This is a genomic window from Saccharibacillus sp. O23, assembly GCF_002205895.1.
Classification (GTDB): domain Bacteria; phylum Bacillota; class Bacilli; order Paenibacillales; family Paenibacillaceae; genus Saccharibacillus.
In genome coordinates this window covers 57672-112346 of sequence record NZ_NJDE01000009.1, presented here as the reverse complement: position 1 = coordinate 112346, position 54675 = coordinate 57672, and the positions used below count along the sequence as shown (strand labels likewise).

At 54.4% G+C, this 54675-nt stretch carries 65 protein-coding genes and 1 pseudogene (2 of these 66 running past the window's edge); 19 read left to right on the top strand and 47 right to left on the bottom strand.

All coding sequences use genetic code 11. From position 1 onward, the window contains the following. Nucleotides 1-211: the 3' end of a GbsR/MarR family transcriptional regulator gene (locus CDO73_RS12520; RefSeq protein ID WP_088488860.1), read on the top strand. The gene continues 386 nt to the left of window position 1, outside the view; the window shows 211 of its 597 coding nt (coding positions 387-597); its start codon lies beyond the left edge, outside the window; it ends in the stop codon at nucleotides 209-211. A 130-nt stretch (nucleotides 212-341) separates the two neighbouring features. Here CDO73_RS12520 and CDO73_RS12515 read toward each other — a convergent pair whose 3' ends face one another. From CDO73_RS12515 to CDO73_RS12495, 5 genes are all read right to left on the bottom strand, one after another. Beyond that, nucleotides 342-1046 (bottom strand): Type 1 glutamine amidotransferase-like domain-containing protein, encoded by a 705-nt coding sequence (locus CDO73_RS12515; protein ID WP_088488859.1) that lies wholly within the window; start codon nucleotides 1044-1046, stop codon nucleotides 342-344. Between the two features lie 17 nt (nucleotides 1047-1063). Beyond that, nucleotides 1064-1387, bottom strand: a complete 324-nt coding sequence (locus CDO73_RS12510; protein ID WP_256972678.1) for a DUF3024 domain-containing protein — start codon at nucleotides 1385-1387, stop codon at nucleotides 1064-1066. An 85-nt stretch (nucleotides 1388-1472) separates the two neighbouring features. Then, nucleotides 1473-1907, bottom strand: coding sequence for a hypothetical protein (locus CDO73_RS12505; RefSeq protein ID WP_088488858.1), 435 nt, complete (start codon nucleotides 1905-1907; stop codon nucleotides 1473-1475). After that, a complete protein-coding gene (locus tag CDO73_RS26760) occupies nucleotides 1904-2218 on the bottom strand; it encodes a hypothetical protein (RefSeq protein WP_088488857.1) in 315 nt (104 codons plus the stop codon). Before CDO73_RS26760 ends, CDO73_RS12505 begins: the two co-directional genes overlap by 4 nt. Before the next feature lie 123 nt (nucleotides 2219-2341). Then, nucleotides 2342-2878, bottom strand: a complete 537-nt coding sequence (locus CDO73_RS12495) for a GNAT family N-acetyltransferase (RefSeq protein ID WP_088488856.1) — start codon at nucleotides 2876-2878, stop codon at nucleotides 2342-2344. Nucleotides 2879-3136: 258 nt separating this feature from the next. Here CDO73_RS12495 and CDO73_RS12490 point away from each other — a divergent pair, with 258 nt between their 5' ends. The 7 genes from CDO73_RS12490 (at nucleotide 3137) to CDO73_RS26755 (ending at nucleotide 12130) form a co-directional block, all read left to right on the top strand. After that, a complete protein-coding gene (locus tag CDO73_RS12490; RefSeq protein ID WP_088488855.1) occupies nucleotides 3137-5347 on the top strand; it encodes a bifunctional alpha,alpha-trehalose-phosphate synthase (UDP-forming)/trehalose-phosphatase in 2211 nt (736 codons plus the stop codon). Between the two features lie 891 nt (nucleotides 5348-6238). Continuing rightward, nucleotides 6239-6499: a hypothetical protein gene (locus CDO73_RS26485; protein ID WP_143536128.1), complete on the top strand. Its 261-nt coding sequence runs from the start codon at nucleotides 6239-6241 to the stop codon at nucleotides 6497-6499. A 71-nt stretch (nucleotides 6500-6570) separates the two neighbouring features. Further along, the gene (locus tag CDO73_RS12485; protein WP_088488854.1) at nucleotides 6571-7962 is read left to right on the top strand and encodes a radical SAM protein; all 1392 of its coding nucleotides are present in this window, start codon (nucleotides 6571-6573) and stop codon (nucleotides 7960-7962) included. Then, nucleotides 7959-9059: a radical SAM/SPASM domain-containing protein gene (locus CDO73_RS12480; protein ID WP_179218684.1), complete on the top strand. Its 1101-nt coding sequence runs from the start codon at nucleotides 7959-7961 to the stop codon at nucleotides 9057-9059. The genes CDO73_RS12485 and CDO73_RS12480 overlap by 4 nt, the downstream gene beginning before the upstream one ends. After that, nucleotides 9035-9805 (top strand): ABC transporter ATP-binding protein, encoded by a 771-nt coding sequence (locus CDO73_RS12475; RefSeq protein ID WP_088488852.1) that lies wholly within the window; start codon nucleotides 9035-9037, stop codon nucleotides 9803-9805. The genes CDO73_RS12480 and CDO73_RS12475 overlap by 25 nt, the downstream gene beginning before the upstream one ends. A gap of 1316 nt (nucleotides 9806-11121) precedes the next feature. Further along, nucleotides 11122-11940: a S41 family peptidase gene (locus CDO73_RS12460; protein WP_088488849.1), complete on the top strand. Its 819-nt coding sequence runs from the start codon at nucleotides 11122-11124 to the stop codon at nucleotides 11938-11940. Between the two features lie 13 nt (nucleotides 11941-11953). Then, the gene (locus tag CDO73_RS26755) at nucleotides 11954-12130 is read left to right on the top strand and encodes a hypothetical protein (protein ID WP_179218683.1); all 177 of its coding nucleotides are present in this window, start codon (nucleotides 11954-11956) and stop codon (nucleotides 12128-12130) included. A gap of 36 nt (nucleotides 12131-12166) precedes the next feature. On the opposite strand, the gene CDO73_RS12455 is transcribed toward CDO73_RS26755, so the two are convergent. From CDO73_RS12455 to CDO73_RS12440, 4 genes are read right to left on the bottom strand one after another with little or no spacing between them, the layout of a single operon-like run. Further along, nucleotides 12167-12604: a RidA family protein gene (locus tag CDO73_RS12455; protein WP_088488848.1), complete on the bottom strand. Its 438-nt coding sequence runs from the start codon at nucleotides 12602-12604 to the stop codon at nucleotides 12167-12169. Nucleotides 12605-12648: 44 nt separating this feature from the next. Continuing rightward, complete coding sequence (locus CDO73_RS12450) at nucleotides 12649-13110, bottom strand: hypothetical protein (protein ID WP_088488847.1); 462 nt, start codon at nucleotides 13108-13110, stop codon at nucleotides 12649-12651. A 21-nt stretch (nucleotides 13111-13131) separates the two neighbouring features. Beyond that, complete coding sequence (locus CDO73_RS12445) at nucleotides 13132-13710, bottom strand: histidine phosphatase family protein (protein ID WP_088488846.1); 579 nt, start codon at nucleotides 13708-13710, stop codon at nucleotides 13132-13134. Next, nucleotides 13701-14594, bottom strand: coding sequence for a tetratricopeptide repeat protein (locus CDO73_RS12440; RefSeq protein ID WP_088488845.1), 894 nt, complete (start codon nucleotides 14592-14594; stop codon nucleotides 13701-13703). The genes CDO73_RS12445 and CDO73_RS12440 overlap by 10 nt, the downstream gene beginning before the upstream one ends. Nucleotides 14595-14697: 103 nt before the next feature. Between CDO73_RS12440 and CDO73_RS12435 the strand changes: the two genes are divergently transcribed. Further along, nucleotides 14698-15252, top strand: coding sequence for a shikimate kinase (locus CDO73_RS12435; protein WP_088488844.1), 555 nt, complete (start codon nucleotides 14698-14700; stop codon nucleotides 15250-15252). A gap of 92 nt (nucleotides 15253-15344) precedes the next feature. Here CDO73_RS12435 and CDO73_RS12430 read toward each other — a convergent pair whose 3' ends face one another. The 10 genes from CDO73_RS12430 to CDO73_RS12385 form a co-directional block, all read right to left on the bottom strand. Continuing rightward, the gene (locus CDO73_RS12430; RefSeq protein WP_088488843.1) at nucleotides 15345-15899 is read right to left on the bottom strand and encodes a GNAT family N-acetyltransferase; all 555 of its coding nucleotides are present in this window, start codon (nucleotides 15897-15899) and stop codon (nucleotides 15345-15347) included. 71 nt (nucleotides 15900-15970) lie between these two features. Further along, a complete protein-coding gene (locus CDO73_RS12425; protein ID WP_088488842.1) occupies nucleotides 15971-16285 on the bottom strand; it encodes a hypothetical protein in 315 nt (104 codons plus the stop codon). A 19-nt stretch (nucleotides 16286-16304) separates the two neighbouring features. After that, nucleotides 16305-17096, bottom strand: a complete 792-nt coding sequence (locus tag CDO73_RS12420; protein ID WP_088488841.1) for a lipid II flippase family protein — start codon at nucleotides 17094-17096, stop codon at nucleotides 16305-16307. Continuing rightward, entirely contained in the window at nucleotides 17090-17548 is a 459-nt protein-coding gene (locus CDO73_RS12415) for a hypothetical protein (protein ID WP_088488840.1), read from the bottom strand. The genes CDO73_RS12420 and CDO73_RS12415 overlap by 7 nt, the downstream gene beginning before the upstream one ends. A 381-nt stretch (nucleotides 17549-17929) precedes the next feature. Further along, nucleotides 17930-18643 (bottom strand): hypothetical protein, encoded by a 714-nt coding sequence (locus CDO73_RS12410; protein WP_088488839.1) that lies wholly within the window; start codon nucleotides 18641-18643, stop codon nucleotides 17930-17932. 84 nt (nucleotides 18644-18727) lie between these two features. After that, nucleotides 18728-19177, bottom strand: coding sequence for a hypothetical protein (locus tag CDO73_RS12405; RefSeq protein WP_088488838.1), 450 nt, complete (start codon nucleotides 19175-19177; stop codon nucleotides 18728-18730). A gap of 22 nt (nucleotides 19178-19199) precedes the next feature. Further along, complete coding sequence (locus tag CDO73_RS12400; RefSeq protein ID WP_088488837.1) at nucleotides 19200-19514, bottom strand: hypothetical protein; 315 nt, start codon at nucleotides 19512-19514, stop codon at nucleotides 19200-19202. Nucleotides 19515-19590: 76 nt separating this feature from the next. Continuing rightward, nucleotides 19591-20070, bottom strand: a complete 480-nt coding sequence (locus CDO73_RS12395; RefSeq protein ID WP_088488836.1) for a HEAT repeat domain-containing protein — start codon at nucleotides 20068-20070, stop codon at nucleotides 19591-19593. Between the two features lie 27 nt (nucleotides 20071-20097). Next, nucleotides 20098-20538 carry a VOC family protein gene (locus CDO73_RS12390; RefSeq protein WP_088488835.1) on the bottom strand — a complete coding sequence of 147 codons (441 nt, stop codon included), beginning with the start codon at nucleotides 20536-20538 and terminating at the stop codon, nucleotides 20098-20100. 259 nt (nucleotides 20539-20797) lie between these two features. Then, a complete protein-coding gene (locus CDO73_RS12385; protein WP_088488834.1) occupies nucleotides 20798-23563 on the bottom strand; it encodes an alpha-L-rhamnosidase in 2766 nt (921 codons plus the stop codon). A 207-nt stretch (nucleotides 23564-23770) separates the two neighbouring features. Between CDO73_RS12385 and CDO73_RS12380 the strand changes: the two genes are divergently transcribed. Beyond that, a complete protein-coding gene (locus CDO73_RS12380; RefSeq protein WP_088488833.1) occupies nucleotides 23771-24745 on the top strand; it encodes an AraC family transcriptional regulator in 975 nt (324 codons plus the stop codon). 49 nt (nucleotides 24746-24794) lie between these two features. Here the strand turns inward: CDO73_RS12380 and CDO73_RS12375 are convergent, their stop codons facing one another. From CDO73_RS12375 to CDO73_RS12335, 9 genes are all read right to left on the bottom strand, one after another. Continuing rightward, nucleotides 24795-25283 (bottom strand): cysteine hydrolase family protein, encoded by a 489-nt coding sequence (locus CDO73_RS12375; RefSeq protein WP_088488832.1) that lies wholly within the window; start codon nucleotides 25281-25283, stop codon nucleotides 24795-24797. A 35-nt stretch (nucleotides 25284-25318) separates the two neighbouring features. Next, the gene (locus CDO73_RS12370; RefSeq protein ID WP_088488831.1) at nucleotides 25319-25975 is read right to left on the bottom strand and encodes a hypothetical protein; all 657 of its coding nucleotides are present in this window, start codon (nucleotides 25973-25975) and stop codon (nucleotides 25319-25321) included. Between the two features lie 26 nt (nucleotides 25976-26001). Continuing rightward, nucleotides 26002-26373 (bottom strand): glyoxalase superfamily protein, encoded by a 372-nt coding sequence (locus CDO73_RS12365; protein ID WP_088488830.1) that lies wholly within the window; start codon nucleotides 26371-26373, stop codon nucleotides 26002-26004. A 34-nt stretch (nucleotides 26374-26407) separates the two neighbouring features. Next, on the bottom strand, nucleotides 26408-27166 hold the full coding sequence (locus CDO73_RS12360; protein ID WP_088488829.1) for a hypothetical protein: 759 nt from the start codon (nucleotides 27164-27166) through the stop codon (nucleotides 26408-26410). A 1-nt stretch (nucleotide 27167) separates the two neighbouring features. Continuing rightward, nucleotides 27168-27443 (bottom strand): hypothetical protein, encoded by a 276-nt coding sequence (locus tag CDO73_RS12355; RefSeq protein WP_088488828.1) that lies wholly within the window; start codon nucleotides 27441-27443, stop codon nucleotides 27168-27170. Nucleotides 27444-27510: 67 nt separating this feature from the next. Further along, on the bottom strand, nucleotides 27511-28059 hold the full coding sequence (locus CDO73_RS12350) for a GrpB family protein (RefSeq protein WP_088488827.1): 549 nt from the start codon (nucleotides 28057-28059) through the stop codon (nucleotides 27511-27513). 47 nt (nucleotides 28060-28106) lie between these two features. Then, a complete protein-coding gene (locus CDO73_RS12345) occupies nucleotides 28107-28574 on the bottom strand; it encodes a hypothetical protein (protein ID WP_088488826.1) in 468 nt (155 codons plus the stop codon). A gap of 59 nt (nucleotides 28575-28633) precedes the next feature. After that, nucleotides 28634-29029, bottom strand: a complete 396-nt coding sequence (locus CDO73_RS12340; RefSeq protein WP_088488825.1) for a hypothetical protein — start codon at nucleotides 29027-29029, stop codon at nucleotides 28634-28636. A gap of 19 nt (nucleotides 29030-29048) precedes the next feature. After that, on the bottom strand, nucleotides 29049-29663 hold the full coding sequence (locus CDO73_RS12335; RefSeq protein WP_088488824.1) for a histidine phosphatase family protein: 615 nt from the start codon (nucleotides 29661-29663) through the stop codon (nucleotides 29049-29051). A gap of 157 nt (nucleotides 29664-29820) precedes the next feature. Here CDO73_RS12335 and CDO73_RS12330 point away from each other — a divergent pair, with 157 nt between their 5' ends. Continuing rightward, entirely contained in the window at nucleotides 29821-31866 is a 2046-nt protein-coding gene (locus CDO73_RS12330; RefSeq protein WP_088489126.1) for a Na+/H+ antiporter, read from the top strand. Nucleotides 31867-32220: 354 nt separating this feature from the next. On the opposite strand, the gene CDO73_RS12325 is transcribed toward CDO73_RS12330, so the two are convergent. Together CDO73_RS12325 and CDO73_RS12320 are read right to left on the bottom strand one after the other, a co-directional pair. After that, nucleotides 32221-34428 carry an alpha-galactosidase gene (locus CDO73_RS12325; protein ID WP_088488823.1) on the bottom strand — a complete coding sequence of 736 codons (2208 nt, stop codon included), beginning with the start codon at nucleotides 34426-34428 and terminating at the stop codon, nucleotides 32221-32223. Nucleotides 34429-34730: 302 nt separating this feature from the next. Then, nucleotides 34731-36071, bottom strand: a complete 1341-nt coding sequence (locus CDO73_RS12320) for a glycoside hydrolase family 30 protein (protein ID WP_088488822.1) — start codon at nucleotides 36069-36071, stop codon at nucleotides 34731-34733. A gap of 136 nt (nucleotides 36072-36207) precedes the next feature. On the opposite strand from CDO73_RS12320, the gene CDO73_RS12315 reads away from it, so the two are divergent. Then, the gene (locus CDO73_RS12315) at nucleotides 36208-37125 is read left to right on the top strand and encodes an AraC family transcriptional regulator (RefSeq protein ID WP_088488821.1); all 918 of its coding nucleotides are present in this window, start codon (nucleotides 36208-36210) and stop codon (nucleotides 37123-37125) included. Here CDO73_RS12315 and CDO73_RS27210 read toward each other — a convergent pair. The 5 genes from CDO73_RS27210 to CDO73_RS12290 all read right to left on the bottom strand — a co-directional run bounded on the left by CDO73_RS27210 (nucleotide 37122) and on the right by CDO73_RS12290 (nucleotide 40235). Further along, complete coding sequence (locus CDO73_RS27210) at nucleotides 37122-37946, bottom strand: SRPBCC family protein (protein ID WP_256972675.1); 825 nt, start codon at nucleotides 37944-37946, stop codon at nucleotides 37122-37124. The two genes, CDO73_RS12315 and CDO73_RS27210, sit on opposite strands and share 4 nt — an antisense overlap. A 131-nt stretch (nucleotides 37947-38077) precedes the next feature. Then, nucleotides 38078-38737 carry a cysteine peptidase family C39 domain-containing protein gene (locus tag CDO73_RS12305; protein ID WP_256972674.1) on the bottom strand — a complete coding sequence of 220 codons (660 nt, stop codon included), beginning with the start codon at nucleotides 38735-38737 and terminating at the stop codon, nucleotides 38078-38080. A gap of 74 nt (nucleotides 38738-38811) precedes the next feature. Further along, nucleotides 38812-39219, bottom strand: coding sequence for a hypothetical protein (locus tag CDO73_RS12300; protein WP_088488820.1), 408 nt, complete (start codon nucleotides 39217-39219; stop codon nucleotides 38812-38814). Nucleotides 39220-39238: 19 nt separating this feature from the next. Next, nucleotides 39239-39604, bottom strand: coding sequence for a DUF4180 domain-containing protein (locus tag CDO73_RS12295; protein WP_088488819.1), 366 nt, complete (start codon nucleotides 39602-39604; stop codon nucleotides 39239-39241). A 4-nt stretch (nucleotides 39605-39608) separates the two neighbouring features. Next, nucleotides 39609-40235, bottom strand: coding sequence for a TetR/AcrR family transcriptional regulator (locus CDO73_RS12290; RefSeq protein WP_088488818.1), 627 nt, complete (start codon nucleotides 40233-40235; stop codon nucleotides 39609-39611). Nucleotides 40236-40381: 146 nt separating this feature from the next. Here CDO73_RS12290 and CDO73_RS12285 point away from each other — a divergent pair. The 3 genes and pseudogenes from CDO73_RS12285 to CDO73_RS12275 all read left to right on the top strand — a co-directional run. Then, nucleotides 40382-40702, top strand: a pseudogene (locus tag CDO73_RS12285) (ATP-binding cassette domain-containing protein); the annotation flags it as partial. Nucleotides 40703-40835: 133 nt separating this feature from the next. Beyond that, nucleotides 40836-41324, top strand: a complete 489-nt coding sequence (locus tag CDO73_RS12280) for a hypothetical protein (RefSeq protein ID WP_088488816.1) — start codon at nucleotides 40836-40838, stop codon at nucleotides 41322-41324. Between the two features lie 96 nt (nucleotides 41325-41420). After that, nucleotides 41421-42470, top strand: a complete 1050-nt coding sequence (locus CDO73_RS12275; protein ID WP_088488815.1) for a YheC/YheD family protein — start codon at nucleotides 41421-41423, stop codon at nucleotides 42468-42470. 104 nt (nucleotides 42471-42574) lie between these two features. Here CDO73_RS12275 and CDO73_RS12270 read toward each other — a convergent pair whose 3' ends face one another. Both CDO73_RS12270 and CDO73_RS12265 read right to left on the bottom strand, forming a co-directional pair. Further along, nucleotides 42575-43213, bottom strand: a complete 639-nt coding sequence (locus CDO73_RS12270) for a FusB/FusC family EF-G-binding protein (RefSeq protein ID WP_088488814.1) — start codon at nucleotides 43211-43213, stop codon at nucleotides 42575-42577. A gap of 288 nt (nucleotides 43214-43501) precedes the next feature. Next, complete coding sequence (locus CDO73_RS12265) at nucleotides 43502-43948, bottom strand: DinB family protein (protein ID WP_088488813.1); 447 nt, start codon at nucleotides 43946-43948, stop codon at nucleotides 43502-43504. A gap of 163 nt (nucleotides 43949-44111) precedes the next feature. On the opposite strand from CDO73_RS12265, the gene CDO73_RS12260 reads away from it, so the two are divergent. Next, nucleotides 44112-44564, top strand: coding sequence for a MerR family transcriptional regulator (locus CDO73_RS12260; protein WP_088488812.1), 453 nt, complete (start codon nucleotides 44112-44114; stop codon nucleotides 44562-44564). Beyond that, nucleotides 44561-45322 carry an SDR family oxidoreductase gene (locus tag CDO73_RS12255; RefSeq protein WP_088488811.1) on the top strand — a complete coding sequence of 254 codons (762 nt, stop codon included), beginning with the start codon at nucleotides 44561-44563 and terminating at the stop codon, nucleotides 45320-45322. The genes CDO73_RS12260 and CDO73_RS12255 overlap by 4 nt, the downstream gene beginning before the upstream one ends. A gap of 100 nt (nucleotides 45323-45422) precedes the next feature. Here the strand turns inward: CDO73_RS12255 and CDO73_RS12250 are convergent, their stop codons facing one another. From CDO73_RS12250 to CDO73_RS12220, 7 genes are all read right to left on the bottom strand, one after another. After that, on the bottom strand, nucleotides 45423-45914 hold the full coding sequence (locus CDO73_RS12250) for a hypothetical protein (protein WP_088488810.1): 492 nt from the start codon (nucleotides 45912-45914) through the stop codon (nucleotides 45423-45425). Between the two features lie 20 nt (nucleotides 45915-45934). Then, nucleotides 45935-47197, bottom strand: a complete 1263-nt coding sequence (locus CDO73_RS12245; protein ID WP_179218682.1) for an SMI1/KNR4 family protein — start codon at nucleotides 47195-47197, stop codon at nucleotides 45935-45937. 151 nt (nucleotides 47198-47348) lie between these two features. Next, a complete protein-coding gene (locus CDO73_RS12240; protein WP_088489123.1) occupies nucleotides 47349-48329 on the bottom strand; it encodes an NAD(P)H-quinone oxidoreductase in 981 nt (326 codons plus the stop codon). A gap of 75 nt (nucleotides 48330-48404) precedes the next feature. Next, a complete protein-coding gene (locus tag CDO73_RS12235) occupies nucleotides 48405-49667 on the bottom strand; it encodes an FAD-binding protein (protein WP_088488808.1) in 1263 nt (420 codons plus the stop codon). A 23-nt stretch (nucleotides 49668-49690) separates the two neighbouring features. Beyond that, nucleotides 49691-50032 carry a sugar phosphate isomerase/epimerase family protein gene (locus tag CDO73_RS12230; RefSeq protein ID WP_088488807.1) on the bottom strand — a complete coding sequence of 114 codons (342 nt, stop codon included), beginning with the start codon at nucleotides 50030-50032 and terminating at the stop codon, nucleotides 49691-49693. Beyond that, complete coding sequence (locus tag CDO73_RS12225; RefSeq protein WP_088488806.1) at nucleotides 50029-50343, bottom strand: GRAM domain-containing protein; 315 nt, start codon at nucleotides 50341-50343, stop codon at nucleotides 50029-50031. The genes CDO73_RS12230 and CDO73_RS12225 overlap by 4 nt, the downstream gene beginning before the upstream one ends. A gap of 152 nt (nucleotides 50344-50495) precedes the next feature. Then, entirely contained in the window at nucleotides 50496-50849 is a 354-nt protein-coding gene (locus CDO73_RS12220) for a DUF3817 domain-containing protein (protein ID WP_088488805.1), read from the bottom strand. A gap of 205 nt (nucleotides 50850-51054) precedes the next feature. Between CDO73_RS12220 and CDO73_RS12215 the strand changes: the two genes are divergently transcribed. Then, on the top strand, nucleotides 51055-51804 hold the full coding sequence (locus CDO73_RS12215; protein ID WP_088488804.1) for an alpha/beta hydrolase: 750 nt from the start codon (nucleotides 51055-51057) through the stop codon (nucleotides 51802-51804). 10 nt (nucleotides 51805-51814) lie between these two features. On the opposite strand, the gene CDO73_RS12210 is transcribed toward CDO73_RS12215, so the two are convergent. The 3 genes from CDO73_RS12210 to CDO73_RS12200 are packed head-to-tail and all read right to left on the bottom strand — an operon-like array spanning nucleotide 51815 to nucleotide 53958. Then, on the bottom strand, nucleotides 51815-52417 hold the full coding sequence (locus CDO73_RS12210) for a transglutaminase-like domain-containing protein (protein WP_088488803.1): 603 nt from the start codon (nucleotides 52415-52417) through the stop codon (nucleotides 51815-51817). 15 nt (nucleotides 52418-52432) lie between these two features. After that, a complete protein-coding gene (locus CDO73_RS12205; RefSeq protein ID WP_088488802.1) occupies nucleotides 52433-53266 on the bottom strand; it encodes an alpha/beta fold hydrolase in 834 nt (277 codons plus the stop codon). 17 nt (nucleotides 53267-53283) lie between these two features. Continuing rightward, complete coding sequence (locus tag CDO73_RS12200) at nucleotides 53284-53958, bottom strand: HAD family hydrolase (RefSeq protein WP_088488801.1); 675 nt, start codon at nucleotides 53956-53958, stop codon at nucleotides 53284-53286. Between the two features lie 200 nt (nucleotides 53959-54158). Here CDO73_RS12200 and CDO73_RS12195 point away from each other — a divergent pair, with 200 nt between their 5' ends. Next, nucleotides 54159-54675, top strand: partial view of an NAD-dependent epimerase/dehydratase family protein gene (locus tag CDO73_RS12195; RefSeq protein ID WP_088488800.1) — the 5' portion only. The gene runs 344 nt beyond the window's last position; 517 of the gene's 861 nt are visible here — the first part of the coding sequence; its start codon is at nucleotides 54159-54161; its stop codon lies beyond the right edge, outside the window.

Below are 54675 nucleotides of genomic sequence, written 5' to 3'. Positions count from 1 at the left end.
GGTGCCGGATCTGTCGGAGATCGTGCTGGCGCAGGAGACGGAACCGGAAGAACGCGAGCAGGCGCTGCGCGATCTGCACAAGCTTCGGCATGCGGAGCAGTATTATGTCTGGCTGCAAGGGTTCGTGGACCGGCTGGAAGGCGGGGAGATTTTCGGAGCGGAGCCGAGCGGCGAAGATCTCTCAGGCAGCGCCGGAAGCGCGACGGACTGAACGCCTCGCCCGACAACGTACATAAAAGAATCGAACAGTCGGCACGGCAAAAAGGCGAAGCCCGTTTTTGAACGGTTCTTCGCTTTTTTGCTGCTTATTTCATATTTAAAAGCACGAGCGGCTTGCTTCACTAATCGACCGCGCCCAGAAACTCGGTATCCAGCACGGTTTCCTGTACGGTTCCGTCCTTCAGCTCAACCCGATACGCTTGCGCGGCCGGTCTGGAAGACACGATCCGATGCAGCTTCCCGTCCCGATAATGCAGCGCGACGCCGTCGTCCGCCGCGATGCCGTCTCCGATCTCGCCGGATTGCAGCAGTCCGCGATAGCCGGGACGACGTTCCGCTTCGCCGTCGTAATGCGGACAATGGCTGCCCGGCAGCAGACCCAGCGCCCGGATCGCGCCGAGCTGTCCCGTGACCGAATCGGTCACGCCTTCTTCGAACCAGCAGATCGCCCCGGCGCTGAGTCCGGCCAGCACGACGCCTCGTTCGTAAGCTTCGCGCAGCATCTCGTCCATTCCCCATTCCCGCCAGAGCGCCAGCATGCTGCGGGTATTGCCGCCGCCCACATAGATCACGTCCTGCTCCAGCATATAGGCTTTCAAGTCGCCTTCCGGCAGCTTGAACAGCGACAGATGCGAAGGCTCGCACGGGAGCGTGCGAAACGCTTCGTAGAACCGCTCGATATATCCCGGCGCGTCGCCGCTTGCCGTTCCCAAGAAACAAACTTTCGGGCGTTCTGCCGAAGACTGCTCCAAAATGTACCGATCCAGCAGCAGGTTCTCCGGTTCCATCGAGAATCCTCCGCCGCCCATCGCGATGATCTGCTTCATGCTCTTGTCCTCCCCGTTCAGAAAATGCCCAATTCGTTCCGCGTCACATGGCCCAGTTGAGCTTCGAAATCGTCGCTGGCCGGGATCTCCGGCACCAGATGCCAGCGGCCTCCGCTGTCCAACCCGTATACGCGCCAGCCTCCGGCATCGAGCTTGAACTGCGCCACCGGAAGTTCGATCCAGCGCGAACCGTCTTTGGACGGACGCTGCTCGACCAGAATGACGTCGTCTCCGTCCATCGCGTAGCCGATCCCGCGCTGATTCTTCAACTGTTCCTGCACGGTACTCTCCATATAATGGCGCATGATCTTCTCGATGCGCCTTCTCGTAAAATCGTCCATTTCAGCAGGCCTCTCTTTTCTCCGTGTTTGTTTCTTTTTATTTGTATTTTCTTGAAGCGGCGCTGCGGGCCGTCCGGCGGATCGCTTAGCTTTCCACCGCTTCCAGCCGCGCCGCCAGTTCGCGCGCCAATTCCGAATCGGCCGCCTGCCGCCGGTAAGAACGCGGCGGCGTATACGCGAACCGCTCCTGCAGCTCCGCGAGCGGCAGCGGTTCGATCGGCGTTAAGGCCGACAGCGGCAGCGCGAAGCCGCGCTCCAGGCCGTCGAAGTACCGGAGCGTGTCCGCGTACGCTCCGGGCTCGTCCGCCTCGGCCAAGGCGGCCAATTCCTCCGGCGTGCCGGTCAGCGGCCGGCCGAATTCGGCGTACGCGACGATCGCGGAGACCGGCGCGGCCAGATACAGGAACGCGCCGGGCAGTTCGCCCGATAATCGGCGGCGGAACTCGTGGCGCTTCGCGCCTTCCTGCATCCGCGCGTAAGGCCCCGGCCGCAGGCTCATAACGATCGGCCCCTCGATCATCGGAACGCTCCTTGCGGCAGCAGCGCATGCACGCCTTTGACGCCGTTGACGATCTGCGTGATCCGCAGATCGACGACCGCGCTGCCGAGGGCGATCGCTTCGACCCGGCTCGGCCCGTGCCCGCCGTCGTAAACCGTTTCTCTCGCGACCGGCTTGACTCGCGTCGCCCAACTCTCGCCGACGCCCCAGCCCGCGTCCGGCGTATTGAAACGCAGCGTATCCCCGGACTTCATCCGCAGCAGCGGCGGCACCTCCGCGGTCAGCGATCCGATCAACGATTGCCGGTTGAATTCCATCCGATGCAAGCTCATTCGACGCCTCCTCCGATTCGTTAAGTATCATGCTTCAGAATACCACTTCGTTTCCTTCGAGGTTTCGTCGTTCACTAATTTGTGACAATGGAATTACCGTACTTCGACGAGACGCGGCCAACTTTACGCATCCGTTTCCGAAGGATTTTGCAGCGAAGCGACCATCGTGATCGAAGTTCCTTCCCGGCCGACCTCCTCGAAGCCGAAGCGCCAGTAGAGTTTCATCGCGGGTTCGTTGCGCGGGTCGACGCTGAGCGATACCCGTTCCGCTCCGCGATCGCGCAGGCCTTCCAGCAGCGCGGCGAGCAACGTTTTCCCGATCCCTCGGCCTCGGCTGTCCGGCAGCAGCGCCATGCCGAGTTCCGGCACGTCTTCCGCCACGAATCCGTATCCTCGCGTATCCGCCGTAAAATACCGGGCCGTGGCCGAACCGAGCGGCGTTCCGTCTTCTTTTTCCGCGATCACGCCGAAGTCTCCCGCTCTGCCCCAACCGTCCGCGTATTTGCCGATCGCCGGATCGTCTAGAATCTCGCGTCCGAACGGCTCTTCGCCCTCGCCGACGTATAAGGATTCGTATAACATCTCGCGCACAAAAGGAAAGTCCTGCCGCCGGGCCGGACGAATCCTATAGGTCGCTTCATTTTTTTTCGTTTCGCTCATTGTGTGCCCCCTTGTTTGTTTTTCCGTTCTTTCTTATCTTTAATAACGCGTTCTGCGAGCCAATCGTTTCGACAGGGGCTTTTTCCGATTCCGGATCTTGACGTGCCTCGCGCCTTTGAGTCTGAACGCGAGCTTTCGGGTAATGAGGAAAAGAATTGTTGCGGATTTGCGCTTTTTTCATGCATTTTCAGCGCAGTATCCTCGTTTACCGGGTGATTCCGGTCGTACACCATTCAAGAAGGAGAGCTGGTCCAACCTATGAGCAAAACAATATTCGTATCCAACCGTCTTCCCGTTACCGTGAGCAAAAGCGACTCCGGCCTGGACTACAAAGAAAGCATAGGCGGTCTGGCTACCGGACTCAAAAGTTACCACGAGCAGGGAGACACGATCTGGGCCGGCTGGCCGGGCGTCGCGCAGGATCAACTGAGCGAAGAAGAATTGTCTTCCGTTGCCGATACATTAAAAAAAGATTATAAATGCCTCGCCGTTCCGCTCACCGAAGAAGATATCGAGATGTATTACCACGGTTTCTGCAACGAAACGATCTGGCCGCTGTTCCACTACTTCACGAGCGCCGTCGAATACCGTTCGAAGACTTGGGAAGCTTATCAGCGCGTGAACCGCAAATTCTTCGACGCGGTCGCTCCGCTCATCGAGGACGGCGATACGATCTGGATCCACGACTATCAACTGATGCTGCTTCCGCAGATGATTCGTGAAAAATATAACGACGTGAAGATCGGCTTTTTCCTGCATATTCCGTTCCCGTCGTTCGAGATCTACCGTCTGCTGATCTGGCGCAAAGAACTGCTGCAAGGCCTGCTCGGCGCCAACCTGATCGGCTTCCATACCTACGATTACGTGCGCCACTTCCTCAGCAGCGTGCGTCGTCTGCTCGGCCACGAACATAATCTGTACAAGATCCAATTCGAGACGCATATCGCTCAGGTCGACGCGTTCCCGATGGGGATCGATTACGATTATTTCGCCAAAACGCCGACCGGCGAAAAAGCGTCGCAGGAATCGATGGATTTCATCGAGAGCACGAAGAACCTGCGCAACATCATTTCCGTCGACCGGCTCGATTATACCAAAGGCATTCCGGACCGGATCAAAGCGTTCAAGCATTTTCTCGCCAAATATCCGGAATATCATGAGAAAGTCCGTCTCAACCTGATCATCGCGCCTTCGCGGGTAGGCATCGAGAAATACGACAATCTCAAACGCGAGATCGAAGAATTGGTCAGCGAAGTGAACGGCGAATACGGTACGTTCAGTTGGATGCCGGTCTGGTTCTTCTTCCGCACGGTATCGCAGGACGACCTGATTGCCTTCTACCGCAACAGCGACGTCCTGCTCGTGACGCCTCTGCGAGACGGCATGAACCTCGTCGCCAAAGAATATATCGCGTCCCGCACCGATCTCAAAGGCATGATCGTCATGAGCGAAACGGCCGGCGCGGCCAGCGAACTCGGCGAAGCCGTCATCGTCAATCCGAACGATCACGAAGCGATCGCGTCGGGCATCAAGATGGCGCTGGAGATGCCGGAAGACGACAAAATGGACCGCAACCGCAATATGCACCGCCGTTTGTCGCGCTACAACGTCAAGTTCTGGGCCGAAGAGTTTTTGAATACGCTATGGGCCGCGCCGCAGGAACGTATCCATACCGAGCCGCTGAACAAGCTCACTTCCGGTTCTTCCGAATTGGAACAGGCTTACCGCAGCGCGTCGAACCGGGTGTTGTTCCTCGACTACGACGGTACGCTCGTCGGTTTCAAACCGACGCCGGATCAGGCACGTCCCGATAAAGAGCTGAAGCTCCTGCTCGCTAATCTGACGGCCGATCCGAAGAATACGGTCGTGATCATCACCGGCCGCGACCGCTTCACGGCGGAGAAATGGCTCGGCGATCTGGACGTGACGATCGTCGCCGCGCACGGCCTCTGGCTGAGAAAACCGGGCAGCGAATGGGTGATGACGCTCAACATGGACAACGAATGGAAAGAAACCATCCGTCCGATCATGGAGACGTACACCGACCGTACGCCGGGGTCGTTGATCGAAGAGAAAGATTATTCGATCGCTTGGCATTACCGCCAATCCGAACCGGAGATCGCTGGCTTGAAACGTAACGAACTCAAAGAAGCGCTCATGTCCGTGACGCAGTCGATGACGGTCGGCGTACTGGACGGCAACAAAGTGATCGAGGTCAAAGACTCCCGCGTTAACAAAGGCCACGGCGCGCATCTGGTGCTGAACCAAGGTGAGCACGACTTTGTTTTCGCCGCCGGAGACGACCGGACCGACGAAGACATGTTCGCGGCGCTGCCGGAAGGCTCGTATTCCGTAAAGATCGGCAAAGAAGTAACCGCCGCCAAATACCGGCTGAAATCTTCGAACGATATCCGCGCTCTGCTGGGCCGGTTCACGGAAGTATCCGGCGAGGTTACAACTAATCAATGACATGACCTCTTAAAACTAAAAAGTTTAATCCAAAAACTAATAGGATTATTTTATAAATTAATAATTAAATAGTATACAAAACACATGACGGACGTGGTCACTATGAATGACTACGTCCGTCATATTTTTTTCAAGATGTCCGCCCATTTCGTTATTAAACAGATCCTTTACTACTAAGAGATTGATCCAACATTTTCCAAAGCGTTACTGGATAATGCACTTAACTCATTGCTCATTCTTTTTTCCAGCCTTGAATTTCTGCTTTAATGACGTTTTCAAACACGAGCACAACCACATTTACCATATACATTTAACGGAGCTTTTGATGAGAACTTGTGATTGGCTACCAAACATTTTCCTGCAATGGAGACAGCTGCAAACGCCATAGTATTTGTTATAAACCTTTCTTCATCAACGGTTTGTCTGTCGCCGCGTCTCTGCCGATTCAACCACGTGTAATAACCTCTTTTAGAGATGCAAAACAGTTCACAAAGCCACCTGTTCTGTCCAGTTTCGTGTTATCTACAAAATGGCAGCTTAACGTGCTTTCATTCCTCCTCCCTCCATATCGTCAAGCCCTTTTTTTAAAATTCGTCTCACGTTTTAAAACTTTAACTACTTTTCCCGCGATATGTACCCGAATCGCTTCTTTCTTGAATTTCAACAGATATGTTTTGAACTTCTGTCCTTTTATTCTATGAAAAACCTACTCTAAATGCTCATTATTTTACCTAAGGCTTTTCTAATGTCCATTTTAAGGGGTTCACTCTATGGGAAAGAGAGGTTTTCTTTTGTGATATAAATCAATGATGTCAGGGAGTAAAAGGAATATGTTTTCAAATAACAGCCAAGAAAAGCAGATTTATTCCAAAAAAATTGGAGGTTGAGACAGTGAATCCTGAAGAATTTTATATCTCGTCGGAAATGGGAGAAGAAATAACCATTGGTCAAAAAGAAGAAATGGCGGCTTGTGCTCTTTGTTTAGGTTGTGCGGCATGCGCGGCATGCTTGGGTTGTGCGACTTGTTTAGCCTGCTTGATTCTCGGACCAGCTACAGCAATAGTGACTATTGCGGCGGCAGGGGAAGTAGCTACCGTTGCGACTGGAGCGAGTGCTGCAGCGGCAGTCGCTATCGGAGTAAATTCAAGATAATCTTCTATCTGTCATCAATTACCTAAAGGGGAGGGCTTTCCTCCCCTAATCGAATGAGAGGTGCGTGAATTATGAGAGGTGTTAAATTCATTAGCAAACAAAATCAGGAATATTTTTTTGATAATGATACTGGACAAATTCTTTTTGGAGAACGAAATGAAGGCTTAGAAAACTTAAAAGAAAAATTCAATCTAAGTAAAAAAAATAATATTCGCTTTTTAGAAGAGTCTGATTTACGAGATTATCTCTATAAAGATGGAAATGGATTCAAACAACTAATTTTAGAAATATCATCAGCATGTAATTTACGCTGTACCTATTGCATTTATTCAGAGCATTATCCATTCACTCGAAACCATGGAACAGGAAAAATGCCTTGGAAAATCGCTAAAAGAACTATTGATTATTATTTTGAAAACTTCGAGATAATGTATCATCGCAATCCGATCCGAAAAGCTGTAATCAGTTATTATGGCGGGGAACCTCTTACTAATTTTAAAATTTTAAAACAAACTGTCGAATACATCGAGCAGCAATATTCTCAATACGAGGTACTTTTTAATATTACAACAAACGGGCTTTTATTAACTCCTTCAATTCAAAAGTTTTTATATGAGCATCATTTTTCGGTTCTTGTAAGTTTAGATGGATATGAAGAAAATCATGACCGTAACCGTTTAGATATCCATGGAAAACCAACTTTTCATAAGGTGTTCGCACATATTCAAGAATTTAGAGCCAACTTTCCAAAAGCAAGCGTCTCTATCGCTATGTGCTTTGACTATAAAACAGACTTTCGAACTCTAGCAAAATTTGTTGACGAAAATCAGTTGTCAGTCATCCACACCGGACAAGTTCAAGCACAAAACAGTACTTACTATTCTGCTTTTACTCCTGAGGAAACAGCACATTTTTTTGATAATTACCAAATTATGAAGGAAGAATTTTTGGCAAGTGCTGCAACAGGAACAATAGAGCGTAGTCAATTCTTATACCGATTTTTTGGAAGTATTTATGCTAGCTTGGCTTTTCACCCCATGATTCGCGAGAACTCTCATTTTATTCGCCCTTATACCGGCACGTGTGTACCAGGTGAAAAGTTATATGTCACGATTGATGGTAATTTTAAAATATGCGAAAAAATAAACAGCTCTTTCAATATCGGAAATGTGGAAAAGGGGCTGGATTTAAAAGCCTCCACAAAAATATTGAATGACTACAATCAAAGCATTTGCACCAAATGTCAAGAATGTTCGATATCAAAACTGTGCACACTCTGCTTCAAAAACTTCGAATCTGAAAATGGATTTGAATGGAATCAACAAGTGTGTACTAATCAACAAAATAGTATTCAGGCGCTTTTAAGCGAATTTGTAAGCATGTTAGAAGAAAACCCAAAACTATTTGATGAGGTTACTATGGATTACTTCGAACTTTTAAATGAATCAGGAGAATGCTTATGACCTATTTCAAACTTAACCCTGGAGTTTTTTTGATAGTAGGAAAACAAAAATCGCTTATTCAAGATGTAGTTGAAGAAAAAATTTTTTGGATTGAAAACAATTTTGCTGAAATGATTAAGCGCGGAGAAAATGGTAGCTTCTTTAAGAACGAAGAACTCCATTTATTAAAATCCTTTTTCTCAAAATATTCATCACTTGGAACCTTCTCTGACAAACCTATTTTTATAGATAAATTTAGACCCATTAACATCTATAACGAAAAAAAGCTTCATAAGAATACGCCTTTTTTACGTACCGCAACTCTCCAAATTTCTAATGAATGTAATTTGAGCTGCAATTTTTGTTCTACTTCTTTTTGTCCGAGTTGTAAAATCATCAAAGAAGATCCTGAGGCATTAAGTTTCGAGGAATGGCTCACTGTCGTAGATCAACTGGCAAGTTACGGAGTAAGCACAATATTGCTAACTGGAGGTGAGGCTGCTATATCTCCTTTTTTCAAAGACTTAGTACGGTATATTTTAAACAAAGGAATTTCTCTTTCGGTTCATACTAATGGATTCTTAAAATCACAACAAATACCGCAAGAAGTACACTTGATTGTCTCATTATTTGAGTCAGATTCTTTAAATGCAATTGTTAGAAAATATAGAAACCATCATCTCACTACTGCTATTCTTTATTCTTGCAACAATAAAGTACGCCCCTCTATAATACCAGCTTCATGGCAAGTTAAATTCTCGAGAACTTCACCACTGCCTATCACAAAACAAAGCATGGTTAATACGGACTTTGACTCTTTCTTTTCTCGGAAAATGACAGATAATTGCTTGGATGAAAAACTTCTAATATCCTATAATGGAAATGTTTATCCTTGTATGGGCTTTAAACAAAAAGTAGGGACTGTTTACGGAAATCAGCTGCATCTGGCCATCCGAACTTTGTTGACAAACTACTGGAAAAAAAACTCAGACCACCGTTCTGGAAAATGCCAACAGTGCGAGTTTCGCTACGCATGCAATGCCTGTTCATTTTTTGATTTAGAATTTTGCCAATACAATGTGGAGGAAGGCCAATGGATATCGTCATTGAACGAGTAAGTAAAACTTTCGAGAAAAAAGTTATCTTGAATAACATCAACATTCGTATACAGAGCGGACAAATCTATGGACTTATCGGGCCTAATGGTGCGGGGAAAACGACGCTTACTCGTACGATCTTGGACATATATCGCCCTACTTCAGGTGCGATATATGTCGATGCAGTTCGAACTTCTGAACCTGAGTTTGGTGAGGTAAGGAAAAAAATAGGTTGTTTAATGGATCAACTCGGTTTGTATAAAAACCTAACCGCTTGGGATAACCTAGAATTTTTTCACCGCATCCATTTTCCAAAGGCGTCAAGAAAAGTCCGTTCAGCTGATATTGAACAGTGCCTTGAACGAGTAGGGCTTTCTGAAAATAAAAATCAAAAAATCAATTTTTTCTCTCGGGGAATGCGACAAAGATTAGCCTTAGCTCGTGCATTTATAAACAAGCCAAGTTTATTGATTCTTGATGAACCCAATCGTGGACTTGATGTTGAAGGCAGCTATATGCTCAGAAAATATATACAAAGACTCAAGCAAGAAGGATTAACTGTGTTTATCAACTCTCATCAATTAGAAGAGATGAAAAAGGTGTGTGATATTTATGGATTTCTCGATAAAGGTACTTTAGTAGAGGAAGGAACATTCGAAGAATTAAAAAATAAATACAAATCAAAACTGGGGGATAACTTAACATTAGAAAGCATTTATAAAGAGGTTTTTAAATTCGAAGCGGAACAAGACTTGAGAATTATATGAGGCTTTATTATTCTTTTTTTTGGTTAGGATATAAAATGCTTCTTCGACGTTTCGTTTTCTTGATCGCTCTTTTGTGTTTACTTTCTACTCCTGATCTTAGCTCAGGCCTTTCTTTTCCTTTGGAGCTACGACTATATATTTGTTTTTTTTCTATTCTTCATCTATATCACTCTGAATATGTTGAGTCGCATAAAGAACTTCTTTACACGTTAGCGTTCGATTTTCGAAAGCTTATTTTTAACATTAATGCAGCTATACTACAGTTAGCAATTCTAATCTTTTTATTTCATTTTGTTATAATTTTCACTTTGATCCCTAATCTTCTAGCTTCTTTATCATTTTCTTATACGTTGTATATGCTTACCCTTTTAACGGCCTTACTTGCTGTTGGTCAGCTCCTTATAACGTTTATGATGATCTCATCGAGAAAAAGAAGATTTTTGGTGTATAGCTTTGAAACTCTAATTGTATTCTTACTGCTAATTTTACAAACTTTTCATTGCTATTTTTTATCCGCCATTGTTGTAGGGATGTTAAGCCTAGTGACTTATGTTTTTTATTTATTCGTCACTCAAAAAAACTATTTCAAAGCACAACAAGAAAAGGAGCTGTAGCTGACTATGAGGGCCCTTTTATGGAAACGTTGGATTGAATTTAAAAGCAGTAAAATCAAGATTCTTTTTTTAATTTTCTCACCGATTATCTACTATTTTTTGTTAATCAATTTATCCCTTTCTTCTACTATAGCAATTGCTTATTTTCCTCTTTGCACAATACTGATTAGTAACTATGCTCACTGGAATGTTGAGGATTTGATACATGGCGAATCCTTATTAGTCACTTCACTGAATCCTTTCATTTTGTGGTGGTCAAATTGTCTATTCGTCTCACTCAGCAGTATCATATATTCAATATTCCTTCTTTTTCTTTTTAACTTCCCCGTTTTTAGCATGTACGGAACAAGTTATACATTAAGTCTTAACTCCTGCACTCAGAGTATGGCACTCTCTGTTCTAGGAATAGGCTTAATAGCAATCTCAACAGTTCATAATACAGACTTCTCTAAATTTAAGCAGTATTTCACGAGTATATTCGGAATTCTAAATTTTTTTATTCCCTTACTTCCTTTTTTGATAGGCTTTTATTTGCCCTTGAACCTTCTGACGACTGTACTATCTTTAGTGATCGGAATTACACTTACATTTTGTTCGATAGTCATTGCTCGAAAATCCACACGTGAAAAATTGGTAATTAACATTCAAAAACTCTCTGAAGCTTACGAATTTCAGTTGATGAATGACTAAGGAGGATCCTGCATGTTGCCACTAAACAGAAAAAAATTTATCGATAAAGCTACTGTGGAAAATTGCATTCTTTATTATGAGAACAATGATATATTTTTAGAAACTAATAAGGAATACCTTTTATCTAAAAAAGAATTATTAAGCCACACATGTTTCACAGCTCCCCAACTGCAAGAATTTATTCATAAAACGCGACAATCAAATTACACTGACTTCACTTATGGTGATTATCCGCACAAAAAAAATGAAATTAAAAAAAGTATTTCTTTAAGTTATAGATCACTGATTGACTGTATGTATATTCAAATACCTTATTTCACAAATAAATTGGTTACGGAAGTGAAGAACCTTTTATTCGATTCTAATTCTCCTGATTTAATAATAGATCTTAGGGATTCACCAGGAGGCTATACAGAGGCATGTATGGATTTTTGCAGATTATTTCTCGATGAAACTGATATTGCTTTATTCCGGTATAAAAACAAACGAGTTATTCATTTCAAAAGTGGCCCTTGTGCTTTTCGTTTTAATCGTATTTTTATATTCATTAACTCTAATACGGCAAGTTGCAGCGAAATCGCAACTTTGGCATTAAGACTTAATTTATCAATGGTTACTCTTGTAGGGTCATCAACGTTTGGAAAAGGCTTTGGGCAAGATTTTATACGAAACGAAAAATTCGGATTTTCTTTAACTATTCCCACTTTCACTTGGGAGTGTAAGAATGCTGGAATAGAAACTTTACATACTCTGATCGAACAAGATAACAAGCAACATTTACTGTTCAAAAAGAACGAAGACTATTTCGCTTGCGTATTGAATCAATTGTAGGGAGGTAAAAACATTGAGCGATGATATGAGCGTCATCTTTTGGCTTATCATTTCCTATGTACTAATCGCCGTTGTCGCTTGGATTATTGGAGTTAAAAATGAACATATGCGTTCAGAGTTAAAAAAGAATATAGTGATGATTGGTCTCATCTTTTTCATTGTTGCCTTTTTTATGATTGTCATGATGTAGATCTTTGGGGAGCTGTCGGCTCCCCCTCAACGTCAATCAGCACTTAATGATTCTGCTGTGCTCGCTAATTGAGTCTAGCTCCGTATTCTCCTCCGGCACGATCGCTTGAACCTCGATCTCCACCAACAGCTCCGGTTCGATCAGCGCTTTGACTTCGACCATCGTCGCGACGGGACGGATATCGCGGAAGACTTCGCCGTGTGCGCGGCCGATCTCTTCCCAACGCGAAATATCGGTCACGAACATGCGCGTGCGGACCACATGTTCCATCTTGGCTCCCACATGCTCCAGCGCCTCGCGGATCGTGTGCAGGATTGCGGCCGTTTGCGCATACGCATCGCCGACGCCGAGCACTTCTCCGTCTTTCATCGCCGTCGTGCCCGCGACTTCCACTACGTTTCCGACGCGAACGGCGCGGCTGTACCCGACGATCGGTTCCCACGGCGAGCCGGTTTGATAATTTTTACGATTCATGCGAACATTCTCCTTTAAGGCAGCTTGCCGAAGCTCCGCCGTTCTCAATACTTTTCGACGATTATCTTCATCTTGCGTCCGATCCGCCGTTCGATCTTCGGCAGCAGCAGAGCCGCTTGATCGTCGTCGAAGTCGGGCGCTTGCGCCGTGCTGATATAGACCGAGAAACGAGCGAATCCGATCGGCCACGGATAATTCAACCGGTCCAGCGTCGTTGCCTTTTTGCAGCACGGCATCACAATGTCCAGATCCGCGAATTGATTGTCCGTTTCGGAATCCGTTACCGCTTGGCTCCACCAGTGTCCGTCGACTTCCGCTCCGCAGAACGGGCAGGTAATCCCTTCGGAAAGAAATCCGCTTTCGAACAGTTTTCTTTCTTCCGTTACCCCGGCGTCGAGATGAGGCGATACCGTTTCGAGAAACTTTTGCAGATTCTTCAACTCGTCGGGAGTCGGAACGAAATCGATATCATTTTCGGGAATGAACGTGTAGTCGTAAGTCCCCAATACAAACGCCTCCTTCTTGTTTCAGCTTTTCCTTGTATAAACGCCGGCTTCTCCAAGAAAATCGTCGCGGCTCAACCCTTTCTCCCCCAACAGCTCCCGGTAAGCCTGAATCGTTCCGTCATGGCTGACCGCGAATACGCGCAGGCATTCCTGCTCCCGCATCCAACGCAGCAGTTCGGACGCTTCGGCTGCGAATTCCGCCTGCGGCCGATCGTTGATGCCGAGCCGCCAGCGTTTTTCATCGTCTTCGGTTCGAAGCCGCAGCCACGGATACGCCGCTTGCGTTTCCTGTCGGGTAAGCGGAATATCGCACGGCAGCGTCGTCCATTCGGGGTTCTGCGGAAACATGCGCGGTCCGAGCAGCGGGCTGACCCACAGCCTAGTCTCCGTCATGCCGCGGGTCAGCAGTTCCAGCGTCTCGACCGTTCGCACCGTGGGGCTGACGACGAACAAATCCTGTTTCGTCATGTCCAGCCGCTGCTTCAGTTCGAGCACCTGCCTTCTCCCCTGCTCGGTCAGCCGCGGATGCTTGCGCTCCAGTCTGCCCGGCACGTCAAGTTTATGCTCGCCTTGGCCGTGCCGGACGAAGATCAGTTCCATGTCCGCCCCGGCGCGAGCATCCGGTCCCGCTGCAGCCGATACGTTTCGATCTCGCTGCCTTCGGTGATTCCGTAATCTTCGGCAAACACGTTCAGAATCCGGCCCAACGTGTGCAGCAGCATGCAGTCGTCGTCCGCGATCTCGTACAGATGCACCAGCGCGTTCAGCGCGTCGATACGGCGAGGAGCCTGCTGAAGCGCGAAAGAGCGCTCGTAAGCTTCCGCGGCTTCCGGGTAATGCGCAAACTTCGCGTACTGTTCGCCGAGCAGGAACGAGCACATCGGGTCGTCCGGATAACGTTCGCAAGCCTGCGTCCACACACGGACCGCTTTTTCCCGCTCGCCTCGGCGATAAGCGACTTCTCCCGCGTAAAACTCCACTATGTACCCTTTGGCACCGACATGCGGACGAGCTTGTTCGATCTCGATCGACGCTTCGTCGAGCCGGTAATCGGCGATCAGATGCTCGATCAGAATCCGGCGGGCGATCAGGAGCGACGGGTGCTGCCGCACCATCTTCCGATATTCCGCGATCAGCCGATGATGGTTGACTTTATGAAAATCGGGCAGCATCCCTTCCGCGCAGACCACGTAGTTATCATGCAGCCCTTTGAGCTCCGGCGACTGCCGCAACCCTTCCCAAGCGATCTCGGCTCCGGCGCGGCGAATCGATCGGGACCGGTAAATCTGAATCTCCGACAGCAGCCACAGGCATTCCGCTTCTCCCGTCTCTTGGTGCAGCCGTTGGAATCTGGCTTCCATCAGATCCAGTTCGGCGTTCGTCAACGTACCGGTCTCCCAAGCGGACCAGAGTCGATCCGAAGCAAGCTCCAATTCCTTTTTAAACGTCTCCGCTTTCTCTCTTGCGTACATACTGCGATTCATCGCGTTTCCTCCAGTCCTTGTCGTTGCTCCTTGCCGGGGACCTGTCTGCAACCTATAATGGACATACTGATTCCATGTACAGCGGCAAAGGAGTAAGGTAATCATGACGCTAAATCAATCCCAAGTTCCTCTTAACCAAAAAAACGTCATCTTGATCGGTTTTATGGGCGCGGGCAAAACGACGGTCGGCCAACTGCTGGCGCAAAAGCTCGGACGGGAGTTTCTCGACGCCGATCTGGAGATCGAGCGCCTTCACGGCATGCCGGTAACCGAGATCTTCAAAACGATGGGCGAACCCGCTTTTCGGCAGATGGAAAAAGAATACCTCGTCGAGCTGTGCCGCACGTCGCGGGAGAAAATCGTTTCGCTCGGCGGGGGTTCTTTTATGCAGCAGGAGATTCGCGAAGCTTGCCTCGGCAGCGGGATCGTCTATCATCTCGATCTGGATTGGGAATCGTGGCTCGAACGCTTCGAATCGCTGATCGACACCCGGCCGATTCTTCAGAGCAAGTCGCTCCAAGAAGTGCAGGAGCTGTTTAACAGCCGCAAGCAGGTCTATGCCGACAATCATCATACGTTCGCCGTCGACAAGCTGTCTCCCGAAGAGATCGCCGAAGAGATGGTCCGCCGGATTCGCGCCAGCTGGGAACAAGCCTGAATACGGAAAAAGAAGGCGTCATCGTGCGATTTTCGTGCCGTACGCCTTTTTGCGTGCTTGTCGGAAATTCGCTGCGTTCGCGAAGCGCTCGGTTAGGGCGCGGCCGGCCGGTTTTTCTCGATCAGCCAGCAGTCCCGCAGTTCGCCTTCGTGCATCTCGCGGCGTTCCAACCGTTTGACCTTCGCGAACCCGTTTTTCTCGTACACGCGCAGCGCCCGGCCGTTTCGGATTTGCGGGTCCATCACGATTTTCTCGGCTCCCCGCTCCCGGAACAGATAGTCCGTGACCGCCGCGATCGCCCGCGTGCCGACTCCCCGGTCCCGGGCGTCCCCTTCGCCGATAAACTGATCCATTCCGTAGATGACGATCCCGTCTGCATATCCGTACAGCTCGCGTTCTTCGTCTTCCAACGGGTAGAACTGCAAATAGCCGATTTCGCGGCCGTCCGCCAGCAGGATGCATGCCGCTTCTTCGCCCGGATCTTCGTCTTCGTAAAAATCTTCTCGAATCCGCTCCGCGTCGAACTGCTGGTCGCGCCCTTCGTACCATTCCAGCACCGCCGGATCGGTCAGCCACTTCAGCAGCAGCGGCGCGTCGTCCGGTTCGAGCGTGCGAAGCGCGATTCCGTTTCGTTCGAATAACCGCATCCGATCTCCTCCTTCGATTTACTTCTAGTACGCCGACCGCTTAAGAGGTTAGGTTTTATGCGGTCAACTCACTAACGTTCGATCGCGATATGCAGCACGGCACGACCGGCCGCATCCATATAGACGTGCGCGCCGCCGATATCGTCCGGCGTCACTTCCATCCAATTGTGCTCGTCCAATTCGGCCGCATAGAACCGCACGACGATGCAATCTCTGCCTTGATACCGGTCTTCCCGCATCGAGACATGGACTTTGTTCAGATCGTAGCGTTCCGCCCACGGATTCTTGCGGATCGCTTCGATCGCTTTGAGCAGGAACGGTACGTATTTCTTGTGGATCTTGAGGAATGCCGGGTCTTCCGGTTCGTCGAACTTCTCGAATGCCATAAGCGTTCGTTCTCCTTCCTTAGATCAGCTTCACCGCAAACGCGATAAAATAAGCGGCCGGCAGCAGCAGCGCTTGAGCCAGCAGCGTGCCCGCCAATCTCGATCCCATCAGCAGCACGTATACTTTGCCTAACCGATCGCGATACGTCTCGTCGTTCATCGCTTTGTCCGTGATCAGGCCGACCTGCGGGTCGATGAACACGGTCAGCAGAATGGTCGCGATCCCGTTGATCAGACCGGACGATTGCGAAGCGGTCGTGCCGAGCTCCGGAACGAGATAAGCCGCGTACAGCGAGGCCAAGACGCCCACCGTATAGATCGCGGTCACGAATACGTTGATCACGATAAAACGCTTCGAGATGCCCAGCACGCGAAACTGGCTAGGCTTCAGCGAAGGCTTGCGCACATAATGGCGCGTATTGCGAAGCTGGCCGATCGTGACGCTCGTCATCAGCTTGGGAAGCGAACCGGCGATTTCCAACTTGGCGATCACACGCCCCCACAACAGCACGAAGGTCGGAAACAGCAGGATCGCGACTGCCGTGCCGAGCGACGCCGCCAGCAGAATGATCTGCATATGGCCGAGCAGGGCGAACGACGGGTCTTTTTTGGCGACGTCGACGAATTTGGCGGTCATCGGCGCTTGAATCAAGTTGGCCGTACGCGATACGAGTACCACGATCCCGGTCAGCGACAGCGCGACCGCCAGTTTGCCGATCCGCACGCCCGCGTAACGCAGCGAATACGACAGCGTCTCCGCGGCGTGAATGATTAAGGTCAGGATAAAAATCAAGATCAAGTGATTTAGCATGGGTTCTTTCGCTCTCCTATTGCGGCGGCTTGTCTTGAGGTCCATTCCGTGAACAACTGACGCAGATCTAGGCCGGTTCGCCGAATAAAATCGTTCAGTTCTTCCGGAGATAGTACGGTCGGCAGCGATTGCAGATCGATCGGCGGAGCGTTCAACATATCCAACTTGAGCTGACGGTACGCATAGACTTCTTCCGCCGACAGCCCGCCCAGTTCGAACGCGGTGCCGGACTTAAGCTTCTCCAGCCATGCGCGTCCATCCGCCTTTTCCAGAAGCAGCATGAATTCGATCGCCTGCACGTCGCGGTGATACCGCGAACGGCCTTCGGGATGCGCTTCGTACGCCGGATAGATTTCGAACGTCCATCTGCGGTCGGTATAGACAACCGAGCAGATAATGCAGGAACCGAGGATCGGCTTCCGCCTGTCTTCGGTTGGCTTCGAATACTCCATAGAGCTGCTCGTCCGTCAAGAATTCGCCCGAGACGATCATCAGATGCGCTTTGGCTTTCTCGAGTCGGTCGTTGCTGCGGACATGTACCGAATCGGGAGCGAGACTTCCGAGCAGAAATTCCGGAGACGGCTCGTTCATCGCTTCGGCCGCCACGGCAAAATGAACCATAGGCCAAGGCATTGCGCTTCCTCCTTATGTAGGGCTTACGACTATGATCATACCATCCGGAGGAAATAATGGCATCTTTGGGGGATCGGCGGCGGAAGGACGCACAAAAAAAGCCGCGCCGCAATCGTAAAATCGATTGCAAGCGCGGCTGTTCGCTTACTGAAGAAAAATAATTGATATGACTCGAAACCCGTTGTAAACATCAATTCGGCTCAATCAGGCATTGCTGCCAATAATTCTTCGGAGACTGCGCTAATCGCCTCTCCCTCTTGAGACATCCGCTCGAACGCTTCAAGCGCTTCGTCAAGTTTATCTTCATTCTCCGTCTCCAAAGCTGTCAGCATCAAAGAATTGGCTTCTTCGCCAGCAACAATTGCCGACAATGTATGATCATGCAGCTCAACAAATTTATCGTTTAAAGCAGTAAATTCAAGTTGGGGAAGCGCGATCGTTTCGAATTGGTGGCGGATTTCGGTAAAACTGTCTTTAATTTTAGTTAGTTCAATTTTGAGTTCATTCACATCGATTTCTTTATTTTTCACGGCCGTTATCACGGTTACCATCTGGTTGATCGTAGGTTCCAACGGTTGGGTTACAGAATCATACTCGTTCATATATTGATCGAGCTTTTGTTGATCGGCATCAGAAACATCCTCTTCCGTGAAGCTATCCAACGTTTTTGAGACTGTTACAGACTCGGAGACAGCCTCCGCAGGGTTCTCTTGCTCGGCTGTTACTTCAGGTTCTAAAGTTTCCGCCGCCGGAGCCGCTTCTACCTCCGTCTTCGGTTCAGCCGCTTTTTCCGCCGGCTGTTCCGCCGCCGTCTTCGTCTCGGCAGAAGCTTCTTTCGCCGTACCGTTCCCCCCGCACGCCGCCATGAACAACAGCGAACAGATCGCTACGCTTGCCAAAAATCCTTTTTTCATTTTTCTATCTCCCCTGTAATCATTATACGTTCCTCCAATATCTGGACTCACAGGGTAATGATACGGGCAAGCAAGCAAAAGGATTCATTTGCTCAGCCAACTTTCTACGCGGCGGTGTCTTCCCATTCCGACGGTATCGAATTCGTCCGCTTCGCCTTCCGCCGTCTGTACGCCGAGCAGCCGCAGCGCATGGTTGATCGCTTTGTCCGCCCGCACTTCGCGCAGCAGTTCCCGACCGTGCTCCCAGACGACACAGCCTTGATCGCCCGTGCCGCCGAAATAATCCGCTTCGACGTAGGCGACGCGGCCGTGCTCGGACAGCTCGACTCCGAAAGCTTCGATCCGATCCGTCAGGATGTCCCACAGCTCCAGCAGCCGGCCTTCGTCGGCATTCATCTCGTCTTGCAGCTCGTCTCCGATCGGAACCACGGCCAACGCGCCCGTCAGCGGCACGATCTTCGAATGCCGCAAACGGATCGAGGCCGCCTCCAGCACCTCCGGCGTTCCGATAAATCCTTGAAACGTATAGCCCAACTCGATTTCTCCTTTTCCGCATTTATTTGGTGCCGGCATCCCGCTGCAGTTCTTCCTCCGTAAGCCGGTCGATCTGCGCGCGTTCCTGCTCGTCCAATCCGTCCGCGCGCCGGACTTCCCGTTCAAGGTCATAGCTGCGCGCCTCGTCTTGCTCCATCAATCCCAGATGCCGCCGAATCTCTTCCATCCCGGCATGAAGTTCCCGCGTACGGCGGTAGTTCGCGATCGTCACGGCGAAGATTACCCCCAATACGATGAACAGTCCCAATCCCCAAGGCGTAAATGCCGCGATCAGGATGCCGATCAGCGCCAGACCGATCAGATAAATCGCATTCATCGGCGTTCCTCCTCTCTGTTCTTGCTGAACGTTCCGCAGACCGCCCGAGTTACGACCGTACGCGCATGTTCATCGTTTAACCGGCCGATTCAATCTCGTTCAACGCGCCCTGCGCCGCGCCGCGAACGGCCGGGTCTTCATGTTCGAGGAAGCGCGCGATGGTCGCGGCGTATTCGAGGTTGTAGCTGCTGCCCAGCACTTCAAGCACTTCCGTCAACAGTTCCGATTCGACCTCGTCGATCCGGCGGGCCAGAGTCTCCATCTGCGTACTCGAATAGAGACGGATCAATTCCAGCGCGTCTTCCTTGATCTCTTTGGATCGATCACGCAGCACTTCGCGCTGAAGAATCTCGAAGATCTCTTCGGCGTAAGGCAGGTTATAACCGAAATAAGGGTCGAGATACCGGTCCAGACAGAACAGCAGGTTCAACCGTTCGTCGTCGCCCGCGTTCAGCAGAAAAGTCTCCACGGCTTCCGCTCCGCTGCGCACGATCTCCATATGAGATTCGCCGTAGGAGATTCGACGTACCGGGCGTTCTTGATCTTGTTCGCTCATATCGGATCGCCTCCTCGCATCAAGGGTTCAGGATTCCGGGTTCGGGCGGATCATTCTCTGCATGATCGGATGATCTTCTTTCAACTGCAGCAGGTCCCACAGATTGCCGTACAGATCTTTGAACACCGCGACCGTACCGTAGGAATCTTCTTTGGGTTCGCGCACGAACTCGATGCCTTTGTCTTTCATTTCGCGATAATCCCGCCAGAAATCGTCCGTGTTCAAGAACAGAAAGACTCTTCCGCCCGCCTGATTGCCGACGAACGGTTCCTGCTCGGGTTTCGACGCGCGCGCGAGCAGCAGCGTCGTGCCGGCCGATCCGGGCGGAGAAACGACGACCCAGCGTTTGTCCTGCTCCGGTTGGTAAATGTCCTCGACGAGCGTGAAATGCAGTTTTTGCGTATAGAATTCGATGGCTTCGTCATAATCGTTTACGACCAGCGCGATATGTACGATAGATTGAATCATGAGCCAACCTCCCTTTATCCTCCGATCATACCATGCCCCTACGTGCCTTGGTTGAAACATTCGACCGGACCGCCCGCGATCCTTCCGATTCCGCAAAAAAAGACGACTGCCGCCGGATGGCGAGCAATCGTCTATGACTGCGGTCGAAGGTCATTGACGTGTGAGAAACGAGCCGACTCGCTAAAATGTAACTTGGCACCCTGCGGAGTTTGCTTACAGGTGTTCGCGCAAGCTTCGCATGATCTATGTCGTCTCCCCGTCAGCCGACTTTCACGGCGTAACGTCCCGAACCGAGTTCCAACACTAACATGCCGTCTTCGCCTTGAACCGGCTCCGCTCCGAGCACTTCGGCCGGCGAACGTTCGTCGACCGTTACGGATCGGTCCGCCGCGTTCGGCAGACGCAGTTCGGCCGTCGTGTTCGGCGGAAGTTCGATCTCGTAGACGATCTGACCGTCTTCGTTCCGTTTCCAACCGCATACCGTTTTGCCGTACAGCGAATCGTACTGGGCGCGCGCATGCGTCAAACCGGAATCCGGATTCGGGCGCAGGATCATCCGTTTATACCCCGGAACATGCTCGTCCGCGTCCAATCCCGCCACTGCCCGGTACAGCCAATCCCCGACTGCGCCGTAAGCGTAATGGTTGTACGAATTCATGGCGTCGCTCCAGAACGAACCGTCCGGCTTGATGCCGTCCCAATGTTCCCAGATCGTGGTCGCTCCTTGGTTAACCGAATACAGCCAAGACGGATATTCTTCCTGCTGCACCAATCCGACCGCCAGATCGTGGTAGCCGTTCTCCGACAGCACATGGCACAGATAAGGCGTTCCGACGAATCCGGTGGTCAGATGCATGTTCTGTTCGCGGACGTATCCGGCCAGCGTCTCGGCCAGACGGTGCTTGATCTCGCCTTTCGCCAGATCGAACATCAAGGCCAGCACGTGCGCGGTCTGCGTATGTCCGGCCAGACGGCCGTTCGGCGTGATAAATTCGTCGGCGAACGCCTGCACGATGCGGGCATGCAGGTCTTCGTATTTGCGCGCGTCGTCTGTTCTGCCCAGAATGCCGGCGGTCTTGGCGACCAGCGACGTCGAATACGCGAAAAAGGCGGTGGCGATCAGATCCTGCGGCGTCGCGCCGACGTAGCTGTTTTCTTTGGCGTCCAGTCCCAGCCAGTCGCCGTAGTGGAAACCGGTATTCCACAGCAGCTCCTGCTCGCCCTGCGCGCGGATATACTCGACCCACCCCGTCATGCTGTCGTATTGGTCTTCCAGAATGCGTTTGTCGCCGTAACATTGATAGATCGTCCACGGACAGATGACGGCCGCGTCGCCCCAAGCCGAAGAAGAATGATGCGTCGGGTCCATGATCGACGGGATGACGGACGGAAGGGCGCCGTCGGGTTTCTGGTCGGCCGCCAAGTCTTTGAGCCATTTGGTGAAAAAAGGCCCGACGCCATAGTTGAACGCCGCCGTCCGGATAAACACCTGCGCGTCGCCGGTCCAGCCCAAACGTTCGTCGCGCTGCGGACAGTCCGTCGGCACGTCGAGGAAGTTGCCCCGCTGTCCCCAGACGATATTGCTCTGAAGCTGATTGAGCAGCGGATGCGAACAGTCGAACGAGCCGGTCGGCTGCATATCCGTATGAATGACTTCCCCGGAGAAACGGTCCAGATCTTCCTCTCCGATCTCCCCCGGGAACCCTTCCAACCGCACATAGCGGAACCCTTGGAACGAAAAAGCCGAGCGATACGTTTCCTTGCCGCCGCCTTTGCACGTATAGACGACTTCCTGCTTGGCCGAACGCAGATTGCCGGTGTAGAAATTCCCGTTTTTGTCCAGCACTTCGGCATGATGCAGCTTGACCGTCGTTCCGGCGGGCGCTTCCAGCGCGAAGACCATGCGGCCGACCATATTCTGCCCCATGTCCAGTACGGTTTCTCCGGCCGGCGTATGGATGACCGCGATCGGCTTCAGCGTCTCGGTCACGGCGATGCGTTCGCTTTGTTCGCCGGTCAGGATGTTTTTCGGATGGTCCAACCGTTCGACGTCGCTCCAATCGGAATCGTCGTAGGCCGCCGTACTCCAACCGGAACGCTCCAGCCGCGCGTCGTACGTCTCGCCGTCGTAGAAATTGGCCGCCAAGCTGGCTCCGGTCGCCGCTTTCCAGCCTGCGCCGCCGCTGCCTGACGCCGAGTCCGCATCCGCGGAACTGACGACGGTCTCTTCCGTACCGTCTTCATAGTGTACGCGCAGTTCCAGCAGCAGCGCGCGGCGGTCGCCGTACAGCTTGCCGCGTTCGGTCCAACCGTAACGCCCGATATACCAACCGTCCGCCAACGTCGCGCCGATGACGTGCTCGCCGTTTTCCGTTTCCGCTCCGCCCGCCGGGCCGTTTTGCAGCAGATCCGTAATCTCGTAAGCCTGAAATTGCAGCCGATGGTCGTAAGTCGTCCATCCCGGCGCGTACAGACTGTCGCCGATCCGGCGGCCGTCCAGCTCCAATTCGTAGATCCCCAGTGCAGTAGCGAAGATCGTGGCGCGGCGGATCTTGCGGCCGCCACTCAGCTTGAACTTACGGCGCAGATGATACGCTTCGCGCGCCTGCGGGTCGATCGCATCCGCCGCCGGCGTGATCCAATCGGCCTGCCAATCTTCGGCTTCGAACAGTCCGGTCGTCCAATGCGCGTGATCGCTCCACGGCGATTCTTCGTTCTGATTATCCCAGACGCGTACCCGGTAGACGTAGCGGACGTCGGATTCCAAGTTCTGGCCTTCGTACGCCGCATGGACGCTCTCGCCGGATTCGACCCGACCGCTGTCCCAGACGAGCCGCCCGTCTTCCGCCGCCGCAGCCCAGTCCGGTTCGCCGTCTTCTTGAACGACCTGAATTTGATACGCGATCTGCCGCACGCCGCGGCGGTCGGTCAACAGTTTCCAACCGAGACGCGGACGCCGGACCGTAAGCCCCGTCGGGTTCTTCAGATATTCGCAGCGCAGTTCCGTTACCATCGTTGCAAGCATAAACAAGATTCCTCCTATCGAACTCACTAATCGAAAGCTTCCTTCGCGTGTTCTTGTCGCCAGATCCGCTTTCCTTCACGTTCATTGTAGTGAAGTTCGCGATCGCGGAAGGAAGCCGATGCGGACAAATTTATAGGCCGATATAGACAAAAGAAAGCGAATTCATTAGCATCTATCGTATCACCGAGAAGAGAAAGGAGCGTCGTCATGAAACGAAGCGTGAACAGATTGCGGGGAATCGACTTTTTCGAAGGCGGACTGCCGGTCTACGTGAATCGCGCTGCCGAAAATTTCGACATGTTGGAGCATACGCACGACTTTATCGAGCTGACTTACGTTGCCGAAGGGTCGGGCGTGCATTATATCGGGGAACAAAATCTGCGGGTGGCGCAAGGCGACGTCTTTTTTATACCGGTCGGGGTTCCGCACGTGTTCCGTCCGGCAGCTCCCGGGCGCGGACGGGAACTGATCGTGTACAACTGCTTGTTCCCGACCGATTATCTGCTGGGATTGGAACGGCGTTTCCCCGATGCCGCAGAGCTGCTGGCCGGGTTCCGCGAGGCCGGCCGGACTTGGCTGCGGCTGCGCGATCCCGGCGAATTCCGCGGCTGGTTCAAAGAGCTGTACCGGGAGTACGCCGCGCGCCGCCCGGGATGCGAAGCCGTGTTGACGACGCTGGTCGTCCGCATGTTAGTGGAGCTGCATCGCCGGATAGCGGAAACTTTGCCGGAATCGCGGGAACTGCTCAGCGGGGCAGGCGAACCGATGCCAGAAACGACAAAAAAGACGCGGCTTTCGTCATCGAAAGTCGCGCCTTCTGTCGATCTGTCGACTCGGCAGCCTTCGCCGTCGATCGAACAGGCGATCCGCCGGATCGAAGAACGTTATGCCGAGCGCCTGACGCTCGCGGAGCTGGCTCTGCTGGCCGGATTGAGCGAACGCCAATTCAGCCGCTTATTCGTCCGGCAGACCGGCATGAATTTCTCCGCTTTTCTGCAAAATACGCGGATCGAAGCCGCCTGCGGCCTGCTGCTTGCTTCACGCATGACCGTCTCGGAGATCGCGGCGACCGTAGGCTACGGCGATCTGAAGTTTTTCCACCGATTGTTCAAACGCAAGACCGGCACGACGCCGCTCGCGTATCGACAAGAACGCGGGCGCGGCGAAAGTCCGTTTTCGTAAAAGGCAGCGGAGGAACCCCGCGGAACTAAGCGGCTCCCGCATCGCTTGTTTACGCCCGCGTCATCCATTCCACGACCGGATACGAGATCAGGTTGCGGTCGCGGGAAGCGGCGGCGATCGTATCTTCGTGACGGCTGGTAAAACCGTTCTGCAGCAGCACCGGGCTGAACCCGCGTTCGACCGCGCCGTTATAAGTGAACAGCACGCAGTGTTCGGCGGCGTATCCGGCCAGAATCAACTGTTCGACACCATGCTGCTTGAGCACTTCTTCCAGATTCGTTTGCCAGAAAGCATTCGAATATTCCTTCGTGACGATCAGATCGCTCGGGTCGACGACCACCTGCTCGATCTCTTCGTAAGACTCGCGGGTCTCTTCGCTCATGCCTTCGATATCCTTAATATGAACCACCGGATGTCCCGCCGCGCGCAGCAGATTCGAGACGTGGTTGACATGTTCGCAGACGCGGTCGAGCTTGCTCGTCGGCACGTCCCGGACGTGTTGGTATTGCAGGTCGATGATCAGCAAAGCGATTTTCACGTTAGCGATTCCTCCTCGGGTTAAGTATGCCGTTTCTATTTTTCCGACAATCCGCCTACGCTTCGATGCAGACTCTGCAAGACGTCTTCCCTACTCTTCGACGTGACGCGCATCATTTCCTCGATCAGCGGCTCGGCAAACTCGTAAGTCGCTCCCCTCATGCTCTTCACATGCTTGGCATAATCGACCAACGACTGCTCGCGATCGGGCACAAGCGGATGCCGAACCGAAATCGCGTCGATCTTAAGGAAACGGCGGCAGAACTCGCGAACGCAAGATTCGATCAACGGCAGGTCGATTCCTTCCGCCGTCGGAGCCCATAACTCGATATAATGCGGGCGCAGGCCTCGCTCGTCAAGCGGGAGGTTGGCATACGGTAGTTCGCGCGGCGGCCCGTCCACAGAATGATCGTAAGAATAATTCACATGCAGTTCGCCTTCGTCCAGACAACGCCGCATCTCTTCCACATGCTCGCGCTCATCCGGGTCGTCTTGCAATTCTTCGATCGCGGATTGCAGATACGGCCGGGTGCACAGGCAGAAGAAGCCGATTCGCGGATCTTCGCGCTCGACCGCCGGATTATCGTAGATGCGAATATCTTCCCAAGCAGTCAGCCGCGCGAATCCGTAGACGCCCCACCAGAGATCGTACGAATCCGTATCTACATAAATGTCTTGGCTCCTCAGATTCATCCGTTTCCCCTCTCGTTTCTTTTCCTTTATTCCCAGAACACGACCCGGTTGCCGAACGGATCGAACAGACCCAGTTCTCGCATGCCCCAAGATTTGCTCACGATATCCGGCAGGGAGAAATCATGCGGTTTATCTTGCAGTTCGCTTCGCAGCGCTTCCAGATTCCGTGCGCCGATTCGAACGGCCGAGCCCGGTTTGCAGTCTCCGTTATGTTCCGACAGATGAAGCTTGATCGGACCGCGCGATACCTGAAAATAAAGCGGCATGCCTTCCTCGAACCGATGCTCGAAATCCACTGTAAAACCCAGATAGTCCACGTAAAACGCTCTGGCTTTGTTTTCGTCGAAAATGCGCAGAATGGGGATCAGTTCGGTCAGTTCTGTTTCGTCTGCCGTCATGTTCAGGCTCCTCTCGCGGGCGCTCGCCCGTCGGTTATTGTTGCTCCAACAATCTGCCGCTCAACCAGAAGGTTCCCGACAAGATATCGCCTTCTTGAATCTCGCGTTCTCCGACCAGCCGTTCGTCCGCGACCACGTCGATATCGCCGCCCAGCGTACGCACCAACGCCCATTGGAAATAGATGCCGCTTACTTCGTTTTGCACCCAGCCCGCGCGCAGGACGTTTCCCGAGATCCGCGCCGTCGAGATCAACTCGCCGCTTTCTTCCGTGAGTCCTTGCGGGACAAAAGATTGTGGAGACAGCGGGAGGCTTCCCGGTCTGCGCTCCAATTGATCGCGTTCGAACGCTGCCGCGTTTTCGAATACGATCAGCTCGTGCGCGAAAGCGGCAAGCTGTACCTGCCTAAGCGCCGGATGCGCCAGCGGACCGTAACGGTCGCGATCCGGCAGATCGAACATGAACGCGTACAGTCCGTGTCCGGGATTCTCCGGCGTCGCTCCCGCCCAAGCGTAGAACGTGCCGTCCAATTCGTTCGCGTCTTCATGCCGGGCTTCGGCTTCGATGCCGATCGTCATCAGGCCCGCCCCGGTAAAATGAGGATGCATCCCGATCGCCACGCCTTCGCGGTTCAATTGCAGCCATAACTCCGCTCCGCCGCCCGCGCGCAGCAGCATGTAAGCCCCTTGTTCGGTCTGCATCAGCGTCCCTTGTTCGTAAGCGCGATTCGCCAAACTCAGAAAATCGTCTTCGCTTTGCATTTGAAATCCTAACGTCGTCATATGATTGATCATGTTATCCTCCCGTTATGCCCAGCCAATCGAACAGCTTCATGAACATTACATATTCGCCGACGATCATCGCTGCGCAGATCACCAACATCAACTGAATCTGGGCTTCGTTACATTTATGCTCCCAATAGCGCCCTTTTAACATCGCGTACCAGCCGGGCGTATACGTATCTTTGAAAGCTTGATTCATATCTTCCGGACCGCGAAACAAAACTCTGGAGAGCAGGGCGACGACAGGTACGTTAACAACGAATAATACGATGAACAGAATACCTTCCATCAGACATTCCCCCTTGCTTCTCCTACGTGCCCGAAGCCTTATACGTTCCCTTTTTTGGAAACTTATATCACCTGTAATCTTCTCCGGGCCGCCATCCCGTTCGCTGACTCCATTCGCTCGCTTCCTGTATGATTCGCCAGATGATCGGATCTTTGCCCGCAACGTAAGATTCGCGCTCGTGCGGCTGCGAGTAACGCCGAGCCAGAGCTTGTTTCTCCTCCGCGTATTCCTGCCGATAGACTTCGTCTGCCCGCAGAAAATCCCGAAACAGCAGCGCGAACTGCTCCGACCAGCTTCCCGCTTCGCGAACATGAATATGCGTTCTGCGCCGGCCTTCTTGTTCGCGGAAATAACGTTTGGTCCGATCTTCGTTGTCCGCCCGATACCGATAGCCGGCCGCTTCGATCGCGCCTTGGTACGTCATCGGTTCGAGCTTCGCGACCGAGACCTGAATATCGATCACCGGCTTGGCATGCAGCACGGGCACCGCCGTCGAACCGATATGGTCGATCCGCAGCGCATGCCCGCCGAGATGCTGCCGCAGTATGCGGGCGATCCGGTCGAACTCGTCGGGCCAAGCGTCGTCGTAAGGGACGATAATTACGGATTCTTTCATGGGTGGTCTCCTTTCTTTATGACGGTCAGCAGACTCTGCCGCTCGTTTCAGATGCCGAAATGAATAACGTAATGACCGTTCTTAAGCGCCGTCTCGACGACCTCGATCAGCCGGGTCATAGACTCCGTCAACTCCGATTTTTCGAATCGAAGACGCTCATACGAACCGTTCTGCGTCTCTTCGGCTCCGTCCCATCCGTAATTGCCCGTCAATACGATTTGCTCGGGACCCAGCTCGAATAGAGTTCGCCAAGCTGACGTGATCTCCCGCAGACGTTCAAGATCCCGGCGATCCCGCACGATCGAATACGCATAAGGATCGAAGCCGTCTCCCCAATTCCCGTTCGGGTACTGCGCCCGGATCCATGCGAACGTATCTGACAGATAGTTGAACAGTTCGTCGTCGATAACGGCCTGCGGTTCGATCTTCACTCCGTCTTTCCAAACGAAATGGTCTTTCCATTCAATCTGCTCATGATTTTCGTGCAAACCTGCGATCAGTTGATGATACGGCAAAAGACCACTCCTTTTCGTTTGACAAAGCAATTTCATAATCCGTGCGTTCATTCGTCGATTCACAGCGCCGTGCTGTCGATCCCCCATAGGTCGAACTCCGCTTCGGTCGTCCGCGCGAACCAAGTCAATTCCAGTCCCAGATAATCTGCGGATTCCTCTCCGATTTCGGTCAGTCGCACTTCGATCATAATACGAAATCCGAGCGGATCGACGCCGGACGCGTACGCGACCGAGCCGACATACGCTTCGCCGGACAATCTCGCCCGCAACGGAAACAGGCCTTCTTCCTCGTCGAAACAAAGCTCGTCGTCGTTGACGTAATCGTTCACCGCCTCGCCGGTCAGCGTGAGCAGTTCAGCCCGGCGAGCCGCCAACTGTTCGTATTCTCGCAGCGAGATGCCGTCATAGAAACGGGGATCGGGAAATTCGGCGTTCGGTTTCCAACGGATATTCAAAGTAACGTCTCCTTCGTGCTCAAGTCAAATGCGGCAGCTGGTTGGATGCGACGATCCTCCAACCTTCCGCGGTTCGGCTTACCGTATGTATGGCGGTCTGATCGATCGGATAAAAAGGAGAACGGTTCGTCCATTCCTGCCCCTTGAGATGATAATACAGCACATTGATTACGCCGCCGTGCGTGATCAACAGGATATTCGAATCCGCCTCGCCCGACTCCGCTTGCGCGCACAGACCGTCGAAAGCCTCCGCGATTCGCGAACGGAAATGCGCCGGCGTTTCTCCTCCCGGAAAAGGCGTGTCCATCTCCAGCGCATTGAAGTACACGCCCGGATATTTGGCTTCGGCTTCGGGATTGGGCATTCCGGCCAGATCGCCGTTGTTCATCTCCCGCCACAGCGGCGAATAGACGCAGCTTATGCCGATCTGCCGTTCGATCTCTTCGGCCGTCTCCGCCGCGCGCGGAAGATCGCTGGCGATCAGCGTACGAATGCCGTACTCTTCGCTGGGCTCGCGCAGATACCTTCCCAACTTGCGCGATTGGCTGCGGCCTTCTTCGACTAACCCGCGCCGGCTCCAACCTCCGCGATATCCTTCTTCGTCCTTGCCGTGCCTCACGAGATAAATATTCATGTCGCTTCTGTTCCTCCTCGCTGAAAAGTCGATGCAGGATAAAATCCGTTTCTGCCCTTGCTTACTTTCGGAATTATATCATTTTCTGCACTATACAGATTCAAGAAGATTTAGTATGAATGAGAAGAACATTTTTCGCAAAAAGGCGGTGAAACTTTTGGAAGTCTTCGAACTTATTCTATTGATGCTGTCGGCGATCGCGTTATCCAACCTGATCAACCGATTCATCCCTTCGCTGTCGGTGCCGATCATTCAGATCGCATTGGGGGTCGGATTGACCTTCCTGCCCGCGCATGTCGAGGTGGAGCTGAACCCGGAATTGTTCCTGCTGCTGTTCATCGCGCCGCTGCTGTTCAACGACGGACGCATGACGGACCGCAAATCGTTCTGGAGTCTGCGCAAACCGATCCTGCTGCTTGCGCTCGGCCTCGTATTCGTGACGGTCGGCTCGCTCGGCTATATGCTGAACGCGCTGATTCCCGCGATTCCGCTAGCCGCGGCGTTCGCTCTGGCCGCAGCGCTGGCGCCTACGGACGCGATCGCGGTCGGCGCGCTGGAAGACCGGGTCACCGTGCCGCACCGGACGATGAAGATTCTCGAAGGCGAATCGCTGATCAACGACGCGTCGGGACTCGTTTCGTTCCAGTTCGCGGTCGCGGCGATGGTCACGGGCACCTTCTCCCTCTGGTCGGCGGGCCTTGCGTTCGTCGGCATCTCGATCGGCGGGATCGCGCTCGGTCTGGTCATGACGTTCGCCAAACAGATCTTCGTGCTCTGGCTGCGGAGACTGGGGATGGAGAACGTCACTTTGCATATGCTGATCGAAGTGCTGACGCCGTTTATCGTCTTTTTGGCGGCCGAGAAGCTCGGAGTCAACGGCATCTTGGCGGCGGTCAGCGCGGGCGTCGCCCACTCGCTCGGGTATCGCAAACTCAATCCGGAAGTGGCGAAACTCAACATCGTATCCAAAAGCACGTGGTCGGTCATCATTTTCGTGCTGAACGGTCTGGTCTTCCTGCTGCTGGGCACGCAGCTGCCGGAAATCGTGAAGACCGTCTGGGAAAGCCCGGATACCAACAACGTGCAGGTGATTCTCTACACGCTGCTGCTGACCGTGCTGCTGCTCGCGATCCGTTATGTCTGGGTGCTGATTACCGGCGTCTGGAAGCCCAAAGAACAGGCGGGCGAATCCGAACGCGGCGACGAACGCGCAGCGAGCGAACACGCGGAGAACGGCCGGACGCCGGGCAAATTCAAAAGCGCTTTGATCTTCAGCCTTGCCGGGGTGCGCGGCACGATCACGCTCGCGAGTACGCTGTCGCTGCCTTTTATCCTTAATGACGGCAGCGAATTCCCGCAGCGCGACCTGATCATCTTTTTGGCGGCGGGCGTGATTCTCTGGACGCTGCTCGCCGCCAATTATCTGCTGCCGCTGCTGATCGACGGCGAAGAGCAAAGCGAACACGAAGACGCGCAGGCCGAGATGGATATCCTGCGCAACGTCGTCATCGCGCTAAACGATCAGGCGAACGCCGAGAACGCTTCGGCGATAAAGCTGGTCGCGCATTCCTACAATCAGCGAATCTTGAAGTTGAAGCAGGCGGAACTGCTAGAAGAATCGCAGCGCAAGCTGATGATCCGTACGGTCGAATGGCAGAAAGAATATGCGGCGCGGGAAGCTCGCGAACAGCGGGTCAATCCGTTTATGGCCTATCGCTTCGTTCGGCGGCTGAACCGACTGCTGTACCGCATCACCCATGATCGGCGGTATTTGTCCGAACTGCGCCGTCTGCCTCGCGGCACCGTGAAGCAGTTCCGGCAGTACGTCGATCCTTCGGGCAAACGCCTGAGGGACCGCAAGCGTTCCGAAGAAAACTTCAAAAGAGGCGTCAGCGATTACGTGATCGAGCAGTTGAACGCGCTGCTCGTTTCCGGAGAACCCGGCATCGAAACCGAAGACATTCATGTCGTTCTGCTTCGCTACGAACAATTCAAACGTCGCCGGGACAAAAATCCGGAGACCCCTTCGCTTCGCCGCACGTCCGAAGAAGAAATGGACGAACTCGCCCGAATCGGCATCCAGTTGGAACGCGACGAGATCCAGCGCATGTTCGAAGCCGGTCGCTTGTCCCGCGCGGGCATGAAGAACATGAAAAACAATCTGCTGCTGATGGAACACGACCTGCGCGATCTGGCGTTGTAAAGGCTTAGGAGCGCTAACGGAACGAGATGACGCTTAGAACGGAAAAACCGCGATTTTGCGTAAGATTCGGCCTCTTTTTACGCGTCTAACGAATCCACGTTCCGTTAGCCGCAGAATAGGCGGCAAAATGCCGCTCTAACGGATTGACGTTCCGTTACGGTTCGTGTTTTGCATTTTGTCTTTCACCTTGTGCCCGTTGCTCCCTGCTTTTCGCAAGCCCGACGCTTTATCCCGTCCGTTTCCGCTCCGCCTTTTGCCACGACAAAAAGTTCCGGGGATCGTTTCCCCGGAACTTTTCGTTATGCCGATCCGCATGACGTTCGGCTCGGCGCGTGCAGACGCGCCGCTCGAATCCTACGCTTCTTTGATCACGTACAGCACGCTCTGGAAATCTCCGTTCAACTGCGGCAGCGACAATCCCAGATGCATCAGCTCGTCGCCTCCGTACGTTTCGCCGTTCTCGCCCGTTCCCTGACGGCCTTCGACCGTGTAACGTTTGTGCGGGTCCAGTCCTTTGAGCTTCAGGCGGCGCAGCGGCGCGTAAGGTTCGCCCAGCACGCGGAAGTATGCGGCGAACGCTTGCGAACGGTCTTCCGAGACGTACGTCCAAGCCGTATCGTTGCCTTCGAACGGGCTCTTGATCCGGTAGAAATCTCCGAATTGGATCAGTTCGCGCAGGCTCTTGTACTGCTCGACCTGCGATTTCACTTCGATTTTCTCCTGCTCGGTGAACTGGGTCAGATCCAGTTCGTAGCCGAAGTTGCCGCTCATCGCGACATGCCCTCTCATCTCGAGCGGCGTGATGCGGCCCACCTGATGGTTCGGCACGGCCGAAACGTGCGATCCCATGCTGCTGGCCGGGTACACGATGCTGGTGCCGTATTGGATCTTCAAGCGTTCGACGGCGTCGGTGTCGTCGCTCGTCCACGTCTGCGGCATGTAATAGAGCATGCCCGGATCGAAACGTCCGCCGCCGCCCGAGCAGCTCTCGAACAATACATGTGGGAAACGCGACACGATGCGTTCCAGCACGTCGTACAAACCGAGCATGTACCGATGCGCTGTCTCGCGCTGACGGTTCGCGGCTTGAAGCTCCGAACCGATCTCCGTCATATTGCGGTTCATATCCCATTTGACGTACGTGATCGGCGCGGATTCCAGCACTTTCGAGACGGAATCGACGATGTAGTCGCGCACGTCTTCGCGGGACAGATCGAGAATCAACTGGTTGCGCGCCTCCGTGCGGCTGCGATTCGGCACATGCAGGCACCAGTCCGGATGGGCGCGGTACAGTTCGCTGTTCGGCGATACCATCTCCGGTTCGAACCACAATCCGAATTCCATGCCGGTCGCCGTGATGTCGTTCGCCAGTTTCGCCAGACCTTCCGGCAGTTTGCGCGAATCTTCGAACCAGTCGCCGAGCGAACTCCGGTCATTGTCGCGTTTGCCGAACCAACCGTCGTCGAGCACGAACAATTCGATGCCCAGTTCTTGGCCGGCCGCGGCGATCTCTTTGATCTTGTCCGCGTTGAAATCGAAATACGTCGCTTCCCAGTTATTGACCAGTACCGGACGCGCTTTGTCCCGGAATTCGCCGCGGCTCAGACGGGTACGGTACAGCTTATGATAGATGCGCGACATGCCGCCGAGACCTTCGGACGAACGGACCATGACCGCTTCCGGCGTCTGGAACGCTTCGCCCGCTTCCAAACGCCACTCGAAATCGAACGGCTGAAGCCCGATCTGCACGCGCGTGACGCCGAACGGGTCGACTTCCGCTTGTCCGAGGAATCCGCCGCTGTAGACGAGACTCAGTCCGTAGACTTCGCCTTGATCTTCGCTTGCGCCTTTGGCCAGCAGCGCGATAAACGGATTCTGCACGTGGCTGCTCGCGCCGCGCTTGCTGTCGATGCGGTGGATGCCCGGCACCAGCTCGCGTTTATGGATATGGCGCTCGCGCGTCCACGAACCGGAGAGCTGAAGGAAATCGAATTCGCCGTGGCCGAAGTCGACGCTGGCGCTCAACGCGCGGCCCAATGCGATCGTGTCTTGGCCTTCGTTCACGAACCGTGCCGAACGCGCGATCGCGTCCAGCTCATGGAACACGGTATAACTCAAAATCGTGCGAAGGCCGGTCAGCTCGTCGCGCAGATGGATCAGCAGCGTATCGGCTTCGGCGTCGTTTTCGATATACGTGGCGGGCAGTCCTTCAAGTTTCGGCTTGCCCGAAACGATCTCGTGACGTTCGTAAGCGAGACGGCTGACCGTCGAACCGTCCGCGTAACGCGCTTCGAATGCCGGTTCCCGGAAGTCGCCGCTTCCGTAAGCCGGATATTCCTGCGGCAGCGTATCCAGCGAGACGTTCGGCGCTTCGGCGCTCAGATTCGGGCTGAACGAAGCGCGTTCGATCGAATGCAGCCGGCGGCCGAACGCTTCTTGCGACAGCTTGGGTCCCCAATAGATATGCGCGGGATGCGTCGACTCCACCAATTGGATGACGTAGCTGGACGCGGCGGATTGCAGATGGAAAGTCTGAGCTTCGGAATTGTAGAAAATAGGCAAAGGAAATCCTCCGTTTCGATTATCGATAGCGTTTGCAAATCGTTGTAAGCGCCCGGATTACGGAGCGCCGAACCTGACCGGCCGCGCGGGGCGGAAGCGGAAAAGCGAATCGATGACTCATGGCATGATCGCAGTTCGCCTACCGGTGCCTTTTCCAGTATAAGCGGTAAGCCGATAATCGGAGAATGTCAGGATGCCGGATGATCATGTCATAAAGCCAGATAACGATCATGATCGTCGCTCGACAAAAAGGCCTCGGGAAGATTCCCGAAGCCTCAATTATCGAAGCCGCTCGTCGCCGATCAGCCGCCGATTACGATCGTATGGAAAGAACCCGCCTTCATTTCGAACCGCAGCGTCCGTCCTTCGTGCGCCAACAGCAGCTCGCGGTCGTTCGCGAACGGATTATTCACGACCACGACAAGGCTGCCGTCCGGATTGCGGAACGCGACGGACTTGCCGGTCCATGGTCCTGTAAGTCCGATCCGCTTCGCCCCGGGAACGACATAACGGGCATAATGCTTCATGACGTAATATTCCGGGTTGCGCGTCAATCGCCCGTCTTCCGGTTCGACCGTCGCCATCGAATTTTGCTCCCAGCCCCATGTGCTGCGGCCTTTGGGTTCGAGAACCATGTTCCAATAGATATACGCGTTGACGCCGTTCGTCCAGTAATGCTGGAACAGATTGTAGACGTACCGCGCGTACCCCCAACTGTTCAGTCCGTCGCCGCATTCGTTCTCCGTCTGCATGTAACGAAGCTCGGGGTAACTCGCGACCGTGCGCTGAATCGCATGTTTGCCCGCCCACTGGTAGCCGACCCCTTTGACGTAACGGTAAGCGGCAGGATCGCTCAAGACGATCCCCGCGTAATCGTCGAAATCCGTCGTCTTTTTCTTCGCCAACTCTTCCCACGGTTCCGGCGCGTTGATCGTGCCCAGCCAGATCTCGGTATCCAGCCCGTGTTCTTCGAATGCCGGCCCCAGATAATCGGCGATAAATTCCCGAAGCTGCTCGCCCGTCCAGACGCAGGAAGGGAACTTCTGATCCGCGATCACTTCGTTCTGCACATGGATCTGATGGATCGTGATCCCCGCTTCGCGATAGGCCTGCACGAATTTTACGAAATAGAGCGCGTAAGCGCGCAGAATCTCCGGTTCCCAGCGCAGCGTGCCGTAATTGTACGCTTTAGGCGTCTTCATCCAAGTCGGCGGGCTCCACGGCGAAGCGAACAGCTTCAGCTCGGGATTATAGCTTAACGCTTCGCGAATGTAAGGAATCAAATATTCGAAGTCGCGTTCGATCGAAAAATGTTCCATCGCCAGATCGCCGTCGTGTTCGTTGTGGCTGTACCATCGTTCCGCATAGTCGCTTGCCCCGATCGGGAGTCGGCAAACGGCGAAACGATGCTCGCCTTCCGGATGGAACAGCGCGTGCATCAACTGCCGGCGATCCTCGTCGCTTAGATGCCGCAGCGACAAATAACCCAGCTCGTTGAAACAGCCTCCGAAGCCTTCGACCGTCTGAAATTCTTCTCCCGTAAAGCTCAGATTGGCGCTCCCGCCTTGTTCCTCCGCGTAATCGAGGCTCTGCCAAGCCTGCTGTTCGTCCGTCGCCCAATGTTCGATCCTAATGTTCGTCATCCTGCTCCTCCTTCGGCTTGCTTCGTTTCGGCTCTTGCGATACATTCAGTATAGCAAGCGGTTACAATGATGCAGATACGCCGAACCGAGGCGAATTTGCCCAAATCCAAGATGCTTGAGAAGGAGCCTGACGATCATGAGGATTCCCGAACCTTACCGCGCCTATCTGTCGCCGGATTCACGCTGGATGCCGGCGATCGATTGGAACGTCAAACTGTTCGGCGCGCATACGCAAGAAGTGCCCTGCGGCTGGAAAGTTCCCGAAGAGTCGCATACCGCGTTCGAATGGATGTTGATCTTGCGAGGCGCCCAATCGACCGTGCTGGAGCAGGTCGAACACGAGCTGCGCGAAGGCGATATGCTGCTGATTCCGCCGGGCGTGCGCCATACGACGGAATGCCGCGCTTCGGAAGGCTTGCATTATTTCGCCGCCCATTTCAATCTGGACGACGCGCTGTTTCGTCAAGAAATGCGGCGCTGCGGACCGCTGCTGCTGCGTTCGGGCAGCGAGGAGAACCGGCGGCTGGAGACGGCGATGCGGCAGTGGGTCGGATTGATTCGAAGCAGCGGGCAGTACGCGACGGCGGACCTGTTCCGGATTCAAGCGGGGTTGTTCGAGGTGCTGCATCTGTTGATGCGGTTCGTCTCCGATCGCGCCGAGACGGCCGTATCGCCGACCGTCGGGCATTACGCCACGCTGATCGCCCAAGCGATCAAAGCGGCTTTCGGCGCCGAGAATCTGGGCGCGCCGGGATACCGGGAGCCGGACATCCGGATCGAAGAGATCGCCGCCCGGCTGAAGATCAGTCCCGGCTACGCGTTGGAGGTCTTCCGTCAGATCTACGGCATCTCGCCGCGCGGCTACCTCTCGGAATTGAAGCTGCACGAAGCCAAGCAGTTGATCCATCAGCCGGAGCTTGCGCTGACGGAGATCGCTTCGAAGCTGGGCTATTCCAGCCTCGCCCACTTCAGCCGCCAGTTCAAACGCTGGTCCGGCACGAGTCCGAGCGCTTACCGCCAGACGCTGGCCCGTATAGAACCGTTCCGGATTTAAGCCGCTACCCGCTCCAGATTCGCCAGACTTTCGGCCAGCGCTTGTTCGTGGTCCTTCTGACCGATCGCGCCCGGCACCTGTTCGCACACGATCGTGACCCGCGTGCCTTCGGCGACCGCTTCCAACTTCCAAGTCATCGTCATCTCGCCCGCATAAGCCGGATCGGGCGATTCGAACGTCACCGCCTGCACGATTCGTTCGCCGGGCACGAGTTCCACGAAACGCCCTTCGACGATATCGCTGTCCGGCGAGGACTTGCCTTCGAACGAGCCGGAACCGCCCGTATGCGTCAGCACCATCCGGTAATGGCCGCCGGCTTTTGGTTCGAACTGCTCGATCCGGCCGCGCATGCCTCCGGGCGGAAGCCAACGCACGAGCACGTCGGGATCGACGAACGCCCAATAGAGCGTCTGCGGCGACGCTTTGATGATCCGCGAAGCGGTATCGGTTCTCGTGCCGCCGATCTGCGCTTGCGCCCGGCCGGCCATCGTGCCGTCCGGCATCTTCGCGGTTTTCGCCGCAGGCGAAGCTTCTTCCGATTCCATGACGCTGATTCGCTGCATCTCCAACCGGCTCAGAGGGCGCAGCGCCTGGAAGAATCCTACGCCCGCGAGCACCGCGCCGATCGTCCGATAAGCCGCGATGCTGCTCTGCTGAACGAGCCAGAACCGGCCGCCGGCCCCGTACTGATCCAGACTTTCCGTGTAATCGTCCGCATGTTCGAGTCCCATTTCCGTACTTCGCAGAACGAGCAGCACGCCGACAATGCCGAGCAGCAGCGAGATGATTCTGAGCGCAAACGACAATGACGATTTTTTCATCGAATACTCCTTCTCGGAAAGCCGGCCTTCGCCGCAACCTGATCTTGAGGCCGATCCCTGTAAAATGGTAGCTATGATCAAATTTACGCTCAAATGCCGCTTGCCGAATCAGCCGCAGGGAAAATCGGGGCTCAACGGCTCGCGACGATATACGACTGCTTATAAAAAGGATTGGTCCGCCAAAGTTTCTCGAATTCGGCGATCGGAATTTTGCGGTTATGCGTCGGTCCGTCGCAGTTGACTTTGTGCCCGAGCGAATCGGCCAGATAGAAATACTCGCTGTCGTACCCGACCACCGGAGCGAAATGCGCGTAGCGCTGCCCCTCGTTCACTTTGATAAAAGCGATCACCGGAACCCCGAGGCTGATCCGCTTCTTGAGCGTATCCGCGCTGCCCCGATAGAACGAAGCCCGATATCCGTTTTTCTTGAACAGAACCAGAAGGCCGCGCGGATCGACCGTGCCGTCGAGCAGCTTGCGCGGAAATCCCCGGTACAGCTCGTTTCCGTCCGCTTCCGTTCCCAGATGCCGCAGCACGTAAGCGCCGGAGAATGCCGCGCATTCCGTGTTCTTCTGAAGGTCCATCCGGTTCGGCGTATCGATGAGGTAACTTTCGGGCATGTTCCGCGCGTCGATCGGATCTTTGCGCGGCAGCGCGTGATAATAAGCCGCAAGTCCCGCCACGACGGCACCCGCCGCCAGCATCGGGATATCGAGGCCGCCGCTCCCCGTTCGGGAAGTTTTCTGCTCGTTTTCGTTAATGATCGCGTTCGGTTGCGTCTCTTGTGTCAATTCGTCTCCCCCTTCGCTATTGATCAAAGATTCCGGAGTTGATCCGCATCTTTCCCGCCGGTCCCCCGCGCGGATCAGAGCCGTTCTTCCCCGTCTCGGTATTCGTGCAGTACCACATAAGGAAATCCGCTCGCGGCAAGCAGCTCTTGTACATACTGCTCCTGCTCTTCGATCGGTACGCCGTGCGGCGGCGGCACCTCTCTCATATTCGCGAACAAGATCCAGCCAACGTCGGGGTTCGCAAATTTGCGTTTGCCTTCGTTATCCGTGTTCGGATACAGCTCCACGTAGACCTGCATCTCTTTGTTCAGGTTCCAATAATAATGGCTGTAAACATAAGGCAGCCGGGCGTTCAGCAGGCCTTTGCTTTTCGTTTTGACCATGACCCGGTTCAGCGGCGCGAAAAAAGCTTTCAGGTTCGCCGCAAGCGGCTTCTCCTCCGAAGGCGCGCTGACGATTCCGTATTCGATATATTTGTCCATCCGATTCTCCCTGCCGTCCTTAAGCGTGCGCCAGTCTGGCAATCGCTTCTTCTTCGCGGTTTACGAAAAAGATGTCTTTTCCCTGATTGCTTTCGTAGATGAAATCGCGCAGGCTCTTGCTGTCGTAAAGCGAGAAATCTCCCACGATCGTCAGCTTGGCGCCGTAATTGATGAACTTTTGCAGGACTTCGCCCGCCAGACGCGTCTTCAGCTCGAAAAAATCCGGATGGACCGCTTCTTGATGAAGTACGATCCGATCGCCGCCCGTTTCGTAGCGCACCGTCGCGATCAGATCAAGCGCCGATTGCACGTCCGCGATCAATAACTTCTCGCCGCGAACGATCGCGATCTTTTGATTGTTTTGTTCTACCGTCTGAATATTCATCGTCTCATTCCTTTTCGTCGAATTCTTGCGTCGTTCGCTCTCTTCCCGCGTTTCCTCTCCCCGCCAATCCGTACAGAAACATATCCATGATCTCTTGGGTAAACGGAATCACGCTGTCGTATACCGACTTATGGCGCATGCCTTCGCTGAACACGTTGAGATACACCATCATGGCCGCCAACGAGATATTCGGAGCGATCACGCCTTCCTCCTTGCCCTGCGCGAACAGTTTTTCGTATAAAGCGACGCCCTGCTTCATGTATAACTCCTGAATCCGGCTGTCCGAGCGGCTGAACTCCTCCATGATCTCGTCGATAAACGCGCGGGAATATTCGTTCATCTCATGGCTTTTCATAAACATCAACTGCTGCATCTTCGTCTCGAAATCCCGGTCGCTCTCCACGATTGCTCGCGAGCGTTCGTACATCTCGGTCAACCAATAAACGACCACTTCGCGTATCAATTCTTCTTTCGAACCGAAATAATTGAAGATCGTCACTTTCGATACGCCCGCTTCGGCGGCCACTTCAGCAACGGTCGTATTCTGAAATCCGCTTCGCATGCACAGCGCCAGAGCGCCGGAGAGAATCGCCTGCTTTTTCTTTTCTTTTCTGCGTTGAAATCCGTCCATGCCCGATCCCTCCACAGAGGTAAGTATAGCCTTTTATTGAACCGGATTAAAGTTTTCAGTTCAAAATCATTGTAAAAACAATCTGCGAAGCGTATATTATGAACCATAAAATTAATTCAGGTTCATAACTCAAGGAGGTTCTCGATATGGGGACAATCTTGAAGGATCGCGATCTATCGAAAAAATTCGGTGCTTTCGAGGCTTTGAAAAAAGTGGATTTGCAGGTCGAAGCGGGAGAAGTCATGGGCTTTATCGGGCCGAACGGAGCCGGGAAATCGACGACGATCCGCATTCTGCTCGGCATGCTCAGAGCGACTTCGGGCCGCGCGCAAATCTTCGGCCTAGACGTCTGGTCCGACGCGGTCGAGATTCATAAACGGCTCGCTTACGTGCCGGGCGACGTCAATCTCTGGCCGAACCTGACGGACGGAGAGGTTATCGATCTGTTCCTGAGTCTGCAAGGAAGCGCCGACCGGCTCGGCTCCGCGATCGGTTATCTGTCGAGTCTCGACATTCTGAAACTGGAGAGCACGCCGCCGACGCTGGAAGATCTGTTTATGCGTCGTTATGAACAAAGCGAAACGAAACGGGGCGATCGCCATGCGTGATCTGCGGGAACGTTATTTTGCCGGGACGTCGCGGCTGCTGCGCTTCCGGCTTCGGCAGGATCGGTTCAAGCTGCTATGTTGGATCGGCGGAATCGTTGCTTTCTCGATCGCGGTCGCGTACGCGCTGGACGGTCTGTTCCCGGACGCGGCCGACCCGTTCGCCGCAGGCGATATCTTCGCGGCCGCGCTGTCGTATATTCCGGCGCTGCTGCTGTTGATCGGGCTGGGCGCGATGCTGATCGGCTGGCTGCCGAATCTGAGCGGACTCCTCTGGCTATACCTGGCGTATTGCTTCATAGCCGATTATATGGGCGATCTGCTGAATTTTCCGGATTGGACAAAGAAGCTGACGGTCTTCGGATACGTGCCCAAATTGCCGGTCGATCCTTGGGAGTGGCCGCCTCTGCTCGGTCTCGCGCTGCTGGCCGCATTGTTCGCGAGTATCGGATTTTTCGGTTACCGAAGACGGGATATGCGCTGAATTGTACGGGATAGGAATGAATCGGTTAGAATAAAAGCATTGTCGGAAACTCGGACGAACAAGCCGACATTCCTATCCAAGAAGGAGGTCTCCGTCATGAATCGAAAGCCGCTGATCGGCGTCATGTTCGGCTGGAAAGTCGAGCCCGAAGTCGCGACGGCTTGCGCCGTGGCCGCTGCCCATTACGGGGCGGATCTGTTCCAATTTCGCACCTCCGATATCGGAGAAGATTCCATTATCGGGATGCAGCTCGAAGGCGACCGCTGGATCAAGAAGCGATTCCCTTATCCCGACGTCGTCTACGACAAGACCCGGCGCAAAGGCGTCGGCAAGTTCGATGAAGCTTATCGCAAGCTCGAAGGCGTTCCGATCAGCCATACGCTGCGTGGATTCTCGATGAACAAAAGCAAAGTCTACAACCTGATTCGCGAAAATAAAGAGCTGAAACCTTATCTGATTCCGTTCCTTACCCTCAAAGACGCGGATCGCGCGCTGGCTTTCGTCGAGAAACACCGACGCGTCATTTTCAAACCGAACGGCAGCGCGCAGGGCAGCAAAACGATGACGTTGGAACAAAAAGGCGACGTCTTCGAATTGTTCGACCAAGAATACTTGCACCGTTTTTCCCGCGAACAAATACAGGGCATACTGGAAATGCTGGTGACCAAAAAGTATTTCGCGCAAAAACTGATCGAAAGCGTCACGCCGCAAGGACATCCTTTTCACGTGCGGGCGCATCTCTCCAAAAACGGCGAAAATCGTTGGATCGTTTCTTATCATTCGATCGGCTTGTCGCTGACGCCCCATGTCCGAATCAGCAACACGCCGCTGACGTATAGGGCAACGAGCACCTGGGAAGATTTCTTGATCAACCAATTTAACGAAAAAGCAGACGGGCCGACCGCCGCGCGCATCGACGCGTTCGCGCTGAAAACGGTCGAATACCTCGAACAGGCTATCGACGGCCAGTTCCATGAAGTCGGCCTCGACATGGGCATCGACCCGGACGGCGGGATCTGGATCTTCGAAGCCGGTATAGGCAACACGGGGACTTCGTATTATCAGATGCAGGCCGCGCTGCCCGCGATCGCGTACGTCTTGTATCTGTTACGGCAAAGCCGGCAGGATCTGCATCTTTCCGTTTGAGCGCCGAAGACGCGGCCGTCCGCTTCCGTGGAATAAGCAGCAAAAAAAGCCGCTCCGGGGAGCGGCCTTTTCTTTTGCCTATACACGCGCATTTTCGATGCGGATCAGCGAATCGACGTCAAAAACCGTTCCAACGGCGCCGTATCGGTGATGCTATGGTTGCAAGCTTCATTATTCATGCAGACATACTGCCCGACCGACGAGAAGTTATCCGGCGAACTGCCTTTGAGCTTGACGTTGAAGAACCCCAGTTCCTGATGACGATTGCAGAACATGCAGAAGCCTTTTTTGTTCGTCGACGTAATCCGTCCTTCCACGCCGATCATCTGCCCTTCGTGCGGATACACGATGAACAATCGGTTGGTCGCGATATCGATCCATCTCAGATACGTCGTATGCGCGTAGTCGAGCCGCTCCAGATCGGGAAGCTTCAACTTTTTCGCTTTGGGGAACAGCTTCTGCGCCTGCTTCGCCGTCACTTCGGGGAACGGCAGCAGATACGGCTCCAGCGAATCCAGATAATCTTGGAGTTCGTGCGCCGCCTCGTATTTCGCCATCTGCTCGATCAACGCTTTCTGTTCGCCGTTCAATCCTTCGAAAGCTTGAAGCGCATTGTCGACGGCCGTCAGACGGACGGTATCCAGCACTTTGCGATCGGCGACGCTGCGCAGCGTCTTCAGCAGGAAATTGGCTTGTTTCTTGATGACGTTCAATTGATGGTTATGAATAAACGGTGTTTGCATAGCTTTCAGCCCCTTATTGATGTTGTTCATAGGTCGAACGATAAGATAAGGTGCAAAGCCTGCGGAGCACGAACGTTTATGTCGGAAAATCGGGGACGATGCGTTTCTTTCGCGTCGCCCTACACAAAGTCCGCCCCTTTTCAGGCTCTGCGTAAGGCCGTTCTAGCAAACGAGCAACCCGGTGCGTTCCACATTGCCACGGCAAGACCCCCAGTACGAATAAGATAGGTCAAGTATAGCAGGGGAGGCGCGAATGAAGCAATCGGCAAGGCGGCAGCAGGGCGGACTTTATCGAACAAATAAAATATAATCCACGCCGACCGGCTCGATTCCGCTCTCTCGCAGACACAGATTGATCTGTCCGCGATGGTACTGTCCGTGAAGCGCCACATGCGTCAGGATATCCCCCACCGACGTCTCGAACGGGCTGCCTTTGCTGTTGGAGTAGGCGACGATCCGCTGCGGATCGGAAGCGGGCGCGTCGGCCAGAAATTCCGCGTATCCTTCCGCGTTCCGCTGCAGAAGTTCCGCGCAGAATGCCAGATCCCGGTCCGCCCAGATCGGCAGTCCCGCGCTGTCCTTGCCTTGAAGCCGGGTCAACCAGACCCGTTCGGAATGAAGCGTGTGGGCGAACAGGCTTAACGCTTTGCCGCCCGCTTCCGCGTTTTGCAAAGCGCCCAAGATCGCCCGATTGGCCCAATCGAGATGCTCGAACATGTTACGGATCGTGTCCATCGTATGCCGCCTCCTTTTATATCTTCCTTTTTTCGCTCGACGCTTCAGCAAATCCTTTTACTGCATCCCGAATTTTTTTGAGGCTGCCGCTTGACTTCAACCATGGTTTAAGTTCTAAGATGAGGATGTCGACAGAAAACGTACGAACTCGGAGGCCTCCACCATGCATACGACAGATCGAACCATCGGCGAAGCGGCGGCGCATTTCGGACTGCCGGAATCCACGCTGCGCTATTACGAGAAAAAAGGACTGCTGCCCGGTCTGGGCCGGGACGAAGCCGGACGCCGGGTATTCTCGGAATTCCATATGACGCTGCTGCAAGTGATCCTGAACCTCAAACGCACCAATATGCCGCTCGGTTCGATCCGCCAGTACGTGGAATGGGTCGTCGAAGGCGAACAGACCACGCCGCTGCGTCTCGATATGATGCTTAAGCACAGACAGGCCGTATTGGACGAGATCGAAATCATGCATGAAGCGTTGGACGGTATCGATATCAAGATTGCCCGTTACGAAGACCGCGTGAGCGGTTGGCGCAAGAGTCGGACGGACGAAGAGAACGCCTCCGGCGAAGAAGCGGCGCATACATCCTATAGAAAAGAGGTTCACCCATGAAACTGACAGGAAACACGATCTTGATCACGGGCGGAGGCTCGGGGATCGGATTGGCTTTCGCGGAACGGTTCGCCAAGTCGGGCAATACGGTCATCATCTGCGGACGGCGCGAAGAAACGCTGCGGGAAGCGCAAGCCCGCGTGCCGGAACTGATTCCCCATGTCGTCGACGTCTCGCTCGAATCGGAGCGGATCGCCTTGTTCGAATGGGCGAAGACGCACTATCCGGACGTGAACGTGCTGGTCAACAACGCCGGCGTTCAGCAGTCTTTTAGCGTGCTGAATGCTTCGGCGCGCAGCAGTTGGGCCGAGATCAGCCGGGAGATCCCGACCAATCTGGACGCGCCGGTGCATCTTTCGCTGCTGTTCGCTCCTTATTTTGCGAAAAAAGAGTCTTCGGCGATCCTCAACGTGACGTCGGGTCTCGCATTCACGCCGCTTGCGGTCGCTCCGCTGTATTCGGCGACCAAAGCCGCGCTGCATTCTTTCACGATGAGTCTGCGTCATCAATTGTCCGACACGACGGTCGAAGTGATCGAGATCGCGCCGCCTGCGGTGAACACCGATCTCGGCGGCGCGGGCAAGCATACGAGCGGCGAGCCTTTGGATGCTTTTGCGGACGGGATCTTCGAAGGTCTGGCGGAAGGTCTCGAAGAAATCGGCTACGGTACTTCGGTCGCTCGGCTGCGGATGTCGCGGGACGAAGTGGATCTGTATACGGCGAAGATGTACGACGCGATGAAAGGGCAGTTGGAGTAAGCAAGGACGAGCTGGAGTCGGATGCGGCTTCTCCAAAAATAAAAAAACGGATTTCAAGGGCAGCCTTGAAATCCGTTTTTTTGCGCGGCATAAGACGGGCTCAATCAACCGCAAATTTTTTGCCGTCGAATATCTTCAGCCGCTGTTCATAGAGGTAGTCCTCCATCCGAATCGCGCGCGGGTAAGCGGAAGGATCGATCATCCGACTCAGCACGCTTTGCCCTTCTTGGTAAAGAAATTTCGTCGCGCAACCGTCGTACAGTTCCCGGAACAACCCTCGCACGATCGACAGACGTTCGTCTCCGTCGGAGATCTGCCCGCCGAACCGAACGGTATCGAGCTGGTCGTACGGTTCCCGATACGTATCGATCGCGAGGCATCCGTCTTCGCGGGCTCCGCGAAAAAGCAGCACGTCGCCCGTATTGATCGGCATGTCCAGATACCGATCATAGATCTCCGCGATCGGGAACTCGATTCCCAGCTGTTCGGCTAAGCGGCTCACCCGTTCGTCCGCTTCGTGATCGTCCTCGTCTTCGTCCGGGTAACAGATCAGCTCGCTAATAGACAGCGTGATCAGAAATTGATACGTCATGATTCCCCTTCTTCCTCCTGTCACCGGCGTTCGTCCGACGGCCACAGCTCCAACAGAACTTTCGCATTATCCCGCGTCTCGGCGTCGGGATGAAGCATCAGGTCGCGCAGCCACGCTTCCGTATCGCCGCCGTATTCCTCCAGAGCCTGCATGGCGTTGCGGTTCACGCCGGAATCGGAATCTTCCAGTCCCGCGCGAAAAACGCTTAGATGCCGGGCTTTGTCAGGGAGCTTACCCGCATAGTGCAGCGCAGTTGCGCGAATCCCGGCATCCGAATGAATAAACAGTGGACGAAGAACGTCGAAATCGATCCCTTCCGCTTTTTCCAAGATCATCAACAGCAAGAAAACGACATCGTGATCCTGTTCCTCGTGCAGCCGTTTGACGAAGACGGGAATCCGATTCCGCAGCGTCTCGACCGGAATATGGGTCCGGATCATCTGTGCCGCCGACTCCCGGTCTTGCGCTTCCGGTCCGCTGCTCAGTTCATCCAGCAAGTCCGCTTCCGCGAAAGAATAATCGGCTTCGGCCAAATAGTTCAGCGTCAGACGAGCCAGCGGCGAAAAAGGCTCCGTCTGCCGGTAAATGCCGCGCAGCCGCGCGATCGTGTCCGGCTGCAGCGACGGAAGCTTGGACAAGCCCCGAATCGCTTCCAGCTTCGTAGGCTCGTCGTCGGCCGCGTCGAACAACGCCAGCAGCTCGGCTTCTCCGCCGGGACGCAGATTGCCGAAGCTGTCGACTTTATAGCCTGCGATCAGCTCGTCCAGCCAACGTTCGTACCAATCCAAGAAGTTCGGTTCGTAAGTAAAAAAAGGCTTCTGAAAATCGCGGTCGATATAAGCGATCCTGCCGCGGTACGGTCCGTTCAGTACCAATACCGTATCATAGCTGCAGCCCTGCGTTCCGATACACAGCGTTCCTTGAAACATCCGCTGCCCGTCCGCATCGTAAGCCTCGTCGCCGGCTTCTTCCGCCTGCTCTTCGCACCAAGCTTCCAACTGCCGCCATTCGTCGTCGGTGAAATCCGGCCGCAGCCGGCAGGGTTCTGCCAACCGGGCCGACTCTTTTTCCATTCGTTCAAGCCGGTAGATGCCGTACTGAGGACCTGCTCCTCCGTCGCCGACGGCAGTCAGGAAATCCGTCAATTCTTCCGGCAGCTCGATGCCGTGCTTGCGCTCGAACGCTTCGATCGCCTCGGCCGCAAGCGGCTCGTTCAGCTTATATTGATGGCTGCTTGCGCCGAACACTTTGCGTAGACTGCCTTCGTGTGCCGCAAGCGGCAATTTTGCGATAATTCGCTCCGTTTGGGAAGAAACAGCCGACTTCGGCACTTCTTCATGCGTTCGCCCCGGTTCTTCAGAACCGGCAGTTTTTTTTATTTTTCCGAAATTCAACAAAAATCCTCTCCTATCCAAACATTTCCTTCCCGGACCGTTACTCCGCCACGCTCAACACGATTTTCCCGATATTCCGATTCTCTTCCATATGCGTCTGGGCCGACATCGCTTCCTCCAACGGGAAAACCGTATCGACGATCGGCTTGATCTCGCCCGCCGCCATGTGCGGCATCACTTCCCGGACGAAGTCGGCGGTAAGCCGCGCTTTGTAGTCGTCGCTTCGCGGCGTGAGCAGCGTGCCGGTCAGCTGCACGCATTTGGACATAAGCGCGAACAGATTCACCTGCTCGACCTGAATGCCGCCCAAAATGCCGATCAGCACCCAGCGTCCTTCTTTTTTCACGCTCTCCAGGTTCTTGTCCCAATAATCCGCGCCGACGAAATCCAGAATCAGATCGACGCCCTGTCCGTCCGTGGCCGCAAGCACTTCTTTTTCGAAAGACTGCTCTTTGTAATTGATCAGCACGTCCGCGCCCAGATTTTCGCAGAAATCGAGCTTCTCCCGCGATCCGGCCGTCACGATCACTTTCGCCCTGCTGAGCGTCTTGGCAAGCTGAATCGCCGCCGTGCCTACGCCGCTCGCGCCGGCATGGATCAGCACGGACTCGCCGGGCTGGAGCCGTCCGATCCAATACAGCGTCTGATAAGCGGTCAGGAATACTTCGGGCACTGCCGCGGCCTGCTCGAACGTATAGCCCGCCGGAATCTTCATCGCGCGGTCCGCCGGCATGACGGCGTATTCCGCGTATCCGCCGCCGTTGACCAAGCCCATGACGCGGTCGCCGGGAGCAAAGCCGCTTCCTTCTTCCGCCTGCTCGACGATCCCCGCGATCTCTACGCCCAAGATCGGATTGACCGCATAGCCGGATCGGCCTTCTCGGGTCACGATATCCGTCCGATTGACGGCCGCGGCGCGAACGCGTACCCGCAGTTCGCCTGCGGCCGGCTCCGGCGCGGGAAGATCCGTCAATTTCAATGCGTTTGCGCCGTTCTGCCGTTCGACGATGATGGCTTTCATATTCATAGTTGTATGCACTCCTTTGTCGATGTTCGGACGACTTAGTCCGGATGATGCCCAGCGCGATCGGCTTGATCAGGTTCGGGCCGGGCGAATATAAGTATCCAGAAACGCATTGCTGAATTTTCCGTCAGGGTCATACTTGTCGATCAACTTCCGAAACTCCGGCAGCTTGTCGAATTGCTGCTGCAGAACGTCGGCCGGTACCGTAAACAGCTTGCCCCAATGCGGACGCGCGCCGAATGGCGCCAGCGCCGCTTCCAGCAGCGGGAGCACGCGCTCGACCGCCTGCCAGTCGTCTCGCCACGTGAAGTGGAATGCGACCGAAGGCTGATCGCGAAAAGGGCTCAGCCATAAATCGTCCGCCGCGATCGTCCGCAACTCGCTGACGAACAGAATCGGCGCAAGATGCTCGCGCAATCCGTGAACGGCAAGCGCCGCTTCATAGACATGCTCCCGCGGCATCAAGTACTCGCTTTGCAGCTCTTTGCCGGCACTCGGCGTAAATTCCATCCGGAAATGCGCGAGCCGCTCATGCCACATCCCCGGCTTGCCGAGCTGCTCCGTGCAGTTTTCCGCATCCATGTCCGGAAGCGGATGCAGAGGGCTCGTCGCGGGCAGCGCTCCGTAATAGTCCGCATGTCCAGCATAGCTTGTGCCGTCTTCTTCCCGGCATTTGGTCCAGACCTGATGGAATCTCGGCTGCTGCCAATCCGTGAACAAACTGACGCTGTAAGCCCCCGAGAAGATGCCTTCGGCGTTTGCTTCAAGCTGCGAAAGCGGCAGATTCTCATAAACGAACTGTCTGACGGAATAAGCCGGTACGACTTTCAGCGTCAGCTTCGTCACGACGCCGAGCGCGCCGAGATTCACGACGACGCCGGCGAATTCCGCATCGCCGCGGCTGAACGTATGCAGCTCTCCGTTGGCGTCGACCAGTTCGATCCCTTCCACCGCCGCCGCCAAGCTTCCGTTTTCGCTGCCCGAACCGTGGGTCGCCGTAGCTGCGGCGCCGGCGACCGTGATATGAGGCAGCGAAGCCAGATTATGCAGCGCATAATCGGTCAGAGCAAGCTGCGCGCACAGTTCCCCGTACGCGATCCCTCCTTCGACCGTTACCGTGCCGCGTTCTTCGTTTAATTCCAACATGCGGTTCCGATGCCGCAGCGAAACGAAGATGCCGTCCGTATCCGTGATGGAATTAAACGTATGCCCGCTGCCCGAAACTTTGACTTTCCGGTGCTCTTTAACCAACTGCCGGAGATGCTCCACGTTTTCGGGATAGATCATGTCGGTCGCGCCGTACGTAAAGTTGCCTGCCCAGTTTTGATAACTCATTCGAAGTCCTCCCAAGTTTCAATTTATAGAGCGCTTCCTTCATGAATGAACAAATCTTCTGCCTGCTTAGCCCGTTCGAAGGCACGGCGCAAAAACTCTTCCGGCGACAGATTCAAGTAATCCCAATTCATCGGTTCGATCGCGGCGGCTCCCGAATAACCGGTTGCCGCGATATTCTTCATGATTTTCGGCCAATCCAGCGAACCGTCAAGCGGAAGCCCGTGCTGCCCCCAACTTCCGTTATCGTCGTGGAGATGGAGCGCTTTCAATCGGGAACCGTATCGGCCGAGCAGATCGGCATCCGGGAAATAATGATGTTTGTTCGTCTCCTGTCCGTTTCGAATTTGCCGCTGTGCGCCGCTCAAGCATTCCGCAGTTCGTTGATCGTTTTGATTACGTTCCCGCGGTTGTACAGAACGAATTTGTAGGTCTCTCCTTTGCGCGTCGCGATCTCCATGCCGTTCGGAATGATGCCCCACGTGCTTCTTTTGCCGACATGTTGGATCTCGCTGATCCGAATCTCGAGCGGTTCCCGTTGAAAATTCAGGCTGTGCGCTTTGAAAATGACCCGTTCGTTCGTGATATCGATCTTGCCGCCTACCCCTTCCATCCCTCTGAACAGATTCGCCAATATATTGCCTTTGACTAAATATTCGCCCGGATCGCGGTCTCTCATCTGGCTCGCTCCATTCTTCCGAAATTCGTTCCATCCTTTCGGTCACTCTTTTAGTTTATCATCTCGCGGAAAATACAGGAATCGATTCGAGCATGCGAAAAAGAGCCCGAGACGATTCTCCGCCTTGGACTCCGATAAACCAAGCCTTACGATCAGCCGGCCCGCCGCGTTCTCGAACGATCGGCTTCTTCCACCGTCCCGTACATGCGTCCGGCACGAATCTCTTTCTTAAGATGCGCCTCGAACACGAACGTACCGGCAGGAAGTACGGCCGCGACGAACGCGAGTAGCAGCTTCTTGACGCCCCATCTCAGTTCCATGAACGCGTGCAGCGCGGCCAGAATATAGAGCACGAACAACGCGCCGTGCGCGCCGCCCACGATCGTGACCGCTTGATCCACGTTCGCGGCATACTTGAGCGGCATCGCGACGAGAAGCAGCAGCAGGAACGAGATCCCTTCGAGCACCCCGATCACCATAAATCTTCCCAATACCGTCTTGAGCATGATAACCTCCTTACAGAATGAAGGCGTTTGCGTAAACCGAGGTAACCGTCACCCATGCGCTTACGCAAGCGTCCCGATGATGTCCATCTTCCCCATTGTAACGGATGTCGGAAGAGCTTCTCAACTTTAACGCGGCGCATATGTATGGTTAGATATAGAGGACGAACAGCGCCTGCACACCTTACACGAAACGGAGAGATTTCCGATGAAAATGATCCCGCCTCAGCCTTTTACCTACGAAGCCGGTCCGCGCGCCGTTCTGCTGCTGCACGGGTTCACCGGCAATCCGGCCGACGTGCGCAAACTGGGGCGCTACCTGCATGCCCGAGGGTATACCTGCCATGCGCCGCTGTATGCCGGACACGGCGGGAGCGCCGAAGAACTGCTCGAATTATCGCCTTACGGTTGGTGGCGGGACGCCGAAATCGGTTACCGGCTGCTGCGCGCCAAAGGCTATGAACGGATCGCCGTAGCGGGCGTCTCGCTGGGCGGCGTATTCGCGCTTCAGCTCGGCATGGAATACCCGGTCACCGGAATCGTCTCCATGTGCGCTCCGATCCGCGGCAAAAGCGCCGACGAATTGTTCGAACGTATCCGCATCTACGCGCGCCAATACAAAACGTTCGAAGGCAAATCGCCGGAAGCGGTGCAGAGCGAGACCGAAGCGCTGAACGATCTTCCTCGCCGGCAGCTCGACGTGCTTCAGCAGTTGATCGCCCGCACCGGCGAACGGCTGCAAGAGATCGAAGCGCCGACCGCCGTCATGCAGGGCGGATTGGATCATCCTCTGTACCTCGACAGCGCGGCCGCCATTTACGAACGAATCCCGAATCCGCATAAAAGTTACAAAGTCTATCCGGAATCCGGACATATCCTGACGCTCGGACCGGAACAGGAGCAGGTTTTTGCCGACGTGCATCATTTTCTGGAAGGGTTGGATTGGGCGGATCGCTAAACCCGATGGCCTACAGCTTCGCCGGAAGTCCTTCTTCGCACATCCGTAGGCAGTCGTCATACCCTTCCAACGCGTCGATCACGGAAGGATGCGGTTCATGGAAATTAAGGTCGTAATCGATCTCGTTCAGTTCTTCGCGCGGACGGTAAGCCAACTGTTCGGCATCGACGGCGAATTGCGCATCGACGCCCGGCTTGTTGCCGCGAGCGTCCAATCGGATCCATTTTCCCGCTTCCCGCAGATATACCGTGTTGAGCGCATGGAGACTATGCCCGCCTTCAATCGCGTCGTCCCACGCCAAACGCTGGTAAACGATCCCCGACGGAATACCCATTCCCCGCAGCAGCGCCGCCAGCAGATGCGCCTTGGCGTAGCAGATACCGTGTCCTTGACGCAGCACCTCGGAAGCCCGACGCGTCACTTCCGCGCTGCGAATATCCATCGAATGGCTGATCTCGTCGCGTACGAATTCGTAGGCCGCCCGTACCCGCTCGATTTCCGCCTTCTGATCGAAGCTTGCGATTCGTTCCTGAATATCGGCGTCATGAAAGTCCAGATACGCCGAATGCTGCAGATAGGCTTCCAGCGAATCGGCAGATTGTCTAAGCTGCATCGTCTTCATCCTTTCTTATCCGACCTGCTGCGCGATCGCCTCGATCACGATCGGCCAGTCGTCTTCGTGCGGTTCATGGCCGCTGCCCGCGAGCGTCAGCAGCTTCGCGTTCGGCAGCACCCGGGCCAGATGCTCGCCGTGCGCGTAAGGGATGATCGGGTCTTCGGTGCCGTGGATCACCAGCACCGGCACGCCGATCTCGGCGGTTCGCGCCATCTCCGACTCGCCGCCGGCGAGCAGCGCATGATTGGTCATGCTGACCGGATTATTCGCCCGATCGAAATCTCCCGCGGCGAACCGGGCTGTTTTGTACTCGTCAAACTCGTGTTTCGAACCGACCAGCACCCGCGAACGGTCGATCGTGAACCGAATAAAGGCTTCCCGGTCCGTCAGATCCATCTCGCCCATACCGGCAAAAAACGTCGCGACCTTCTCTTCCATCGGCGGCAGATGCGCGGCGAAGTTCGACGTCGCGAGCAGCGCCAGACTCAGCACTCGGCTCGGATGCCGCAAAGCGACGATCTGCGCCAACATCCCGCCCAGCGACATCCCCATCACATGCGCCTGCCCGATCCCGTAAGCATCCAGCACGCTCACCGCGTCTTCGGCCATATCTTCCAATCCGTAATCCGGCTGTCCCGGCTCGCAGGTCGTAGACCGCCCCGTGTCGCGGTTGTCGTAACGGATGACGAACAGCCCGTTTTCCGCCAAACGCCGACAAAAAGCTTCTTCCCACCAGATCATCGAAGACTGCGCGCCCATGATCAGCAGCAGCGCCGGATCGTCCGGATTGCCGAAACTTTCCGTGTGAAGAGTGATTGTACCTGTGTCTATGCGTTTTTCGCTCATGCATGTTCCTCCCAATCTTAGGATGATGGAACGCTCCCTGTCGCTTGCCGCAACTTCGCGATCAATTCGTCTAACCCGTCGATGACCGTATCCGCCTGCGCCAGCTCGTCTTCCTGCGCGAAGTCGAAGCGGCAGCCGATCGCAAGCAGTCCGTTATCTTGCGCCGCCCGAATATCCGACAACCGATCCCCGACGACCGCTCCGTCCGTAATTTCGTATTTGTTCACGATGATTCGGACCAGATCGGATTTGTTCAACGACTCGATCTGCTGGATGCTGAACACTTCCGTTACCCAACGATCCAGACCGTAATAGCCGACGATGGCGCTCAAGTAGTCGATCAAGCCGTTGCTGGCGATATAGATCGGATGGCCGTTTTGCGTAAGCGTTTCGAACACTTCTTCGACTTGCGGATACAGTGCGCCTTTGCCGGCCTTGATGTTCACGATCAGCCGCTCCAGAAAATAAGCGTCGACCTGCTCGCGCCATTCCGGCGAATGATCCGGCAGCAGCGTCTCCCAGACTTTCGGTAGCGGTACGCCCATGATCTCGCGGTACTTGCCGATCGGCGTCCCTGCGTCCCATTGTCCGAGCGATCGGAGATGAGCGAAAGCTTCTGCCAGCGAAATCTCCAGAATCTTATCCGTCTGAAAAAGCGTGCCGTCCATATCGAAAATAAGCGATTGCGTCATAGTCGTTCTCCTTCGGTATGTGCGAAATCGGGTCCTGCGCGCTTGTCCCGTCCCTGCTTCATTCGACATGAAGACGCTTCTCCCTGCCTGACATGCAAAAAGCGGGTTAGACCTTCGAATCATCAAGCCGCTTCGTTCGTTGTCACAAATCAGGCCGCCGAATAGTCTTCTGTATGAATAGCTAAAGGAGGTCTGATAGGATGAAAATTTTAGTAGCCGGAGCCAGCGGCGTGATCGGGAGAAGTCTGATTCCCCTGTTGGTCCAAGAAGGACATGAAGTGGTCGGACTGATCCGCAATCCGGAACAAGCGAAGAAATTGCAGGAAGCCGGAGCTTCGTCCGTGCAGGCCGACGTCTTCGATCGCGAAGCTCTGTTCCAAGCGCTTGCCGAAGCTTCGCCCGAGATCGTCATTCACCAATTGACGGCTTTGCAGACGATGGACACGGCCGCCAATGCGCGAATCCGCATCGAAGGCACGCGTAATCTGGTCGACGCTTCGCTCGCTGCGGGCGTTCGCCGCATGATCGCGCAGAGCATTACCATGACCTATGCGCCCGGCGAAGGACCGGCGACGGAAGAATGCCCGCTCGATTTCGAAGCGCCAGAACCGCAGTTGACCAGCGTACGCGGGGTTCATGCGCTGGAGACGGCGGTGGCAGAAATGTCCGAATCCGTCATTCTGCGCTATGCCGTGCTGTACGGCGAAGGTACTTGGT

Excerpts from the sequence above, each read along its gene's own strand:
- CDO73_RS12515 (WP_088488859.1), bottom strand. The coding sequence starts at position 1,046 with ATGAAGCAGATCATCGCGATGGGCGGCGGAGGATTCTCGATGGAACCG.
- CDO73_RS12510 (WP_256972678.1), bottom strand. The coding sequence starts at position 1,387 with ATGGACGATTTTACGAGAAGGCGCATCGAGAAGATCATGCGCCATTAT.
- CDO73_RS12505 (WP_088488858.1), bottom strand. The coding sequence starts at position 1,907 with ATGATCGAGGGGCCGATCGTTATGAGCCTGCGGCCGGGGCCTTACGCG.
- CDO73_RS26760 (WP_088488857.1), bottom strand. The coding sequence starts at position 2,218 with ATGAGCTTGCATCGGATGGAATTCAACCGGCAATCGTTGATCGGATCG.
- CDO73_RS12495 (WP_088488856.1), bottom strand. The coding sequence starts at position 2,878 with ATGAGCGAAACGAAAAAAAATGAAGCGACCTATAGGATTCGTCCGGCC.
- CDO73_RS12490 (WP_088488855.1), top strand. The coding sequence starts at position 3,137 with ATGAGCAAAACAATATTCGTATCCAACCGTCTTCCCGTTACCGTGAGC.
- CDO73_RS12485 (WP_088488854.1), top strand. The coding sequence starts at position 6,571 with ATGAGAGGTGTTAAATTCATTAGCAAACAAAATCAGGAATATTTTTTT.
- CDO73_RS12480 (WP_179218684.1), top strand. The coding sequence starts at position 7,959 with ATGACCTATTTCAAACTTAACCCTGGAGTTTTTTTGATAGTAGGAAAA.
- CDO73_RS12475 (WP_088488852.1), top strand. The coding sequence starts at position 9,035 with ATGGATATCGTCATTGAACGAGTAAGTAAAACTTTCGAGAAAAAAGTT.
- CDO73_RS12460 (WP_088488849.1), top strand. The coding sequence starts at position 11,122 with ATGTTGCCACTAAACAGAAAAAAATTTATCGATAAAGCTACTGTGGAA.
- CDO73_RS12455 (WP_088488848.1), bottom strand. The coding sequence starts at position 12,604 with ATGAATCGTAAAAATTATCAAACCGGCTCGCCGTGGGAACCGATCGTC.
- CDO73_RS12445 (WP_088488846.1), bottom strand. The coding sequence starts at position 13,710 with ATGGAACTGATCTTCGTCCGGCACGGCCAAGGCGAGCATAAACTTGAC.
- CDO73_RS12440 (WP_088488845.1), bottom strand. The coding sequence starts at position 14,594 with ATGAATCGCAGTATGTACGCAAGAGAGAAAGCGGAGACGTTTAAAAAG.
- CDO73_RS12435 (WP_088488844.1), top strand. The coding sequence starts at position 14,698 with ATGACGCTAAATCAATCCCAAGTTCCTCTTAACCAAAAAAACGTCATC.
- CDO73_RS12430 (WP_088488843.1), bottom strand. The coding sequence starts at position 15,899 with ATGCGGTTATTCGAACGAAACGGAATCGCGCTTCGCACGCTCGAACCG.
- CDO73_RS12425 (WP_088488842.1), bottom strand. The coding sequence starts at position 16,285 with ATGGCATTCGAGAAGTTCGACGAACCGGAAGACCCGGCATTCCTCAAG.
- CDO73_RS12420 (WP_088488841.1), bottom strand. The coding sequence starts at position 17,096 with ATGCTAAATCACTTGATCTTGATTTTTATCCTGACCTTAATCATTCAC.
- CDO73_RS12415 (WP_088488840.1), bottom strand. The coding sequence starts at position 17,548 with ATGGAGTATTCGAAGCCAACCGAAGACAGGCGGAAGCCGATCCTCGGT.
- CDO73_RS12410 (WP_088488839.1), bottom strand. The coding sequence starts at position 18,643 with ATGAAAAAAGGATTTTTGGCAAGCGTAGCGATCTGTTCGCTGTTGTTC.
- CDO73_RS12400 (WP_088488837.1), bottom strand. The coding sequence starts at position 19,514 with ATGAATGCGATTTATCTGATCGGTCTGGCGCTGATCGGCATCCTGATC.
- CDO73_RS12395 (WP_088488836.1), bottom strand. The coding sequence starts at position 20,070 with ATGAGCGAACAAGATCAAGAACGCCCGGTACGTCGAATCTCCTACGGC.
- CDO73_RS12390 (WP_088488835.1), bottom strand. The coding sequence starts at position 20,538 with ATGATTCAATCTATCGTACATATCGCGCTGGTCGTAAACGATTATGAC.
- CDO73_RS12385 (WP_088488834.1), bottom strand. The coding sequence starts at position 23,563 with ATGCTTGCAACGATGGTAACGGAACTGCGCTGCGAATATCTGAAGAAC.
- CDO73_RS12380 (WP_088488833.1), top strand. The coding sequence starts at position 23,771 with ATGAAACGAAGCGTGAACAGATTGCGGGGAATCGACTTTTTCGAAGGC.
- CDO73_RS12370 (WP_088488831.1), bottom strand. The coding sequence starts at position 25,975 with ATGAATCTGAGGAGCCAAGACATTTATGTAGATACGGATTCGTACGAT.
- CDO73_RS12365 (WP_088488830.1), bottom strand. The coding sequence starts at position 26,373 with ATGACGGCAGACGAAACAGAACTGACCGAACTGATCCCCATTCTGCGC.
- CDO73_RS12360 (WP_088488829.1), bottom strand. The coding sequence starts at position 27,166 with ATGATCAATCATATGACGACGTTAGGATTTCAAATGCAAAGCGAAGAC.
- CDO73_RS12355 (WP_088488828.1), bottom strand. The coding sequence starts at position 27,443 with ATGGAAGGTATTCTGTTCATCGTATTATTCGTTGTTAACGTACCTGTC.
- CDO73_RS12350 (WP_088488827.1), bottom strand. The coding sequence starts at position 28,059 with ATGAAAGAATCCGTAATTATCGTCCCTTACGACGACGCTTGGCCCGAC.
- CDO73_RS12335 (WP_088488824.1), bottom strand. The coding sequence starts at position 29,663 with ATGAATATTTATCTCGTGAGGCACGGCAAGGACGAAGAAGGATATCGC.
- CDO73_RS12320 (WP_088488822.1), bottom strand. The coding sequence starts at position 36,071 with ATGACGAACATTAGGATCGAACATTGGGCGACGGACGAACAGCAGGCT.
- CDO73_RS12315 (WP_088488821.1), top strand. The coding sequence starts at position 36,208 with ATGAGGATTCCCGAACCTTACCGCGCCTATCTGTCGCCGGATTCACGC.
- CDO73_RS27210 (WP_256972675.1), bottom strand. The coding sequence starts at position 37,946 with ATGAAAAAATCGTCATTGTCGTTTGCGCTCAGAATCATCTCGCTGCTG.
- CDO73_RS12300 (WP_088488820.1), bottom strand. The coding sequence starts at position 39,219 with ATGGACAAATATATCGAATACGGAATCGTCAGCGCGCCTTCGGAGGAG.
- CDO73_RS12295 (WP_088488819.1), bottom strand. The coding sequence starts at position 39,604 with ATGAATATTCAGACGGTAGAACAAAACAATCAAAAGATCGCGATCGTT.
- CDO73_RS12290 (WP_088488818.1), bottom strand. The coding sequence starts at position 40,235 with ATGGACGGATTTCAACGCAGAAAAGAAAAGAAAAAGCAGGCGATTCTC.
- CDO73_RS12280 (WP_088488816.1), top strand. The coding sequence starts at position 40,836 with ATGCGTGATCTGCGGGAACGTTATTTTGCCGGGACGTCGCGGCTGCTG.
- CDO73_RS12275 (WP_088488815.1), top strand. The coding sequence starts at position 41,421 with ATGAATCGAAAGCCGCTGATCGGCGTCATGTTCGGCTGGAAAGTCGAG.
- CDO73_RS12270 (WP_088488814.1), bottom strand. The coding sequence starts at position 43,213 with ATGCAAACACCGTTTATTCATAACCATCAATTGAACGTCATCAAGAAA.
- CDO73_RS12265 (WP_088488813.1), bottom strand. The coding sequence starts at position 43,948 with ATGGACACGATCCGTAACATGTTCGAGCATCTCGATTGGGCCAATCGG.
- CDO73_RS12260 (WP_088488812.1), top strand. The coding sequence starts at position 44,112 with ATGCATACGACAGATCGAACCATCGGCGAAGCGGCGGCGCATTTCGGA.
- CDO73_RS12255 (WP_088488811.1), top strand. The coding sequence starts at position 44,561 with ATGAAACTGACAGGAAACACGATCTTGATCACGGGCGGAGGCTCGGGG.
- CDO73_RS12250 (WP_088488810.1), bottom strand. The coding sequence starts at position 45,914 with ATGACGTATCAATTTCTGATCACGCTGTCTATTAGCGAGCTGATCTGT.
- CDO73_RS12240 (WP_088489123.1), bottom strand. The coding sequence starts at position 48,329 with ATGAAAGCCATCATCGTCGAACGGCAGAACGGCGCAAACGCATTGAAA.
- CDO73_RS12235 (WP_088488808.1), bottom strand. The coding sequence starts at position 49,667 with ATGAGTTATCAAAACTGGGCAGGCAACTTTACGTACGGCGCGACCGAC.
- CDO73_RS12225 (WP_088488806.1), bottom strand. The coding sequence starts at position 50,343 with ATGAGAGACCGCGATCCGGGCGAATATTTAGTCAAAGGCAATATATTG.
- CDO73_RS12220 (WP_088488805.1), bottom strand. The coding sequence starts at position 50,849 with ATGCTCAAGACGGTATTGGGAAGATTTATGGTGATCGGGGTGCTCGAA.
- CDO73_RS12215 (WP_088488804.1), top strand. The coding sequence starts at position 51,055 with ATGAAAATGATCCCGCCTCAGCCTTTTACCTACGAAGCCGGTCCGCGC.
- CDO73_RS12210 (WP_088488803.1), bottom strand. The coding sequence starts at position 52,417 with ATGCAGCTTAGACAATCTGCCGATTCGCTGGAAGCCTATCTGCAGCAT.
- CDO73_RS12205 (WP_088488802.1), bottom strand. The coding sequence starts at position 53,266 with ATGAGCGAAAAACGCATAGACACAGGTACAATCACTCTTCACACGGAA.
- CDO73_RS12200 (WP_088488801.1), bottom strand. The coding sequence starts at position 53,958 with ATGACGCAATCGCTTATTTTCGATATGGACGGCACGCTTTTTCAGACG.